49 protein-coding genes, 2 tRNA genes and 1 pseudogene (2 of these 52 only partly in view) are annotated in these 57,505 nt (G+C 69.8%); 14 read left to right on the top strand and 38 right to left on the bottom strand.

Translation table 11 applies throughout. The features are described 5' to 3' along the window. Positions 1-1,084 carry the 3' portion of an MFS transporter gene (locus tag ACOPJ3_RS08830; protein ID WP_427868818.1) on the top strand. It extends 158 nt beyond the left edge of the window, so only the last 1,084 of its 1,242 coding nucleotides appear in the window; its start codon lies off the left edge, out of view; its stop codon occupies positions 1,082-1,084. Between the two features lie 41 nt (positions 1,085-1,125). On the opposite strand, the gene ACOPJ3_RS08825 is transcribed toward ACOPJ3_RS08830, so the two are convergent. Next, positions 1,126-2,232, bottom strand: a complete 1,107-nt coding sequence (locus ACOPJ3_RS08825; RefSeq protein ID WP_427868817.1) for a glutathione S-transferase C-terminal domain-containing protein — start codon at positions 2,230-2,232, stop codon at positions 1,126-1,128. Between the two features lie 58 nt (positions 2,233-2,290). Continuing rightward, complete coding sequence (locus ACOPJ3_RS08820; protein ID WP_427868816.1) at positions 2,291-2,845, bottom strand: flavin reductase family protein; 555 nt, start codon at positions 2,843-2,845, stop codon at positions 2,291-2,293. A 105-nt stretch (positions 2,846-2,950) separates the two neighbouring features. Between ACOPJ3_RS08820 and ACOPJ3_RS08815 the strand changes: the two genes are divergently transcribed. Next, positions 2,951-3,439: a glutathione peroxidase gene (locus ACOPJ3_RS08815; RefSeq protein WP_427868815.1), complete on the top strand. Its 489-nt coding sequence runs from the start codon at positions 2,951-2,953 to the stop codon at positions 3,437-3,439. A gap of 8 nt (positions 3,440-3,447) precedes the next feature. Here the strand turns inward: ACOPJ3_RS08815 and ACOPJ3_RS08810 are convergent. Both ACOPJ3_RS08810 and ACOPJ3_RS08805 read right to left on the bottom strand, forming a co-directional pair. Further along, positions 3,448-3,524: transfer RNA gene (locus ACOPJ3_RS08810), tRNA-Val, on the bottom strand. A 144-nt stretch (positions 3,525-3,668) separates the two neighbouring features. Next, positions 3,669-4,130 carry a peroxiredoxin gene (locus ACOPJ3_RS08805; RefSeq protein WP_427868814.1) on the bottom strand — a complete coding sequence of 154 codons (462 nt, stop codon included), beginning with the start codon at positions 4,128-4,130 and terminating at the stop codon, positions 3,669-3,671. Between the two features lie 259 nt (positions 4,131-4,389). Between ACOPJ3_RS08805 and aceE the strand changes: the two genes are divergently transcribed. The 7 genes from aceE to ACOPJ3_RS08770 all read left to right on the top strand — a co-directional run bounded on the left by aceE (position 4,390) and on the right by ACOPJ3_RS08770 (position 12,867). Further along, the gene (gene aceE, locus ACOPJ3_RS08800; protein WP_427868813.1) at positions 4,390-7,116 is read left to right on the top strand and encodes a pyruvate dehydrogenase (acetyl-transferring), homodimeric type; all 2,727 of its coding nucleotides are present in this window, start codon (positions 4,390-4,392) and stop codon (positions 7,114-7,116) included. Positions 7,117-7,130: 14 nt separating this feature from the next. Next, positions 7,131-8,330: a PucR family transcriptional regulator gene (locus ACOPJ3_RS08795; RefSeq protein WP_427868812.1), complete on the top strand. Its 1,200-nt coding sequence runs from the start codon at positions 7,131-7,133 to the stop codon at positions 8,328-8,330. A 79-nt stretch (positions 8,331-8,409) separates the two neighbouring features. Beyond that, on the top strand, positions 8,410-9,327 hold the full coding sequence (locus ACOPJ3_RS08790; RefSeq protein WP_427868811.1) for an ACP S-malonyltransferase: 918 nt from the start codon (positions 8,410-8,412) through the stop codon (positions 9,325-9,327). Between the two features lie 15 nt (positions 9,328-9,342). Then, positions 9,343-10,347 (top strand): beta-ketoacyl-ACP synthase III, encoded by a 1,005-nt coding sequence (locus ACOPJ3_RS08785; protein WP_427868810.1) that lies wholly within the window; start codon positions 9,343-9,345, stop codon positions 10,345-10,347. A 79-nt stretch (positions 10,348-10,426) separates the two neighbouring features. Continuing rightward, complete coding sequence (locus tag ACOPJ3_RS08780; RefSeq protein ID WP_017794148.1) at positions 10,427-10,675, top strand: acyl carrier protein; 249 nt, start codon at positions 10,427-10,429, stop codon at positions 10,673-10,675. A gap of 103 nt (positions 10,676-10,778) precedes the next feature. Next, positions 10,779-12,017, top strand: a complete 1,239-nt coding sequence (locus tag ACOPJ3_RS08775) for a beta-ketoacyl-[acyl-carrier-protein] synthase family protein (RefSeq protein ID WP_427868809.1) — start codon at positions 10,779-10,781, stop codon at positions 12,015-12,017. Between the two features lie 85 nt (positions 12,018-12,102). Then, entirely contained in the window at positions 12,103-12,867 is a 765-nt protein-coding gene (locus ACOPJ3_RS08770; RefSeq protein WP_427868808.1) for a glutamine amidotransferase, read from the top strand. A gap of 146 nt (positions 12,868-13,013) precedes the next feature. Here the strand turns inward: ACOPJ3_RS08770 and efeB are convergent, their stop codons facing one another. The 7 genes from efeB to ACOPJ3_RS08735 all read right to left on the bottom strand — a co-directional run bounded on the left by efeB (position 13,014) and on the right by ACOPJ3_RS08735 (position 21,541). Next, positions 13,014-14,336, bottom strand: a complete 1,323-nt coding sequence (gene efeB, locus ACOPJ3_RS08765; protein WP_427868807.1) for an iron uptake transporter deferrochelatase/peroxidase subunit — start codon at positions 14,334-14,336, stop codon at positions 13,014-13,016. Positions 14,337-14,350: 14 nt separating this feature from the next. After that, on the bottom strand, positions 14,351-15,631 hold the full coding sequence (efeO, locus tag ACOPJ3_RS08760) for an iron uptake system protein EfeO (RefSeq protein ID WP_427868806.1): 1,281 nt from the start codon (positions 15,629-15,631) through the stop codon (positions 14,351-14,353). An 11-nt stretch (positions 15,632-15,642) separates the two neighbouring features. Beyond that, positions 15,643-16,554, bottom strand: coding sequence for an iron uptake transporter permease EfeU (gene efeU / locus ACOPJ3_RS08755; protein ID WP_427868805.1), 912 nt, complete (start codon positions 16,552-16,554; stop codon positions 15,643-15,645). 181 nt (positions 16,555-16,735) lie between these two features. After that, positions 16,736-17,224 (bottom strand): Dps family protein, encoded by a 489-nt coding sequence (locus ACOPJ3_RS08750; RefSeq protein WP_427868804.1) that lies wholly within the window; start codon positions 17,222-17,224, stop codon positions 16,736-16,738. A 235-nt stretch (positions 17,225-17,459) separates the two neighbouring features. Then, positions 17,460-18,974, bottom strand: a complete 1,515-nt coding sequence (gene glpK, locus ACOPJ3_RS08745) for a glycerol kinase GlpK (RefSeq protein ID WP_427868803.1) — start codon at positions 18,972-18,974, stop codon at positions 17,460-17,462. A gap of 44 nt (positions 18,975-19,018) precedes the next feature. After that, positions 19,019-19,771 carry an MIP/aquaporin family protein gene (locus ACOPJ3_RS08740; protein WP_427868802.1) on the bottom strand — a complete coding sequence of 251 codons (753 nt, stop codon included), beginning with the start codon at positions 19,769-19,771 and terminating at the stop codon, positions 19,019-19,021. A gap of 105 nt (positions 19,772-19,876) precedes the next feature. Then, positions 19,877-21,541, bottom strand: a complete 1,665-nt coding sequence (locus tag ACOPJ3_RS08735) for a glycerol-3-phosphate dehydrogenase/oxidase (protein WP_427871197.1) — start codon at positions 21,539-21,541, stop codon at positions 19,877-19,879. Between the two features lie 177 nt (positions 21,542-21,718). On the opposite strand from ACOPJ3_RS08735, the gene ACOPJ3_RS08730 reads away from it, so the two are divergent. Beyond that, on the top strand, positions 21,719-22,678 hold the full coding sequence (locus tag ACOPJ3_RS08730) for a sugar-binding transcriptional regulator (protein ID WP_427868801.1): 960 nt from the start codon (positions 21,719-21,721) through the stop codon (positions 22,676-22,678). A gap of 698 nt (positions 22,679-23,376) precedes the next feature. On the opposite strand, the gene ACOPJ3_RS08725 is transcribed toward ACOPJ3_RS08730, so the two are convergent. Further along, positions 23,377-25,284 (bottom strand): zinc-dependent metalloprotease family protein, encoded by a 1,908-nt coding sequence (locus ACOPJ3_RS08725; RefSeq protein WP_427868800.1) that lies wholly within the window; start codon positions 25,282-25,284, stop codon positions 23,377-23,379. A gap of 173 nt (positions 25,285-25,457) precedes the next feature. Continuing rightward, positions 25,458-27,731 carry a zinc-dependent metalloprotease family protein gene (locus tag ACOPJ3_RS08720; protein ID WP_427868799.1) on the bottom strand — a complete coding sequence of 758 codons (2,274 nt, stop codon included), beginning with the start codon at positions 27,729-27,731 and terminating at the stop codon, positions 25,458-25,460. A 199-nt stretch (positions 27,732-27,930) separates the two neighbouring features. Between ACOPJ3_RS08720 and ACOPJ3_RS08715 the strand changes: the two genes are divergently transcribed. Then, on the top strand, positions 27,931-28,362 hold the full coding sequence (locus ACOPJ3_RS08715; protein WP_427868798.1) for a hypothetical protein: 432 nt from the start codon (positions 27,931-27,933) through the stop codon (positions 28,360-28,362). Positions 28,363-28,381: 19 nt separating this feature from the next. Here the strand turns inward: ACOPJ3_RS08715 and ACOPJ3_RS08710 are convergent. The 12 genes and pseudogenes from ACOPJ3_RS08710 to pyrR all read right to left on the bottom strand — a co-directional run. Beyond that, positions 28,382-28,455 (bottom strand) — tRNA-Ile (locus ACOPJ3_RS08710). 33 nt (positions 28,456-28,488) lie between these two features. Next, positions 28,489-29,160, bottom strand: coding sequence for a TMEM175 family protein (locus tag ACOPJ3_RS08705; protein ID WP_427868797.1), 672 nt, complete (start codon positions 29,158-29,160; stop codon positions 28,489-28,491). A gap of 14 nt (positions 29,161-29,174) precedes the next feature. Further along, entirely contained in the window at positions 29,175-29,726 is a 552-nt protein-coding gene (locus ACOPJ3_RS08700) for a DUF308 domain-containing protein (protein WP_427868796.1), read from the bottom strand. 139 nt (positions 29,727-29,865) lie between these two features. Next, positions 29,866-30,876 (bottom strand): DMT family transporter, encoded by a 1,011-nt coding sequence (locus ACOPJ3_RS08695; RefSeq protein ID WP_427868795.1) that lies wholly within the window; start codon positions 30,874-30,876, stop codon positions 29,866-29,868. Between the two features lie 55 nt (positions 30,877-30,931). Continuing rightward, complete coding sequence (gene gmk, locus ACOPJ3_RS08690; protein WP_427868794.1) at positions 30,932-31,846, bottom strand: guanylate kinase; 915 nt, start codon at positions 31,844-31,846, stop codon at positions 30,932-30,934. A 26-nt stretch (positions 31,847-31,872) separates the two neighbouring features. Beyond that, entirely contained in the window at positions 31,873-32,742 is an 870-nt protein-coding gene (gene pyrF / locus ACOPJ3_RS08685; RefSeq protein WP_427868793.1) for an orotidine-5'-phosphate decarboxylase, read from the bottom strand. Then, positions 32,739-36,035, bottom strand: coding sequence for a carbamoyl-phosphate synthase large subunit (gene carB / locus ACOPJ3_RS08680; RefSeq protein ID WP_427868792.1), 3,297 nt, complete (start codon positions 36,033-36,035; stop codon positions 32,739-32,741). Before carB ends, pyrF begins: the two co-directional genes overlap by 4 nt. A gap of 6 nt (positions 36,036-36,041) precedes the next feature. After that, positions 36,042-37,244, bottom strand: a complete 1,203-nt coding sequence (gene carA / locus ACOPJ3_RS08675) for a glutamine-hydrolyzing carbamoyl-phosphate synthase small subunit (RefSeq protein ID WP_427868791.1) — start codon at positions 37,242-37,244, stop codon at positions 36,042-36,044. Then, positions 37,241-37,828 (bottom strand): hypothetical protein, encoded by a 588-nt coding sequence (locus tag ACOPJ3_RS08670; RefSeq protein ID WP_427868790.1) that lies wholly within the window; start codon positions 37,826-37,828, stop codon positions 37,241-37,243. The genes carA and ACOPJ3_RS08670 overlap by 4 nt, the downstream gene beginning before the upstream one ends. Then, on the bottom strand, positions 37,825-39,225 hold the full coding sequence (locus ACOPJ3_RS08665) for a dihydroorotase (protein WP_427868789.1): 1,401 nt from the start codon (positions 39,223-39,225) through the stop codon (positions 37,825-37,827). The genes ACOPJ3_RS08670 and ACOPJ3_RS08665 overlap by 4 nt, the downstream gene beginning before the upstream one ends. Further along, complete coding sequence (locus ACOPJ3_RS08660) at positions 39,222-40,178, bottom strand: aspartate carbamoyltransferase catalytic subunit (RefSeq protein ID WP_427868788.1); 957 nt, start codon at positions 40,176-40,178, stop codon at positions 39,222-39,224. The genes ACOPJ3_RS08665 and ACOPJ3_RS08660 overlap by 4 nt, the downstream gene beginning before the upstream one ends. Then, positions 40,175-40,759, bottom strand: a pseudogene (pyrR, locus tag ACOPJ3_RS08655) (bifunctional pyr operon transcriptional regulator/uracil phosphoribosyltransferase PyrR); the annotation flags it as partial. The pseudogene pyrR and the gene ACOPJ3_RS08660, both read right to left, overlap by 4 nt. 804 nt (positions 40,760-41,563) lie before the next feature. Here pyrR and ACOPJ3_RS08650 point away from each other — a divergent pair. Continuing rightward, positions 41,564-42,481: a type IV toxin-antitoxin system AbiEi family antitoxin domain-containing protein gene (locus ACOPJ3_RS08650; RefSeq protein WP_427868787.1), complete on the top strand. Its 918-nt coding sequence runs from the start codon at positions 41,564-41,566 to the stop codon at positions 42,479-42,481. Here the strand turns inward: ACOPJ3_RS08650 and nusB are convergent. Beyond that, positions 42,478-42,894, bottom strand: a complete 417-nt coding sequence (nusB, locus tag ACOPJ3_RS08645) for a transcription antitermination factor NusB (protein WP_427868786.1) — start codon at positions 42,892-42,894, stop codon at positions 42,478-42,480. The genes ACOPJ3_RS08650 and nusB overlap by 4 nt on opposite strands. Beyond that, on the bottom strand, positions 42,894-43,457 hold the full coding sequence (gene efp, locus ACOPJ3_RS08640; protein ID WP_427868785.1) for an elongation factor P: 564 nt from the start codon (positions 43,455-43,457) through the stop codon (positions 42,894-42,896). Before efp ends, nusB begins: the two co-directional genes overlap by 1 nt. A gap of 145 nt (positions 43,458-43,602) precedes the next feature. On the opposite strand from efp, the gene ACOPJ3_RS08635 reads away from it, so the two are divergent. Continuing rightward, positions 43,603-44,169, top strand: coding sequence for an acyl-CoA thioesterase (locus ACOPJ3_RS08635; RefSeq protein WP_427868784.1), 567 nt, complete (start codon positions 43,603-43,605; stop codon positions 44,167-44,169). A gap of 3 nt (positions 44,170-44,172) precedes the next feature. Here the strand turns inward: ACOPJ3_RS08635 and ACOPJ3_RS08630 are convergent, their stop codons facing one another. Then, positions 44,173-45,042, bottom strand: coding sequence for a hypothetical protein (locus tag ACOPJ3_RS08630; RefSeq protein ID WP_427868783.1), 870 nt, complete (start codon positions 45,040-45,042; stop codon positions 44,173-44,175). 49 nt (positions 45,043-45,091) lie between these two features. Continuing rightward, positions 45,092-47,029 (bottom strand): VWA domain-containing protein, encoded by a 1,938-nt coding sequence (locus tag ACOPJ3_RS08625; protein ID WP_427868782.1) that lies wholly within the window; start codon positions 47,027-47,029, stop codon positions 45,092-45,094. Positions 47,030-47,093: 64 nt separating this feature from the next. On the opposite strand from ACOPJ3_RS08625, the gene ACOPJ3_RS08620 reads away from it, so the two are divergent. Next, the gene (locus tag ACOPJ3_RS08620; protein WP_427868781.1) at positions 47,094-48,539 is read left to right on the top strand and encodes an AAA family ATPase; all 1,446 of its coding nucleotides are present in this window, start codon (positions 47,094-47,096) and stop codon (positions 48,537-48,539) included. Positions 48,540-48,645: 106 nt separating this feature from the next. On the opposite strand, the gene aroB is transcribed toward ACOPJ3_RS08620, so the two are convergent. The 9 genes from aroB to rpsD all read right to left on the bottom strand — a co-directional run. Continuing rightward, entirely contained in the window at positions 48,646-49,731 is a 1,086-nt protein-coding gene (aroB, locus tag ACOPJ3_RS08615; RefSeq protein WP_427868780.1) for a 3-dehydroquinate synthase, read from the bottom strand. Between the two features lie 2 nt (positions 49,732-49,733). Then, positions 49,734-50,501 (bottom strand): shikimate kinase, encoded by a 768-nt coding sequence (locus tag ACOPJ3_RS08610; RefSeq protein ID WP_427868779.1) that lies wholly within the window; start codon positions 50,499-50,501, stop codon positions 49,734-49,736. Then, the gene (gene aroC / locus ACOPJ3_RS08605; protein WP_427868778.1) at positions 50,498-51,694 is read right to left on the bottom strand and encodes a chorismate synthase; all 1,197 of its coding nucleotides are present in this window, start codon (positions 51,692-51,694) and stop codon (positions 50,498-50,500) included. The genes ACOPJ3_RS08610 and aroC overlap by 4 nt, the downstream gene beginning before the upstream one ends. 5 nt (positions 51,695-51,699) lie before the next feature. Beyond that, positions 51,700-52,518, bottom strand: a complete 819-nt coding sequence (locus ACOPJ3_RS08600; RefSeq protein ID WP_427868777.1) for a shikimate dehydrogenase family protein — start codon at positions 52,516-52,518, stop codon at positions 51,700-51,702. Then, on the bottom strand, positions 52,518-53,618 hold the full coding sequence (mltG, locus tag ACOPJ3_RS08595) for an endolytic transglycosylase MltG (protein ID WP_427868776.1): 1,101 nt from the start codon (positions 53,616-53,618) through the stop codon (positions 52,518-52,520). Before mltG ends, ACOPJ3_RS08600 begins: the two co-directional genes overlap by 1 nt. A gap of 13 nt (positions 53,619-53,631) precedes the next feature. Continuing rightward, a complete protein-coding gene (gene ruvX / locus ACOPJ3_RS08590; protein ID WP_427868775.1) occupies positions 53,632-54,114 on the bottom strand; it encodes a Holliday junction resolvase RuvX in 483 nt (160 codons plus the stop codon). A 3-nt stretch (positions 54,115-54,117) separates the two neighbouring features. After that, entirely contained in the window at positions 54,118-56,772 is a 2,655-nt protein-coding gene (gene alaS / locus ACOPJ3_RS08585) for an alanine--tRNA ligase (protein WP_427868774.1), read from the bottom strand. Positions 56,773-56,897: 125 nt separating this feature from the next. Next, entirely contained in the window at positions 56,898-57,122 is a 225-nt protein-coding gene (locus ACOPJ3_RS08580; RefSeq protein ID WP_427868773.1) for a hypothetical protein, read from the bottom strand. A gap of 175 nt (positions 57,123-57,297) precedes the next feature. Further along, on the bottom strand, positions 57,298-57,505 hold the 3' portion of the coding sequence (rpsD, locus tag ACOPJ3_RS08575; RefSeq protein WP_427868772.1) for a 30S ribosomal protein S4. 443 nt of this gene lie beyond the right edge of the window; only the last 208 of its 651 coding nucleotides appear in the window; the start codon falls outside the window, past its right edge; it ends in the stop codon at positions 57,298-57,300.

The raw sequence follows: 57,505 nt of genomic DNA, 5'->3' as shown, positions 1-57,505 counted from the left end.
CGCGCAGGCCGGGATCCTCATCACCGCCTACGCGCTCGGGGTGATCGTCGGCGCGCCGACCTTCGCGGTGCTCGGCGCGCGCGCCTCGATGTCGACGCTCACCTTCTGGCTCCTCGGCCTCTTCGTCGTCGGCTCGCTCGCCTCGGCGATCATGCCGAGCTTCGGCACGCTCGCGGTCTTCCGCTTCATCGCTGCGCTCCCCCACGGCGCCTACTTCGGCGTCGCGTCGCTCCTCGCGGCGCGCATCATGGGGCCGGGGATGCAGGGGCGCGGGATCGCCCTCGCGCTCTCGGGGCTCACGATCGCGAACGTCGTCGGCGTGCCGCTCGCGACCTGGCTCGGCCAGCTCGCCGGCTGGCGCTGGGCCTACGTGCTCGTCGCCGTCATCTTCGCCGTGACGCTGCTGCTCACCCTGCTCTTCCTGCCGCGCGTGCCCGGCCGGCCGGATCGCAGCCCGCTCGGCGAGCTCGGCGCCTTCACGAACTTCCGGGTCTGGATCATGATCGCCGTCGGCGCGATCGGCTTCGGCGGCTTCTTCGCCGTCTACAGCTACATCGCCGAGGTCACGACCCGCGAGACGGGGCTCTCCCCCGCGGCCGTCCCCTGGGTGCTCGCGGTGCTCGGGATCGGCATGACGATCGGCAACCTCATCGGCGGCTGGGCGAGCGACAAGGACCTCACGAAGACGATCCTGATCGGCTTCTCGAGCTTCATCGCGGTGCTCGCGGGCTACGGCTTCGTCGCCTCGCACCCTGTCGGCCTCTTCGCCGCGGCGTTCCTCCTCGGCGTCACCTCATCGGCGCTCATCCCCTCGATCCAGGCGCGCCTCATCCGCGTCTCCCACGAGGCCGCGCTGCTCGGGGCGGCCGTGAACCACGCCGCGTTCAACATCGGCAACAGCCTCGGCGCCTGGCTCGGCGGGCTCGTCATCGCGGGCGGGCTCGGCTACCTCGCGCCCGGCTGGGTCGGCGCCGTGCTCGCGGCGCTCGGGCTCGTGCTCGCGCTCATCGGGGTCGCCGTGGAGCGGCGCGACAAGGCGCGCAACCGCAACACGGTCGGGATCCCCGTCGTGGGCGAGGACTGATCCGGGACCGGATCCGGAGCCGGATTCCGGGCCGGATCCCGTCAGCGCTGCGGGTGCAGCGGCGTGTGCGCCGCGGGCACCTGCTCATCGGGTCGCACGGGCCCGGGAGGCGTGCCGTCACCGAACGGTGAGCCGCCGAGGCGCTCCCTGCCGTGCGGCTCGAGCCAGACCGAGAGATCCGGGCCGTCGGGCACGATCCGCGTCGGGTTGATGTCCGTGTGCGTCTCGTAGTAGTGCCGCTTGATCTGCACGAAGTCGATCGTGTCGCCGAAGCCCGGCGTCTGGAAGAGATCCCGCGCATAGGCCCAGAGATGGTCCATCTCGGCGAGCTTGTTGCGGTTCGTCTTGAAGTGCCCGTGGTAGACGGGATCGAAGCGGGCGAGCGTCGTGAAGAGGCGCACGTCGGCCTCGGTGATCGTGCCGCCCATCAGGTACCGGCGCGTCGAGAGCCGCTCTTCGAGCCAGTCCATCGCCTCCCAGAGCCGCTCGTAGGCCGAGTCGTAGGCCTCCTGGCCGCCGGCGAAGCCGCAGCGGTAGACGCCGTTGTTCACCTCCGTGAAGACGCGCTTGATGACGGGCCACATCTCCTCGAGCTCGCCCTCGGGAAGCAGGTTCGGCGCACCCTCGCGGTGGAACTCGCGCCACTGCGTCGAGAAATCCAGCGTGATCTGCGGGTAGTCGTTCGTCACGACGCCCCCGCTCGGGATGTCGACGATCGCGGGCACCGTGATCCCGCGCGGGTAGCCGGGGAAGCGCGTGAAGTAGTTCTCCTGCAGTCGCTCGGTGCCGAGCACCGGATCGCGGCCGTCAGGGTCGAGGTCGAAGGTCCAGGAGCGCGCGTCGTGCACGGGGCCAGGGCGGCCGAGCGAGATCGCGTCCTCGAGGCCGAGGAGACGCCGCACGATGATCGTGCGGTTCGCCCAGGGGCACGCCGCCGCGGCGACGAGCCGGTAGCGGCCGGGCTCGACGGGCCACGCCTCTGCGCCCTCGCTCAGACCGTAGCCGAGCGATCCGACCTTGGACGGCGGGGGCGCCGGAAGCTCCCTGACCGCCGCCGGATCCGCGACGATCCGATCCTCGATGTAGTTGGTGTCGCGCTCGAAGGCCTCGCCAGCCTTGACGTAGCTGCCCTGCTCGGTCTCACTCATCGTTGCCCCTCCCCAGGACGTCGGAGGCCCTGGCGCGGACGCGCCGGACCGCGTGCGCTCAGCCGATGATCGGCGTGTTCTCGAGCGCGTGGAATGCGCGGTCGACGTAGACCATGTGCGTGTGCTCCTCGCCGAAGAGCGCCTCGAGCACCTCCGCGACGACGACGACCGAGGAACCGACACCCAGCGTGTGCAGCGCGCGGCAGCGGAGGGCGGCGCGGGTGCCAGGCAGGTATGGCTCGCCCGTCGGCAGCGCCGTCCAGCCCTGCTCGGCCGTGAAGCGCTCGGCGCCGGAGACCGCGAATGACTTCGCGACCTCCACGTGGCGCGCGTCGATGAGGTGCACGAGGAAGCCGTTTGCGTTCAGGATCCCGCCAGCGCTGCCCGTGGCGCGCGTGACGGAGAAGGCGAGGGCCGGCGGGTCGATCCCGACCGAGGCGACGCTCGACGCGGTGAGCCCCACGGGGCCCTCGGGCGTCTCCGCCGTGATGACGGCGATCCCTGCCGGGTGCTCGCGGAACGCGCGCTTCAGCGCCTCCGCGCCGTCGCTCACCTGTTCGACTGCGGTGAGCGCGTCGACGTTTTCCTGAGCCTCGTCCTGCTGCCTCATCACGGGTGCCGTCCTCTCGTTCGCCATCGCGGGTCCGCACCGGGAATAACCACGTCCGGCCGCTGAACATTCCGCACGCTTCGCATGCTAGCGGTCTAACCTTGGCGTATGGACCCCCGCGACATTCCCTTCACCCTCCCCGACGGCAGCGAAACGACGCTCAGGCAGCTGGGCGGTCGCGCGTTTCTCGTGGTGAATGTGGCCTCGAAGTGCGGCTTCACGCCGCAGTACGCGGGGCTCGAGGAGCTGAACGAGCGCTACGGAGAGGCGGGGCTCACGGTCGTCGGCTTCCCCTGCAACCAGTTCCTCGGGCAGGAGCCCGGGAGCGCGGCGGAGATCCAGGAGTTCTGCTCCCTGAACTACGGCGTCACGTTCCCGCTCGCGGCGAAGCTGCGCGTGAACGGTGCCCGCAAGCACCCGCTCTACGCCGAGCTGCGCTCCGCCAAGGACGCCGATGGCAAGGCGGGGCTCGTCAAGTGGAACTTCGAGAAGTTCCTGGTCGCCGCCGACGGCTCGGTGCGGCGCTTCCGCTCCAAGACGGAACCGCAGGATCCGGAGCTGATCGCGGCCGTTGAGGCGGCGCTCGCGGCGGAGTGAACTGCGTGTGGTGCGCCCTGAGGGACTCGAACCCCCGACCCTCTGGGTGTAAACCAGATGCTCTAACCAACTGAGCTAAAGGCGCGCATCCGCGAAGCGGACCCCCATAGCCTAGGACAATCTCGCGCCCCCACCCAATCCCCGGGCTGGTTGTTAGCGATTTCGGGGCTTCCGGCCCGCGGGAAGCCCCGAAATCGCTAACAACCGACGCCTGGCGGCGGGTGCCCGGTTAGGCGATGGTGGCGAGGGCCTCCTGGTAGGCGGCGAAGTCGCGGGGCTCGCCGGGCGAGGTCTCGAACGAGGCGATGACCTTGCGATCCTGCCCGATGAGGAGCGTCGCGCGCGTCGCAATACCCGCCTCCTCGATGAAGACGCCGTACTCCTTCGCGACCGCGCCGTGCGGCCAGAAGTCGGAGAGGAAGGTGAAGTCGTACCCCTCCTTCTCGGTGAAGGCCTTGAGCGTATAGACGGAGTCGATGGAGATCCCGATCAGTCGCACCTTGCTGTCCGCAAAGACGGAGAGGTTGTCGCGCAGCTCGCAGAGCTCGTCGGTGCAGATGCCCGAGAACGCGAGCGGGAAGAAGACGAGGGCGACCGGGCCCTCGGCGACGAGCTCCGAGAGCGTGAGCTCCTCGCCGTTCTGGTCGGACAGGGTGAAATCGGGCGCCTCGGCGCCAGCGGCGATGACCATGTGTCTCCCCTTTTCCGGAGCGTGCGCTCCTGTAGCTTTCTGACAAGATCAGCGTAGCGAAAGCCGCTCCGCGAGGACAGGGTGAGGCGCCGCCGAATGTTGTTCGGTAAGAACACCCCGGACCGCAGTTTCCGTTAAATCCTCGTGGATATTCGATAGTGTGGGGGTAACCCGCGTACCTGCGGGACCGCTTGTGCCGCGCGCGTCGCACCACCACGCGATCGCAGACAGCACGTCTCATGGTGAATGGAGCACAATCTTGGCTGTGAACACGCAGGATCCGTACGCGCCCGACAGCGACGACCTGGATCCCCAGGAGACTGCTGAGTGGCGCGAGTCGCTCGACGCGGTTGTCGAGGAGCGCGGCGCCGGCCGCGGCCGGGAGATCATGACGAGCCTGCTCGATCGCTCCCGCCAGCTGCACCTTAACGTCCCGCAGGTGCCCACCACGGACTACGTCAACACGATCGCATCCGAGGACGAGCCTGAGTTCCCCGGTAACGAGGAGCTCGAACGCCAGTACCGCTCGTGGATCCGCTGGAACGCGGCCATGACCGTGCACCGGGCGCAGCGGCCCGGGATCGGAGTCGGCGGCCACATCTCGACGTACGCGTCGGCAGCCTCGCTCTACGAGGTCGGCTTCAACCACTTCTTCCGCGGCCAGGATCACCCGGGCGGCGGCGACCAGATCTTCGTGCAGGGCCACGCCTCCCCCGGCATGTACGCGCGCGCCTTCCTCGAGGGACGTCTGACCGAGGATCAGCTCGACGGCTTCCGCCAGGAGAAGTCGCACCAGGGCGGCGGCCTGCCGTCGTATCCGCACCCGCGGCTCCTGCCCGACTTCTGGCAGTTCCCGACGGTGTCGATGGGCATCGGCCCGATCAATGCGATCTACCAGGCGCAGTACAACAAGTACCTCACGAACCGCGGCATTAAGGACGCGTCGGATCAGCACGTCTGGGCGTTCCTTGGCGACGGCGAGATGGACGAGGTCGAGAGCCGTGGCCAGCTGCAGGTCGCGGCGAACGAGGGCCTCGACAACCTCACCTTCGTCATCAACTGCAACCTGCAGCGCCTCGACGGCCCGGTCCGCGGCAACGGCAAAATCATCCAGGAGCTCGAGAGCTACTTCCGCGGCGCCGGCTGGAACGTGATCAAGGTGATCTGGGGCCGCGAATGGGACGACCTGCTCGATCGCGACACCGACGGCGCGCTGCTCAACCTCATGAACACGACGCCAGACGGCGACTACCAGACCTATAAGGCGGAGAACGGCGGCTTCGTCCGCGACCACTTCTTCGGCCGCGACGAGCGCGCCCTCCGCCTCGTCGAGGACTACACCGACGACCAGATCTGGGGCCTCCGCCGCGGCGGCCACGACTACCGGAAGGTCTACGCTGCGTACGCCGCAGCGCTCGCGCACAAGGGCCGCCCGACGGTGATTCTCGCGAAGACCATCAAGGGCTACGGGCTCGGCCCGCACTTCGAGGGCCGCAACGCGACCCACCAGATGAAGAAGATGACGCTCGACGATCTGAAGCTCTTCCGCGACACGATGCACATCCCGATCACGGACGCGCAGCTCGAGGCGGATCCGTATCGCCCGCCGTACTACTTCCCCGGCAAGGACGACGACGCGATCCAGTACATCCATGAGCGCCGCCGCGCACTCGGAGGCTACCTGCCCGAGCGCCGCACGACGCACGCGGAGATCGCGGTGCCCGAGGCGAAGTCGTACGCGATCGCCGCGAAGGGCACGGGCACGCAGGAGGCCGCGACCACGATGGTCTTCGTGCGCATGCTCAAGGACCTCATGCGCGACAAGAACATGGGCGGCCGCTTCGTGCCGATCATCCCGGACGAAGCGCGCACCTTCGGCATGGACTCGTACTTCCCGACCTCGAAGATCTACAACCCGCACGGCCAGAACTACGTCTCGGTCGACCGCGAGCTGCTGCTTGCCTACAAGGAGAGCCCGCAGGGCGTGCTGCTCCACGTCGGCATCAACGAGGCGGGCGCGGCCGCCGCGTTCACGGCCGTCGGCACCTCGTATTCGACGCAGGGCGAGGTGCTGATCCCCGTCTACATCTTCTACTCGATGTTCGGCTTCCAGCGCACGGGCGACGCGCTCTGGGCCGCCGGCGACCAGATGGCCCGCGGCTTCATCATCGGCGCGACCGCCGGCCGCACCACGCTCACGGGCGAGGGCCTGCAGCACGCCGACGGCCACTCGCTCGCGCTCGCGGCGACGAACCCCGCCGTCGTCTCCTACGATCCCGCGTACGGGTATGAGCTCGGACACATCGTGCGATCCGGCATCGAGCGGATGTACGGCGGCGAGCACGAGGATCCGAACGTGATGTACTACCTCACGGTATACAACGAGCCCTACGTGCACCCGGCCGAGCCGGAGGGCGTCGACGTCGAGGGCATCGTGCGCGGCATCCACAAGATCTCGCCCGCCCAGGGCGGCACGCACGCGGCACAGATCTTCGCCTCGGGCGTCGCGGTGCCGTGGGCGATCGAGGCGCAGGAGATCCTGGCCCGCGACTGGGACGTCGCCGCGAACGTGTGGAGCGTCACGAGCTGGGGCGAGCTCGCCCGCGACGGCGTCGCCGCAGAGCGCGAGGCGTTCCGCGACGTGGCGTCTGAGCCGCGCGTGCCGTATCTTACGCAGAAGCTCGAGGGTGCCGAGGGGCCGGTGGTCGCCGTCAGCGACTGGGCAACGCAGGTGCCCGAGCAGATCCGCGCGTTCGTGCCTGGCGACTACTCGGTGCTCGGGGCCGACGGCTTCGGCTTCTCCGACACGCGCGCGGCCGCCCGCCGCTACTTCGGCATCGACCGCGAGTCGGTCGTCGTGAAGGTACTGCAGCGGCTTGCCGCGCAGGGCAAGATCGACGCCGATGCCCCGCGGAAGGCCGCCGAACTGTACCGACTGAACGACGTGAACGCCGGCACGACCGGCGGCGCGGGCGGAGAATCCTAGGACGGGGAGACCCATTGGATCGCACTAAGGAGCAGGAGCTCGCCTGGCTTCGCACGATCACGGGCGAGCTCTCCACCCAGACCATCACTCGCCTGGATGAGACTCTCCCCTGGTACGGCAACATGCCGCCGAGCCGCAGGTCCGCGGTCGGCCTCGTGGCGCAGACCGGGATCAGCTCCTTCATCCAGTGGTACGAGGATCCGTCGTCCACACCGTGGATCGCGTCCGACGTGTTTAGTTCCGCGCCCCGCGAGCTGCTGCGCTCGATCAGCCTGCAGGAGACCCTGCAGCTGATTCGCGTGGTCGTCTCCGTGGTCGAGGACCGGGTCGCGCCGAAGAGCGAGGCGTTGCGCGAGGCCGTGCTGCACTACTCGCGTGACGTCGCCTTCGCCGCCGCGGACGTGTACGCCCGGGCGGCCGAGGCCCGCGGGCTGTGGGACGCACGGCTCGAGGCGCTCGTCGTGGACTCGATCCTCACGGGCGAAAGCGACGATGAGCTCCCGAGCCGGATCGCGGCCCTCGGCTGGCACGGCGAGGGCGAGGCGGCCGTGCTCGTGGGCACGGCGGAGCGCTTCGTCGACGTTGATCAGCTGCGGCGCTCGGCGCGGCACGCCGGCGCCGACGTCCTGATCGGGTTGCAGGGGACGCGCCTCGTGCTCGTCCTTGGACGGGTGGAGACCGCGCCGCGGGATCCGGGCCAGCAGACTCCCGAGCCGCTCAGCTTCCTCGAGATCGCGAGCCGGCTCGCCGACGGTTTCTCCGACGGCCCGCTCGTGCTGGGGCCAGCCGTCGAGAACCTCGTCGACGCCTCGCGGAGCGCGCGGGCCGCGCTCGCGGGCGTCGCGGTCGCGCGGTCCTGGCGCAACGCCCCTCGGCCAGTGGCCGCCGACGACCTGCTGCCCGAGCGCGCGCTCGCGGGCGACGGCCTCGCACGACGCACGCTCATCGAGCAGATTTACGAGCCCCTTGCAGCGCACTCGGGAGAACTGCTCGAGACGCTCTGGTGCTATCTCGACAACGGCCGCTCACTCGAGGCGACCGCGCGTGAGCTGTTCGTGCACCCGAACACGGTCCGGTATCGCCTCAAGAAGGTGTCGGACGTGATCGGCTGGAACGCGACGGGTGCGCGCGAGGCGCTGATCCTGCAGTCGGCGCTCATTGCCGGCTCGATCGCGCAACACGGCGGAAGGCGCGCCGGTTCCCCCCGAAAATGAAGCTGATCCACAACGATTTCCGGAATCTTTCGTTGGAAATATGCATGGATCGCTGTCCTCATCTGAGAAACTGGATCACGTGATCGTTATCGCCTGCCCTGGACAGGGCTCACAGACCCCCGGCTTTCTGAACGACTGGCTTGAACTGCCGGGCAGCCGCGAATTCCTCGCCACCGCCTCCGAGCGTGCCGGCGTCGACCTCCTGGCGCACGGCACCGAGAGCGACGCCGACACGATCCGCGACACCGCGATCGCGCAGCCGCTCATTGTGGCGGCGAGCCTCCTCGCGTGGCAGCAGCTCGGCGCGCTCACCGGCCTCTCGGGCGCCGGGATCGCCGGGCACTCGGTCGGCGAGTTCGCTGCTGCGGCCGCCGCTGGCGTGCTCACCGAGGCGGACGCGCTCGCGCTCGTCGGCGTGCGCGGCCGGGCGATGGCGGAGGCTGCGACCGCGGCCGAGACCGGCATGGCTGCCGTCGTCGGCGGCGTCGAGGCAGACGTGCTCGCGAAGATCGAGGAGCACGGGCTCACCCCCGCGAATCGCAACGGCGGCGGCCAGATCGTCGCCGCAGGGGCGAAGGACCAGCTCGCCGCACTCGCCGAGGACGCGCCGCGCGGCGCCAGGGTCATCGCGCTGCAGGTCGCAGGCGCCTTCCACACGGACTACATGGCCTCGGCGATCCCGGTGCTCGCGGAGGCGGCGACCGGCGTGCAGGCCGCGGATCCCACGCACCCGCTGTGGACAAACGCGGACGGCTCCCGCGTCACGAGCGGCCAGGCCTTCCTTGACTCGCTCGTCTCGCAGATCGCGAGCCCAGTGCGCTGGGACGCGTGCATGGCCGGCTTCCAGGAGGCCGGGATCACGGGCCTCATCGAGCTCACCCCCGCGGGTGCGCTCACGGGCATCGCCAAGCGTGCCCTCAAGGGCGTCCCGAGCGTCGCCATCAAGTCCCCCGCAGATCTCGAGGCCGCCGTCGCGCTCCTGCGCGAGGCCGCCTGACCGAAAGGACCAGCAATGGCACCGCTCGTTCAGCCCACCGGGCCGGCTCACTCCCGCATTCTCTCCGTCGGCGCGGCGCGCGGCGACCTCGACGTCCCGAACGACGACCTCGTCGGCCCGATCGACTCCTCCGATGAGTGGATCCGCCAGCGCACCGGGATCATCCAGCGCCGTCGCGCGAGCCGCGACGTGGCCGCGGTCGACCTCGCGGTTGCCGCAGGCGAGGAGGCGATCACGCGATCCGGCCTCGCCCGCGAGGAGATCGACGGGGTCATCATCTCGACGATCTCGAACGTCGCGGTGACGCCCTCGATGGCCGCGCTCGCAGCCCATCGGCTCGGGCTCACCCCCGCGGCGGCCTTCGACATCTCGGCCGCGTGCGCGGGCTACGTCTACGGCGTCGCGCAGGCAGACGCGCTCGTGCGCGCTGGCATCTGCAAGAACGTGCTCGTGATCGGCGCGGAGAAGCTCTCCGACATCGTCGATCCGAGCGACCGCAGCATCTCCTTCCTCCTCGCTGACGGTGCAGGCGCCGTCGTCGTCGGCCCGAGCGACCACACAGGCATCGGCCCGACGGTCTGGGGATCCGACGGCGAGAAGTGGGACACGATCCGCGTGACCTCGACCTTCGAGGAGTACCGGAACAACCCGACCGAGGTGCCCTGGCCGACGCTCCGGCAGGACGGGCAGACGGTCTTCCGCTGGGCCGTCTGGGAGATGGCGAAGGTTGCGCGCCGCACGCTCGAGGTTTCGGGCGTCGAGGCGGCCGACCTCGCCGCCTTCATTCCGCACCAGGCCAACATGCGGATCGTCGACGAGTTCGCGAAGCAGCTGAAGCTGCCGGAGTCCGTCGTCGTCGCCCACGACATCGAGATGCAGGGCAACACCTCTGCCGCCTCGATCCCACTCGCGATGCACGCGCTCCTCGAGGAGCACCCCGAACTCTCGGGCGGCCTCGCGCTCACGATCGGCTTCGGCGCCGGGCTCGTCTACGGCGCCCAGATCGTCGAGATCCCGTAACCGGCGCGCCACGGACCCCCGGTCGCGCGGCACGAACGTAAACTTCTACAACCACCATCCATTGAACGGAGAAATACACATGGCATTCAGCAACGAAGAGGTCCTCGCAGGTCTTGCAGAGCTCATCAACGACGAGACCGGGATCGCGGCTGACGTCGTCGCTCTCGACAAGTCCTTCACGGACGACCTCGACATCGACTCGATCTCGATGATGACGATTGTCGTCAACGCCGAGGAGAAGTTCGACGTGAAGATCCCCGACGAGGAGGTCAAGAACCTCAAGACCGTCGGCGACGCCGTCGATTTCATCGTCAAGGCTCAGGCCTAAGTCGCCACAGCGGGGAGGCGCGCGCCGCCTCCCCGCGGGCAGCGCCCCTGCGCGCGCACCCTCCGTCCCTCCGGTTCGAGACCACCACGTGGAGCAGCTACACATGACCAAGAAGATCGTCGTCACCGGCATCGGCGCGACCTCGCCCATCGGCGGGACCGCCGGCGACAGCTGGAACGCCCTCCTCGCGGGCGAGTCCGGCGTCCGAACCCTCGAGCAGGAGTGGGTCGCCAAGTACGAACTGCCCGTCACCTTCGCCGGCAAGGCGAAGGTTCCCGCGACCGAGGTGCTCGAGCGCCCCGTCGCGAAGCGCCTCGACCCCTCAAGCCAGTTCGCCCTGGTCGCGGCCAAGGAGGCGTTCGCAGACGCGGGCAGCCCCGAGGTCGATCCCGAGCGCCTCGGCGTCGACTGGGCCACCGGCATCGGTGGCGTCTGGTCACTGCTCGACGCCTGGGACACCCTGCGTGAGAAGGGGCCGCGCCGCGTCATGCCGCTCACGGTTCCCATGCTCATGCCGAACGCGCCGTCCGCGGCCGTTTCCATGCACTTCGAGGCACGCGCCTACGCGCGCACCGTTGCCTCAGCCTGCGCCTCGAGCACCGAGTCGCTCGCGAATGCCTACGAGCACCTGCAGTCGGGGCTCGCCGACGTCGTGATCGCCGGCGGATCCGAGGCCGCGATCCACCCCATCACGATCGCCTCGTTCGCGTCGATGCAGGCGCTCTCGCGCCGCAACGACGATCCGGCGACCGCCTCGCGCCCGTACAACACGGACCGCGACGGCTTCGTCATGGGCGAGGGCGCCGCCGCGCTCGTGCTCGAGACCGAGGAGCACGCGCTCGCGCGCGGCGCGAAGATCTACGCGGAACTCGCGGGCGGCGGCGTGACCGCCGACTCGTACCACATCACCGCGAACGACCCGGAGGGCCGCGGCGCCGCCCGCGCGATGCGCCTCGCTCTCGAGCAGGCGGGCGCCACGCCCGACGAGGTCACGCACATCAACGCCCACGCCACGTCGACCCCCGTCGGCGACATCAACGAGTACACGGCCCTGCAGTCCGTGTTCGGCGACCGCGCCAAGGAGATCCCGGTCTCCGCGACGAAGGCGGCCACAGGCCACCTGCTCGGCGGCACCGGCGCGCTCGAGGCGATGTTCACGGTCCTCGCGATCCAGAACCGCCTCGCTCCCCCGACGATCAACCTCGTGTCGCCGGATCCCGAGATCCCGCTGACGGTGTCGAGCGAGGCGCAGCCCCTCGGCGACGGCCCGCAGCTCGCGATCTCGAACTCCTTCGGCTTCGGCGGCCACAACGCCGTCGTCGCGTTCCGCTCGCACGACTGATCCCGCGTCGGCCTGGCCCCCTCCCCGTGACGGATCGTGACGGAGCGGGGGCCGCTTTTCGTCGACTGCAGCTACGGTAGAGGATATGAAGCCTTTTCTCCTCATCACCACGCGTGATGAAGACGACGTCGCCGCCGAGGAGCACGCGCTCTTCTGCCGGCTGACGGGGCTCCTCCCCGAGGATCTCGAGTGGCGGCGGGCGGATCGCGCCCCCATCGGGCACGTCGACTTCGGGCGCTACTCGGGCATCATCCTGGCCGGCAGCCCGTTCACCGTGAGCGAGCCGGTCGAGAAGAAGACGGCGACGGAGCTGCGCGTTGAGCGCGAGCTCGCCGAGCTGCTCGACGAGGTCGTGCGCCGCGACGCGCCGTTCCTCGGGATTTGCTACGGGATCGGGACCATTGGCGCGCACCAGGGCGCCAGGGTCGACCGCCAGTACGGCGAGACCTCGCAGGCGGTGCGCATCAGCCTGAGTGACGAGGGCAAGGCCGATCCGCTGTTCCGGGAGCTGCCCGGCTCGTTCGACGCCTTCGTGGGACACAAGGAGGCCATCTCGGAGGTGCCCGACTCGATTGCGGTGCTCGCGAGCTCCCCCACGTGCCCCGTGCAGGCGTTTCGGGTGGGCCGCAACGTGTACGCGACGCAGTTCCACCCGGAGCTCGACGCGGCGGCCTTCACCTCGCGCGTGCGCGCCTACGCGAACCACGGGTATTTCGAGCCGCACGAGCTCGACCAGATCATCGCCAGAGTTGACGCCGCGGACGTCGGCGCCGCGCACATGGTGCTCGGCCGATTCGTCGAGGAATACCTCTCCTCGTACACGAGGCGCCCGGCTGTCGAGTCGGTCTAGCGCCGCTCGCTGGGCTGGAGCCAGTGGGGTCAGGCTTGTGGGCCTCGCTTGGGTTGGCGTGCCGCACTCACAGGGAGATCTGCACCCAACTCGGCCTTCTGCCCAAATTCTTGAAATTGACTGCAGAAAGCTCGGCGAGCGCAGGGCTACTCGAAGAGCGACTGCGCCACGTACTCTCCGCGCCGAATCCCGCGCGGGACCGCCCAGAGGCCCGAGCCGATGTGCCGGATGTACTCGTTCAGGAGGTCGGGCTTCAGCGATCGCTGCACCGTGACGAAGGTCGCCGGATCGCGCTGGAAGCAGATGAAGAAGAGGCCCGCGCCGAGCTGCCCCAGCCCGTTCGTGCCGTCGACATAGTTGTAGCCGCGCCGGAGCATCCGCACGCCGCCGTTCGTCGTCGGGTGCGCGAGCCGCACGTGCGCCGCGACGTCGATACGCGGGGCGTTCTGGTCCCCGGCCGCGAAGTCAGGGTCCTCGAATTCGCCGCCGCCGGAGAGCGGGCCCCCCTCGCGCTTCGTCCGCCCGATGATGCGCTCCTGCTCGTCGAGCGAGGCGCGATCCCAGGTCTCGATGGTCATCTGGATTTTCCGTGCGACGAGGTAGCTGCCGCCGCGCAGCCACTCCGGCCCCTCCTCGCCAACCCAGACGTGCTCGGCGAGCTCGGCCTGCTCCTCCGCCATGATGTTCGCCGTGCCGTCCTTAAAGCCGAAGAGGTTGCGCGGGGTGTCCTGCGCGCGGCTCGTCGACGCGGTCCTGCCGAACCCAAGCTGGCTCCAGCTCAGGTGGGCGCGGCCGGCCGCGATGCGTGAGAGGTTCCGGATCGCGTGCACCGCGATCTGCGGGTCGTCGGCGCACGCCTGCACGCAGAGATCTCCGCCCGATTGCGTCGCGTCGAGCAGGTCGAACGCGAACGAGGGCAGCGGCTCGAAAGCCTCCGGGAGGCGGCTCCGGATCCCGAACGGATCCTCGTCGCCGGCCCCGACGAAGAGCGAGCGCCCGAGCCCGAACGTGAGCGTGAGGTTGCCCGCGCCGAGGCCCTGGGCCTCCCCCGTGTCGTCGGGCGGCAGCAGGCCGTTGCCGGGCTCGGCGCCCTCGCCCACCTCGGCGCCGCTGGTGAGCGCCTCGGCGGCCCGGGTCCAGTCGGTGAGGAGGGCGATGAGCTCGTCGCGACCCGTCCCCTTCAGCATCGTGAACGCGGCAAAGTGCAGTCGGTCCTGGGCGGGCGTCGCGATGCCAGCCTGGTGCTCCCCCGTGAACGGCACGACTCCCGCGCCGCCCCCGGATCCGGATCCGTTCGGCGCAAGCGGGCCGTGGCCCCCCGCGAGACCGGCCGCGAGGGCTACCCCGCCGCCGCCGAGCGCGGCCCCCGTGACGCCCGCGCCGACGAGGCCCAAGAGCCCACGCCGGGACGGCCGTGGCCGGGGCGACGGCTCCGGCCGCTCCGCCTCCTGCGCCTGTTCCTCCTGCACGGCGGTCCCGTCGTTTACTTCACGACCGTGGCGGTCAGCTTCGACATGGGCTCGCTGAGCGCCGTGAGCGCGGCGGCGAGTTCGGCCCGCTTCGCCTCGTCCACCGTCTCGTAGGAGGGGAACCCAGTCTCGTAGTCGCCGTAGCTCGCAAGCAGCTTCAGCATGGCCGCGAATCGTTCGTCGATCTCCTTCGTGAGCTTCTCGCCGCCGTTCGCCTCCGCTGTGGCCCGCACGGTGTCGAAGGCGACCTGTGCGCCCTCGACGTTCGCCGTGAAATCGTAGAGGTCGGTGTGCGCGAACTCGTTCTCCTCGCCCGGCAGCTTGCCGTCGGGGGCGGCGACCTCGTCGAGGAGGCCCTTCGCGCCCTCGGTGATGTCGGCGAGAGTGAGCGTGAAGTCGGGGCTCGAGACCTTCTCCTTCAGCTCCGTCACGTCCGCGACGAGCTGCTCGCCGATCTTCGTGCGCTCCTCGGTGCTGAGTGGCACGAGGTCGTCCTTCGGATAGTGCGCCTTGTCGGGCTCGCTGTAGTTCGAGATCGCCTCATCGAGCCACAGGTCCTGCTCGATGCGGTGGAACCCGGTGAACGGGATCCCCTCCTCGATGGCGCCCGGCTTGCGGTAGTCGATCTTCGGATCCAGATCGCCAAACTGCTCCGCGGTCGGCTCGATCCGCTCGTAGTTGATGCGCGCGATCGGGAAGAGCTGCCTGGCCTGCTCGTCATCGCCCGCGACGTAGGCCGCGACGAACTTCTCGACCTGCGGCACGAGCTCCTCGGCCTGCGACTTCACGTAGGAGACGTACTGGGCGACGACCTTCTCGTCCTCGGGGCTCGCCTCAACCGCATCGCCCGCGACCGTGAAGGCGGCCTGCCCGACCCCCGCTCCGATCATCCCCGGCTTACAGCTCGTGAAGTACTCCCCCGGCCCAACCTGCACCGTGAGCTCGCGGGTCGCCCCCGGAGCGATGTTCTCGACCTCGCCCACGATCGTGAGCTGGTTCGATCCGAGCACATAGAACTCGTTCACCTTGCTGCCCTCGTTCGTCACCGCGAAGGTGACGGTGCCGCTCTGCGCCTGGTTCTCCGCTACTCCGCACGAATCGTCGCCGGCCGTGACGGCGATCGCTTCCGCTGGGGCAGCATTCGGCACGCAACCGCTCAGCAGTAGGGCGCCAGCCGCAGCGGCGCCGAGCGCCCCCGCGAACCTGCGACGCGCCACGCGTCGGGCCGCGACCCCGCGGGCGGTACGCACGCGGGGCTCGGTGTCGCGTCCAGTCAATTCGGTGAGTGCTGGCACTTCGTTCCTCTCTAGACGGCTGCCGCGCGGCCGGCGGATCCGGCGCGCAGTTCCTGCTGCTTCCTCGACTGCGCGAAGGAGCCGCGCAGGAAGATCGTGAGGGTCGGGATCACATACGCGAACCAGGCGACTACCTCGAGCCAGGTCATCTCGGGCGAAAACCCGAGAGTGCCCTTCGCCACCGAGCCCACCAGTCCGTCCGGCGCAATGATGTGCGGGATCCGGAACGCCCAGGCGCTCTCGCCGTACAGGACCGCGAGCGGTCCGGCGCCCGCTGGCGCTTCGGCGAACGGGCCGGGAAGGAGCGCAGCCTCCTGGAGGTCGTGAATCCCGTAGGCGAGCACGCCCGCGGCGAAGACGATGAGGAGCGCCCCAGACCAGCGGAAAAAGACCGTGAGGTTGATCCGGAGCATGCCACGATACAGGGCCCAGCCAAGCGCCACCGCCACGAGGATGCCCGAGACCGCAGAGAGGAAGCCAAGGAGCGGGCTCACCGAGCTCGCCCGCGTTGTGGCCCAGATGAAGAGGGCGGTCTCGATCCCCTCACGGCCGACGGAGACGAAGCCGATCGCGGCGATGCCCCAGCCGTTGCCCAGGAGTGCACGGTCAAAGCGGCCACGCAACTCGGCGCTCAGCCCGGCCGACGCCCTGAGCATCCAGAACACCATCCAGGTGACCATCGCAACGGCGAGGATCGACAGTGAGCCTCCAATCGCCTCCTGCGCCTGGAACGACAGGCCGTACGCGCCGAAGGTGAGGACCGCGCCGAGGCCGAGTGAGAGTAGCACCGCGGCGCCCACACCGAGCCAGATCTTCCGGACCGCGTCAGGGCGGCCGGCCTTCCGTGCTGCGGCGAGGAGGATGCTCACGACGAGCGCTGCCTCGAGGCCTTCCCGCAGACCGATCATGAGGGTGCCGAACACAGACGGGACCTCCCTCGCATCATACGATCAATGTAAGGGAACCCTTACGGAGCGACGCTACCACAGCGTCATCGGACGTTGACACTCCGTTTTCTGAAAACATGACAGTGGGGGCGCAGATCCTTCACGAATCTGCGCCCCCACTGTACATTTCTCTCACCGCGCCAGCGCGGACGACCGCCTACTCCGCGTAATGGGAGAACAGGAACCAGCGGTCCTTGTCCAACTCCTGCGCAACGGCGATCACGATGTCCTGGCTCACGAGGTCGATGTCATCGAGCCCCTTCACCGCGGCGTAGACGGTTTCAAGGGTGGCGTCGAGCTGCGCGACCATCTCACGGACCGTCACCTCGGACTTCTGGAACCCGTCGCTCAGCTCGGGGGTCGTGGTGCGAGCCGCGACCGTCCCGATCCGTCCGTCGATGGGCAGGCCCAGGGCCACGACACGCTCCGCGACCGTGTCGGCCGCATCCTGCGCGTGCGCGATCACCTGGTCGAGGAACTCGTGCACGCCGATGAAGTTCTCTCCGCGCACGTGCCAGTGCGCCTGCTTGCCGTTCACCGCAAGGGCCACGAGGTCGTGGAGCACCGGGGTGAGATACTGCGCAACTCCTGTGGGCCGGTGAAGGTCTCCCTGCGCCGCCGGAACTGTGATCTGCTTGGTGGCCATCAGTCTGGTCCCCTTTCGTTGTTCAGTGCTTACTGAGTACAACGCTACGCTGCGCTCAGAATTCCGCAAGGAAGGTAAGGCTGCACTGGGTTTTCAAAGAACTCCAGATCAAGGCCCTTTCGCGCGCTGAGAAAGCTGTGTGGAAGATGAAAGTTCCGGCCCGGGAACACGAGGAGGCGGGAGGAGGCACCTGAGTGCTCCCGTCCCGCCTCACTTCGCCCTGAGTCTCCGCGGGCTACTTCACGTCGTCGTCGACCCAGTCCATCGACTTCGTCACGGCCTTCTTCCAGAGGCGCATCTGGCGGTCGCGCTCCTCATCCGCCATCTGCGACGTCCACCGCTTGTCCTCCTGCCAGTTCGCGCGCAGGTCGTCGAGACCCTGCCAGAACCCGACCGCGAGGCCCGCAGCGTAGGCGGCCCCGAGCGCAGTGGTCTCGGTGATCATGGGCCGAACAACCGGCACCCCGAGCAGATCCGCCTGGAACTGCATGAGCGCGTCATTCGCCGTCATTCCGCCGTCGACCTTCAGCTCCTCGAGGTTCACGCCCGAGTCCGCGTTCACGGCGTCGAGCACCTCGCGCGTCTGGAAGGCGGTCGCTTCGAGCGCCGCCCGGGCGATGTGCGACTTGTTCACGAAGCGCGTCATGCCGACGATCGCGCCGCGGGCATCCGGGCGCCAGTACGGCGCGTACAGGCCCGAGAAGGCCGGCACGAAGTAGACGCCGCCGTTGTCCTCCACCGAGGCGGCAAGGCGCTCGACCTCGGGCGCGCTGCTGATAATCCCGAGCGAGTCACGCAGCCACTGGATCAGCGAGCCCGTGACCGCGATCGAACCCTCGAGCGCGTAGTGCGCCGGCTCGTCGCCGATCTTGTATCCGACGGTCGTGAGCAGGCCGTTCTTCGAGTGAACGATCTCGGTGCCCGTCTGGAAGATCAGGAAGTTGCCGGTGCCGTACGTGTTCTTGCTCTCGCCCGCGTCGAACGCCGCCTGCCCGAAGGTCGCGGCCTGCTGGTCACCCAGGATGCCCGAGACGGGGGTCTCGCGCAGCAGGGACGAGTTCTCGGCGACGCCGTAGACCTCGCTCGAGGAACAGATCTTCGGCAGCATCGAGCGCGGCACGTCGAAGGCCTCGAGGATGTCGTCGCGCCACTCGAGCGTCTCGAGATCCATGAACAGGGTGCGGGACGCGTTCGTCACGTCGGTCGCGTGCACGCCGCCCTCCGGGCCGCCCGTCAGGTTCCAGAGCACCCAGCTGTCGGTCGTGCCGAAGAGCAGGTCGCCCGCCTCGGCGCGCTCGCGCGCGCCCTCGACGTTCTCCAGGATCCAGACGATCTTCGTGCCGGAGAAGTAGGTCGCGAGCGGCAGGCCGACGATCGACTTGAAGCGGTCGACGCCCTCGTCGCCGGCGAGCCGGTCGACGATCGCCTGCGTGCGCGTATCCTGCCAGACGATCGCGTTGTAGACCGGCTTGCCGGTCTTACGATCCCACACGACCGCGGTCTCGCGCTGGTTCGTGATCCCGATCGACGCGATGTCGTGCCGCGTGAGATCCGCCTTCGCGAGCGCGACGCCGATCACCTCCTGCACGTTCCGCCAGATCTCGTTCGCGTCGTGCTCGACCCAGCCCGGCTTCGGGAAGATCTGTTCGTGCTCCCGCTGCCCCACCGAAACGATGTTGCCCTTGCGGTCGAAGATGATGGCGCGGCTCGATGTCGTGCCCTGGTCAATTGCGATTACGTAGTCAGCCATGGTTCGGACTCCTTCGTCTGATTGCGTGTTCAAATCTGCGGCGTTCACGAGAGGTTGAGCGCGAAGCTCGCCACCCCAGCGGCAATTGCGCCGCCGATGAGCGGGCCAACGACTGGCACCCAAGCGTATCCCCAGTCGCTGGATCCCTTCCCCTTGATCGGGAGAATCGCGTGTGCGATGCGGGGACCGAGGTCACGCGCCGGGTTGATCGCGTAGCCCGTCGGACCACCGAGGGAGGCGCCGATGCCGACGACGAGGAGCGCGACCGGGATCGCCGTGAGCGGCCCGAGCCCGCCGGGGGTGCCGACCTCGATGTCGCCGTAATCCGCGAAGGCGAAGATGACGAACACGAGCACGAACGTGCCGATGATCTCGGTCACGAGGTTGGCGCCGTACGAACGGATCGCGGGCCCGGTGGAAAAGACGCCGAGCTTTGCTGCCGGATCCTCCTCCGCGTCGAAGTGCTGGCGGTACGCGGCCCAGCACAGGATCGCGCCGAGAATGGCGCCGACGAGCTGCGCGGCAATGGCCACGAGGAACTGCATGATCACGATCTTGCCCGCGAGCAGGAGCCCGAGGGAGACCGCGGGGTTGAGCTGCGCGCCCGAGTAGGCCGAGACGAGCACACCGGCGAACACCGCGAGGCCCCAGCCCCAGTTCACCATGAGGAAGCCGCCGGAGTTGCCCTTCGTCTTCGTGAGCGCCACGTTTGCGACGACGCCGCAACCGAGGAGCACGAGCATGCCTGTTCCGACGACTTCTGAGAGGAAGTACAGGCCGAGATTCACATCAGTCATGTCTGCCATTCACCTTTCTGTGGATGCCCGGCGGCTCCGTCTCCGCAGCCCCGGGGATGTGCGGCGTACGCCGCGCGGCCGTCAACCATTGACGCCCGTCGTTTCTCACACACGTTCTGTCACGAACTGTGCCGCCTCCTTTGCGGTCACGTCGATGAGATGGTGTTCGAGCAGGATCGCCGCGGCGCGACGCACCTCAGCGTCGACCGTGTCGGGATCCCACCCGAGCGAGTCTGCGACCGCTTCCGCGACCTCGCGGAGCGCCGTCGTCGTGAGCCCGCCGACGAAGGCGAGCGAGGTGCGCCGCATGAGCACGTCGTCGAGGTGCACGACCTGCTCCTCAGCGGCGAGGTGCGCGAGCTCGGCCTGGAAGTAGCCGGGCGCGTGGACGAGCGGGCTCGCTCCCGCAGGAATGACCTCCAGCACCTCCTCGGCGCGCGTACCGTAGCGTTCGAGCATCGTCTCAACGAGCGCGGCGGGGTGCTCCCCCGCGCGCGTCAGGATCCAGTTGCCGCGATCGCGCTCCGTGCGCGGGAAACCCGCTCCGCCGCCGATGGGCCTGCCGCTCGTCGACACCTTGCGGGCGGAACCGAGAGCGGCAAGCGCGCGATCCGTCACGTGCTCGGCGAGCGCGCGGAACGTGGTCCACTTGCCGCCGACGACGGTGAGAACGGTGGACCCGTCGCGCTTTGCCTCCTCAATCCGGTAGTCGCGCGACACGAAGCCGGGCGCGAGCTGATCCTGATTCGGGAGCGGGCGGATCCCGGAAAAGGTGTAGACGATCTGGTCGCGACGCACCGGGATCGACGGGAACACCTGGGCGGCGAGCTCGATGAAGTAGTCGACCTCCTCCTCGGTGCAGACGGTGCGCTCGCGCGGATCCGCCTTGATGTCGGTCGTGCCGATGAGCACGCGGTCCTTGAGCGGGTAGATCAGCACGATTCGGCCGTCGGAGTGCTCGAAGAACATCTCGCGGCCGCGCGTCGCCTCGAGGAGCTCGGGGCTGTCGACCACGATGTGGGAGCCCTTCGTGCCGCCCATGAACCGGGTGGCGTCGCCGAGCGCGTCGTTGGTGAGGTCGGCCCAGGATCCCGTCGCGTTGATCACGACCGGGGCGCTGAAGTCGAACTCCTCGCCCGTCGTCTCGTCGCGCAGGCGCACGCCGCCCTTGCTGAGACCGACCGCGGCGGTATAGCTCGCAGCGCGGGCGCGGTCGCCGCCGGCGCGGAGTCCGTCGAAGAGCACGTCGAGGGCGAGCCGCTCCGGATCGTGCATGGAGGCGTCGAAGTAGGTCGCCGTGTAGCGGAACTCCGGGTTCAGGGCCGGCTGCTGGGCGAGCGAGGCCTTACGGCCGCGGAAGCGGTGGCGCGGCACGCTGCCGCCGTCGCGCGAGAAGGTGTCGTAGATCATGAGGCCGACCTTGATGAGCAGCGCCCCGCGCTCGCGCGGCTTGCCGCGGCCGTGGGTGACGAGCAGCCTGAAGGGGGCCGAGAGCACGCCAGAGATCGTGCGGTGGATCGGGATCGTCGTCTGCAGCGGACGAACGTAGTGCGGCGCCGTGCGCAACAGCTCGTTCCGCTCGGCGACCGACTCCTGCACGAGCCGGAACTCGCCATTCTCGAGATACCTGATCCCGCCATGGATCATGTGGCTTGACGCCGAGGAAGCCCCGCTCACGAAGTCGCCGCGCTCGACGAGCGCGACGTCGATGCCCTGCAGCGCGAGGTCACGCAGGATGGCGATGCCGTTGATACCGCCGCCCACCACCAGCACATCTGCTCGCGGATTCTCACGAAGAGCAGTTACGGTATTGCGGTGAAGGTACGACACGGGGAACCACTCTCTTCGTCAATTCGGTCTGTCGTCCACCCAGCGTGAGACCGGCGAAGAGCAAAGGCAACCAGACTGCACATATGTGCAGAAACCCAACCAGGAGAGGCCCTATCGATGTGCGCTGAGTCCCGCACTTCTCGAGAACAGGACGCGCTGCGCGCGGCCCAGCTCTACTACCTGCAAGACCTCACGATGGACGCGATCGCGAGCGAGATGCACGTCTCGCGATCCTCCGTCTCACGGCTCCTCTCAAGGGCACGCGAGACCGGGCTCGTCGAGATCACGGTGCGCTCGTCGCACGAGTCCGGCAGCCGGGTGCAGCGCAGGATCGCCGAGGAGTACGGCGTGAACGTGCACCTGGTGCCGACGCCGAGCGGCGCGAGCGAGGTCGACCGTCTCGAGCGCACCGCCAAGTCGGCTGCACGAATTCTCGCGTCCTACGTCGACCTCAATATGACCATCGGGGTGGCCTGGGGCGCGACGCTCTCGGCCGTCGGCAGGCACCTCCCCGAGAAGCGCACGCACTACACCTCGGTCGTGCAGATGAACGGGGCGGCCAACGTGCGCACGACCGGGATCCCCTACACGAACGAGATCCTGGCGCGCTTCGGATCGGCCTTCAACGCCGACGTGCACCACTTCCCCGTGCCAGCACTCTTCGACAGCCCCGAGACGAAGCAGGCGATGTGGCGCGAGCGCTCGGTCGCCCGCATCGTCGAAATGCAGCGCTCCGTCGACCTCTTCGCCTTCGGGCTCGGCGCCTCCCGGGCCGGCGTGCCGTCGCACGTCTACGCCGGCGGCTACTTCGACGCCGCGGACCTCGAGGAGCTTCAGCGCGAGCGCATCGTCGGCGACTGCGCGACCCTGTTCTACCGCATCGACGGCTCGACCGAGGGGATCACGCTCAACCAGCGCTCAAGCGGCCCTGATCCGGAGGCCGTTCGCGCGATCCCGAAGCGCGTTTGCGTCGTCTCAGGTGTCTCGAAGCTCGCGAGCCTGCGCGGCGCCCTTGCCGCTGGGCTCATCACGGAGCTCGTCATCGACGAGACGGTGGCGCGGCGGCTGCTGGCGTAGGGGCGCGCCCGGGCCAGCTCCGCGCCCGACCCGCGCCCGCTCTTACCCGCCTCTGAGCCGCCGTCGAGTGGGCCCGAAGGCCCCATTCGCGGGCCTGAAAGGGGCGTTAGGGCCGACTCGACCGCGGGAATGGGGCCTTACGGGCGACGCGGGGGCGGCCGCGGGAGTATGGGGGCCCGCATTCCCGCAGGGCCCGTGCTGTGCGCCCGGATCCCCGGCCGCAGCGGGTCGAGTGGGCCCGAAGGCCCCATTCATGGGCCTGAAAGGGGCTTTGCGGCCGACTCGACGGCGCGAATGGGGCGTTAGGGCCAACTCGACGGCGCGAATGGGGCCTTACGGCCGACTCGGGGGCGGCCGCGGGAGGCTGAGGCCCGCACTCCCGCAGGGCCCGGGCGTTGCTCCCGGATCCCCGGCCGCAGCGGGCCGAGTGGGCCCGAAGGCCCCATTGATGGGCCTGAAAGGGGCCTTACGGCCGACTCGACCGCGGGAATGGGGCCTTTCGGCCGACTCGGGGGCGGCCGCGGGAGGATGGGGGCCCGCACTCTCGCAGGGCCCCTGCGTTGCGCCCGGATCCCCGGCCGCAACGGGCCGAGTGGGCTTGAAGGCCCCATTCATGGGCCTGAAAGGGGCCTTACGGCCGACTCGACCGCGGGAATGGGGCCTTACGGCCGACTCGGGCGACTCGGGCGACTCGGGCGCTAGGGGCGGAGCGTGCGGCGCGGGCGCAGCGCGCCGCGCGCGGCGACCAGCGCACCCAGGGCCGCGAGTGCGGCGCCAGCGGCCGCGGCGGGCGGGGGCGCGAGCGGCAGCGAGACAGCGGTCGCGCCCGTGCGGGCGAGTTCCGTCACGCTGTGAGCTGCGGGCGGCCGCGGGGCGGGGTCAGTGCGAGTCACAGGGTCCGGATCCTGATCAGGATCCGGGCCCGGCGGCGGCCCGCTCTCCGCGAGGGTGCCGCTCAGCAGGTAGTTGCCGAGGCTGCCGAAGGAGGCGTAGGCGTTCGCGAGCCAGGATTCGACCGTGCCGGGGTCTCCCTGGCCGACGCCTTCGACAGTGAGCGTGTAGGTGTCGGCGGGCAGCGTCGCGGAGACGGACGCCGCGAGTCCGACCGCCTCGTTGCCCTGCCGGGTCGTCTCCGGCGTGTCGCTCGCGAGCACGCGCCCGGACGCGTCGCTGAGGGTGAGCCGCGTGTCGAGGTTCGGCGCGATGCTCGCCGCGTCGACGCGCGTCGAGAGGCGGCCGCCGGTCGTCGTGAAGGTGTGGGCGTCGCGATCCGCGCTCGTCGAGATCACGCCGGCGACCGAGAAGCTGCCGCCAGCCGGCGAAGGTGCGGCCGGCTCCCCCGGGCCCGGGCCTCCCGGTGCATCCGGGAAGTCGTCGGCGCGGAGCTCGGCCCGGTCGAGGTACTCGAAGCGGAGTGTGAGCGGCACGCCAGTGCCGTCGCACTCGCCGCCCACGCCCACGGAGAGGAAGGAGTCCCCCGGCTGCGGATCCATCTCCTGAGCGCCGCCGAGCGGGCAGAGCGTGCCGGCGTAGCGGGAGCCGTTCGGGAGCGTGCTCCACAGGTAGAAGTGCAGGGCCGCGGAGCGATCGGTGATCACCGCGAGGTCGTCCTCGGTGTTGCTCGCGTTCGCGTACTCACCCTTGGACCACTGGCTCAGCGGAACTGTGTACGCCGCCCCCATGGTGGGGGCCCAGATCCCGCAGCACGGCCAGTAATACTCCTGATCCGCGTAGCCATCGTGAGCGAGGCCGAAGTTGTGTCCCGCCTCGTGCGCTGCGCGCTCCGCCACGGTCTTCACCCACTCGGCGGGCGGCGTATCCGCCTCGTACGCGTTGCCGAAGACATACGCGGGCGACTGGTAGAGGGAGCCCGTACCACCGAGCATCGCGATCCCGCCTTTGTCGCGCGCATCGGGATACACGTCCTCGCCCGAGGACGTGATGACGATGTGAGATCCGTAGCGCTCGTCGTCATCCGAGCTCTTCACCAGGTCGCCCGGGGCAGGCTTGGCGGTCGTCACGTTCACGTCGAACGGCGCGAAGTCTTCCGCGACGCTCGCCCACAGCAGCCATTCGAGCTCGGGATCCCGGTGGAGCGCCGGGGCGAAGTCAAGCACGTCGATGCCCGCGAGCTCGTTCCAGATCGATTCGACGACCCGTTCGCCGTCGAAGTCGAGGAAGATCGTGACGGGCGCCCCAGGCCTGGACCCGCCAACGGGGTCGCCCGGGATCGCGGCTCCCTCGGGCGCGGCGGCCGGATCCTGACCGGGGCCTGGCTCGGCCCCAGACTCCTCGAGCGCGACGATGCCCGTGCTCGGCGGCTCAGGATCGATCACCACGAGGAATCCGCCGTCGACCACCCGGAGCTCGCCGCGTGTCTCCGCCTCGCGGATCGCCTCCGGCGTCCTCCCGGACCGCTGCGCGTCGAGCTCGGAGAGATCCGACGCCGCAATTGGCGCAGGATCAGGACCGCCCTCGACCGCCGCCGCGGCGCCCGGCGAGGCGATGAGCAGTACCGCGCCGAGCGCGGCGGCGCACGCGAGTGCTGCTCCTTTTCCCCGTGCTGCCCCTTTTCCCCGTGCAGCCCAGCGCGTGCCCTGTCCCATGCGTCCCCCGGTTTCAGCATCGCGCAGAGCGACACCCTGAGAAAACTAGCATTCCGACCAACATTGATCAATGTCTATGCTGAAAGAAGTAATCCCGGATCGGTCGCAGAAACGGCCGTGCCCCGATCCTCTCGAGGAGGACCGGGGCACGGCCGTTCGTGACGCGCTAGGCCTTAGAGAGCGGCCTTGCTGCGACGGAGTGCCAGCGCACCAGCGCCAGCGCCCGCTGCGAGGAGCGCGATCGCGCCGAGCGCGAGGCCCGCCATCGAATCGCCACCCGTAGTCGGGAGCTCGCCGTCGCCACCGCCGCCGTTGCCGCCGCCGTTACCGCCGCCACCGCCGCCGCCTGCGCCGACGACCGCGAAGGTCACGTGGTTCGACTCGCCGGAGACCTGGCCGTCGAGGGCCTGCGTCGCGAGCACGGTGTACTCGCCGACCGGCAGGACGCCGAGGTCGAGGCTCCAGGTACCGTCTGCGGCCACGGTGGCCTCGCCGACGACCGCGGTGCCGCCTGCGCGGGTGTAGGTGACGGTGACCGTAGCACCAGCGACGCCCTTACCGGTGACCGTGACAGCCTTGCCCTCGTCCACGTTCGCGACGGGGTTCACGACCGGCGCCGGGATGTTGACGTTGATCTTGACCGCCGCGGAGCTGCCGTCGACATCCTGCGTTGCCTTGATGTCGAAGGTGCCGTAGTTCGAGACGGGCACGTCCGCGGTCCAGTTGCCATCGGCACCGACGAGCACGTCGCCGACGCCGTCGGGGCCCGCAACCGTGATGGTCGCGCCGGGCTCGCCCTTACCGGTGACCTTGAGCGTGCCGGCCGGAACCGTCGCGCCGTCGGCCGGCGAGGTGATGGTCACGGGAGCGATTGCCGCCTCGGCCGGAGCCGCGGTGCCGGAGAGCGTGTAGTTGCCCAGGCTGCCGTAGTCGCTGTAGCCGTCGGATCCCGCGGGGGTCGCCGAGCCCGGATCGCCCGCGCCGACACCGTCAACCGTGAGGTAGTACGCACCAGCTGCGAGGCCCGTGGCCGAGAGAGAAGCGTCAAGGCCGGTGGCCTTCGTGTCGCTGTCGCGCGTCGCGGCCGGATCGTTCTCGGCCACCGTGGCGCCGCTCGAGTCGGTCAGCGTGAGCTTCGCGTCGAGGTTCGGGCTGATCTCAGCGACATCCACCTGGGCCGTGAGCTCGCCACCGGCGGTGTTCACGCGGAACACGTCGACGTCTGCGCGGTTGATGATGACACCCTCCGCCTCGAAGCTGCCGGACGCGTTGTCAACGACCGTGGCCGATGCGGCATCGTTGCCCACCGAGTCGGCACGCGCGTCGGCGCGGTCCGTGTACTCGAAGTTCAGCGTGATCATGGCACCCGTGCCGTCGCACCTGTTTTCAGCGTTGGGCACCTGCCACTGGTCGCCCGGCTTCGGGTTCTGCGGGTCGGCATCGCCGAGCGGGCAGACGGATTTGCCCGTGTAGGGCTGGCCGTCAAGCGTCGCACCGGTAAAGACGTAGCTGGCCGCGCTTCGATCGGTGATGACCGCAAGATCGTCTTGCTTGTTCGTGGCTCCTGCATAGTCGCCGATCGACCACTGAGACACGGGAGCGTGGTACACCGCGCCCATGACGGGGCCCCAGAGGCCACCCTCAGGGTTGAAGTACTCCTTGCTCCCGATCCCGTCGTGCTCGAGGCCGAAGTTGTGGCCGGCCTCGTGCGAGGCGGCCTCTGCGACGGACTTCGCGGGCGCCTGCGAGGGGTCGCCCGCCATCGCCGAGGCGAAGACGAATGCCGGGGAAAGGTAGTGCGAGCCCGCTCCGCTGAGGAAGGCGATGCCACCGGAGCCCTCGGCCTGTCCGAGAACGTCGGAGTAGGAATCGGTGATGACCACGTGCGAGCCGAAGACCGCGTCGTCGGCCGACGACTTGAAGAGGCCCTCGGGGCCGGGGTTCGTCGTCGTCACGTTGACGTTGAAGGGAGCGTAGTCCTCGGCGACTGCTGCCCAGACCTCCTTCTGGTACGCGGCGTCCGCGGCGCTCGCGGCCGCAAACGTCATCGACGCCTTGTCCTCTGTGCGGTTCCACTCGGTGCCCTCGACGGTCTCGCCGTCGAAGTCGAGGTAGATCGTGACCGGGGCGCCCGGCAGCGAGCCCGCAGCGGGATCGCCGGGGATCGGCGCGGCCTTCGACGCGGTGCGCAGCTCCACGCTGTTGGCCCGCTGCGCGAGCTCTTCGTCAAGATGAATGACGTGCCCACCGTCGGTCACCTTGATGTACCGCTTGGCTTCCTCGCTCCTCAGGAGCGCCTCAGTCTTGCCCGTGAGGGCTTCGGCAGCTTCGTACTTATTAACAGCGACGAGTTCCGTGGGCGCCTCAGCCGCGGGCTCGGTCGCGTTGGCGGCGAGGCCAGCACCTCCGAGCGTCATGGCGCCGATACCGACGGTTGCTGCGGTCACTGCTGACCATGTGCGGAGTTGTCTCTTCATTAGTCCCCAATGTGTTGCTGGCTTGAGTACCAGTTGGCATTCCTATGAGAACGTAACATCTTCATAGACTTCTCGCAGCTTTCAGATTGGTTAACTACGATATTTGTATAAATAAACAACGGCCGATGCCGATGTGACCCTCTCGTCGCACGGCCGGAAGGGGGCCACAATGACCGCGCAAAATGATGGGCAGACCAGGAAGAATCGCACCGCACTCATCGTCATTGGGGCGCTGGTGCTGGCCGCGGCGGCGGTCTTCGTCACATTTCAACTTCTGTCCACCGCCGCGGACAATAGTGGTGCAGATGGTCACGCGAGCGCGGGTGATCAGACGACGACCACCCCCGATTCCGGCGGCGACCAGTCCAAGGAGGACGACGTGACCCAGAGCCCGACCCCCACTCCCGCTCCCGGCGGCGGCTTCCTGCCGGAGAAAATGAACGGCCAGGAGGCCATCGACGCGCTCGGCGACAACATCGACGCCGTCGCCAAGAAGAACGGCAAGACCACCGAGGAGCTGAAAGACCTGCTCCTGCGAAACAAGACGGCGTTCGTCACGCCGAGCGGCCACCTCGTCTACCTCGACAACGCGAAGCCGTAGACCGCCCGAGCGACGGGAGTAGGGCGTGCGGGACTTGAACCCGCGACCGACGGATTATGAGTCCGCTGCTCTAACCGACTGAGCTAACGCCCCGCGCAACCGCTCCAGCATAGCGAATCCGGGCGCTCAGCCGCGGCGAGACCGCCGCACGCTGATGATCCGGGCAAGCCGGCGCGCCGGACCCGTGAGGAAGAGGATGAGCAGCGCCCAGTAGCCGACGCTCGGGAAGAGCGCCGCGATCACGCCTGCGATCAGGAAGAACAGCGCGTTGACGGCCGCACCGATGATACCCTCGCGCGAGGTGGCACGAGAGATCCGGTGCAGATCGGGGTGCCTGAGCAGATACCACCTGATGAACAACCAGATCAGCTGCGTCGCGAACATGCTGCCGACGTAGATCCTCACCATGACGGAATCGTGCGCCGAGCCCTGGCCCGTGAGCGCCGTCGCGACGGGGAGCCACACGATCGAAAGCAGCCAGAGCAGCGTGAGCCAGAGCAGGCCGTTGCTCATGCGGTCGACCTGGTCGAAGACGCGGTGGTGTCCGAGCCAGAAGAAGCCGATAATCGTGAAGCTCAGCACGAAGGTGAAGAGCTGCGACGCGTGCGCGTCGAACCACTCCACGGTCGAGAGCCCCTCGGCGTCGAGTTCCGTCGCCGACTCCATGAGCGGCAGGATCAGGAGCGTCATCGCGATCGCGATGACGGCGTCCGTGAACGCCTTAGCCCGCTCCGCGGGGAAGGCGCGCTCGAGCGCCCGCAAGCCCGGATCCTGCTCGCTCGCCTCACGCTCAGTCACGGCGCGACCTCCACTCAGTCGATGATGATCGTGGTGCGCTCGGGCGGCGGGCCCTTGCGGAGGCGGAGCGACGCGCGCACGATAAGCACGCCGACGAACAGCATCACGAGGCCGGCGATGACGGCGATGATGCTGAGCGCGACATCGGGCCAGATCAGGGCGACGACGCCCGCGAGCAGCAGCAGGACGCCCGGGATCAGCACGACGGGGCTCCCGCCCGCGACGCGGGCGCCGATCCCGACCCACGCAACGCCGATCACGAGCAGGAGGCCGCCGAGCAGCGTCACGAGCACGCTCGCCGTGACGGGCGCGAACGCCATGGCCACGACGCCGGCGACGATGAGGATCACTCCCCCGAGCACGGAGCCCGGGCCGCCGCGCACGAGCACGGCCAGGCCGTTCGCGATGATCGCGCCGCCGAAAATGACGACGAGCAGCCAGCTTGCGGCGAAGAACGGCCAGATCAAAAGCCCGATGCCCGCGATGATGACGAGGGCGCCGGTTGCGAGCAGCGGCACCCAGGGCGCGCGCGCCACGCCGGCCTCTCGGCTTCGTGAAATGCTCACTCGGACCCCTCCCTGCGCTTGCCGGGGCCGGATCAACCGCCCCCGCGCAGTTCCCAGAGTATGGCACCGCCCTTAGACGAGCCCGCTTTTCGGCGGCTGTTCGCGCAGGGCGTGCGGGCGGCGTGCAGGCGGCGCGCGGTCAGTCGGAGGGATCCGTGCTCTGGAGCGGCTCCGGATCCTTCGCCGCAATCGCCGAGAGCCCCGTCTGCGGGTGGAACTTCGCGAGCCCGACCACCCCGGCGATGGCGACCGCCCCCGAAACGATGAACACGGATACCGCCCAGAGCGGTGCGCCGGCGGCCTCGTCGAGCACCACGATGCCGATGAGGACCGCGACGATCGGATCGATCACGGTGAGCCCGGCGACCACGAGGTCTGGCGGTCCCGAGGAGTACGCGTTCTGCACGAACACCATGCCGAGCAGGGCGCCAGCGATGAGCGCGAGCACGCACGCCCACGTGAGCCACTCGAACTCCCCCTGCATGAGGCGACCGATGACCGACTTCGCGAACGTCGCGACAAAGCCGTACAGCGTGCCCGCACCCACGATGTAGATGATCGCGACCCCACGGTGTCGGAACAGGAGGAACAGCACGATCGCTGCCGTGAACACGACGGCGAAGGTGACCAGGATGACGATGAGCTTACGATCCGTGACCGGCCGGTCTGCCGCCGTGAACGCCGCGATGGTGACGAACGCGACGATGCCGAGCACGGCGATGGCGATCGAGCTCTGCACCCGTTTGCCGAGTTTCACCCCACTCACGCGGGAGTTCAGGATCGACGTGATGATGAGCCCCACGACACCGATCGGTTGCACGATGATGAGCGGCGAGAGCGAGAGCGAGCCGATCTGAAACGCGACCGCGAGGCCGAGGAGCAGTGTGCCGATGACCCACGACGGCCGGCACAGAAGCTTCCTGATGTGCCCGAATGAGAGCCCGGCGCCGGCGCTCGTGCCGACAATGCGCTCGACCTTGTTGAGGCCGCGCGACTGATACTGCGCCCCGAAGGCGAGGAGGGCCGCTCCCACGAGCGCGAGCGGGATTCCGAGGAACTGCTTGGGGTCGAGGGAGGTGACCGCGTCGACCCCCTCGGCGGCCCAGGGGGCCAGAAGACGCAAACTCGCGTCGATCAGGCTCGGTTGCACGAACCCAGACTATCGCTTTGCGCTTCTGTGCCCCCGGACCGCGCGGGCGCGGCGGCTAGTTGCCCCCGCGCATGAGCTCGACGAGGCGGGCGGCCGCGCGCGGGACCTCGTCGTTCACGATGATCTCGTCGAACTCGTCCGCTGCGGCGAGCTCGACCTTCGCGGTCTCGAGCCGGCGCTCGCGCTCGGCCTCGTCCTCGGTGCCGCGGCCGACGAGGCGGTCGACGAGCTCGTCCCAGCTGGGCGGGGCGAGGAACACGAGGCGCGCCTCGGGCATCGAGGCACGCACCTGGCGCGCACCCTGCAGGTCGATCTCGAGGAGCATGATCTCACCGCGCTCCGAGGCCTCCACGACGGGGCCGCGGGGCGTGCCGTAGCGGTGCTGGTTATGCACCGTCGCCCACTCGAGCAGCTCGTCGCCCGCGAGCATGCGGTCGAAGCCCTCGTCGTCGACGAAGAAGTAGTGCGAGCCGTGCACCTCGCCTGGGCGCGGAGCCCGCGTGGTTGCCGAGACTGAAAGCTTCACCTCGGGGTAGTGCTCACGAACGAACGCGGCCACGGTGCCCTTGCCGACCGCGGTCGGGCCTGCAAGCACCGTGAGCGGCGGGCGTGAGCCCGCGCGGCCCGAACCCGTACGCTCGCGCACGAAGCGCTCCAGCCGATCGCGCTGCAACTTTCCGAGGCCCCCCAGCCGCTTGCGATCCGAAATCTCCAGATCCGTGCGGATCCGCTCCGCCTTCACCGCGCCAATGGCGGGGAAGGACAGCAGGAAATCGGTGATCCTCAACGAGGCTTCAGGCGTGCCAGGCACCCTCGATTGCTCGAGAACGCGCAACGGCGAGACCTCCCCCGAGCGGAGTTTCCGCTTGAGCTCGGCCCTGGCCTGTCGAGCAGCGATCGCCGCGCGGTTCGCGGCGATCCTGTCGACCTCGGGCATCGTACGTTCGGTCGTTTCCCCACTACCGTTCATCGTGCTCATCCCTTTACATGAATTGACTACGCCCGACGGTCGTCGAGCGCAGCGGCGATTGCCGCGGCTCGGTCCCCGATCCTCGCCGCCAGCCCCTGCGGGCCGCCACCGAGAATGCTGCGGGACTCATTAGCGAGCAACGCGTGCCCAATCCCCCCGAAGAGCTCGCGTGCGTCCTCCACGCGCCCGCCCTGATGGCCGAAACCGGGGGCGAGCACGGGGAGCGAAGGACCGTCCGGCTGGCTGCCGGTGTCGATCCCAAAGTCCTGCAAGTCGAGTGTCGCCCCCAACACGACACCGACGGATCCTACGGCCTCCCCCCAGGCCACGGAAGCATTCCATGCAACCGCGTCATCAACAATAGTCGCTGCAACCGTGCGCCCGTCAGGAGTTTTGGCACGCTGTATATCGCGCGCTTCCGGATTTGACGTCGCTGCCAGCACGAACAGGCCTTTTCCGTCGTTCTGCACGCGATCGAGGGCACCTGCGAGTGTGCCGAATCCCTGATAAGCGGCCACGGTCATGGCGTCAGACTCGAGCGGAGACCCCGGCGCGAGCCACGCGTCGGCGTACGCGGCAAAGCTCGTGCCGATATCGCCGCGCTTCACATCGGCGACGACGAGCACGCCGGCCGAGCGCGCCTCGGCGAGCACTCGCTCGAGCGCGACATAGCCGGCGGAGCCGAAACGCTCGAAGAAGGCGATCTGCGGCTTGACGCACGCGGCGACCCCCGCAGCCGCGGCAACGACCTCCCGGCCCATCCGCTCGGCGCCGTCGGCGTCGTCCGCGAGGCCCCAGTCAGCGAGAAGCTGGGCGTGCGGGTCGATGCCCGCACACAGGTGCCGGCCCGCGGCGAACTCCGCCGCGAGCCGGGAACCGAACGTCGAGGACGTCATCGTGCGGCAGCCTCCCGGGCCGCAACCCGATCCGCCTCGTACTCCTGCAGGGACTTCACGTCGAAGCCGCCGCGCTGGGCGGACACGGCGCCGACCGCCGCCGAGAGCTCTGACACGGTCGTGAAGATCGGCTTGTCCGCCGCGACAGCCGCCGCGCGGATCTCGTAGCCGTCCGCGCGGGCCGAGCTGCCCGACGGGGTGTTCACGATCATGTCCACCTCTCCCCGATTGATGAGATCAACGATCGTATCGCCCTCAACTTGGAGCGAGTGCTTGCGCACGACCTCGGACTCGATTCCATTGCGGCCGAGCACGACCTGAGTGCCCTGAGTCGCAAGGATCCGGTAGCCCAGCTCCTGCAGGCGGAGCGCAGGCAGCACGATCGAGCGCTTGTCGCGATCCGCCACCGAGAGGAACACGGTGCCCGACTTCGGCAGCTCGCTGCCCGCGGCCGACTGGCTCTTCGCGAAGGCCGTCGGGAAGTCCCGATCCATGCCCATGACCTCGCCCGTCGAGCGCATCTCCGGCCCGAGCAGCGAGTCGACCACGAGGCCCTCGTGCGTGCGGAAGCGCTTGAACGGGAGCACCGCCTCCTTGACCGCGATGGGGGCGTCGATCGGGGCGCGCGAACCGTCGCGCTCCGGCAGGAAGCCCTGATCGATAAGTTGCTGGATCGACTCCCCCGCCATGATCCGCGAGGCGGCCTTCGCGAGCGGGATCCCGAGCGCCTTCGAAACGAACGGCACCGTGCGCGAGGCGCGCGGGTTGGCCTCGAGCACGTAGAGCACGCCCTGGCCGATCGCGAACTGGACATTCAGGAGACCGCGCACGCCGAGACCCGCGGCGATCCCGAGCGTCGCCTCGCGCACCTCGGCGATCTGGTCGTGGCCGAGCGTGACGGGCGGCAGAGTGCAGCTCGAGTCACCCGAGTGCACGCCGGCCTCCTCGATGTGCTCCATGACGCCGCCGACGTAGAGCTGCTCGCCGTCGTAGAGGGCGTCGACGTCGATCTCGATCGCGTCGTCGAGGAAGCGATCGACGAGGAGCGGGTGGCCCGGGCCGACGAGCGCGTGGCCCTCGATCCGCTCGAAGTAGCCGTGCAGGCTCGCCGTGTCGTACACGATCTCCATGCCGCGGCCGCCGAGCACGAACGACGGGCGGACGAGCACGGGGTAGCCGATCTCCTCGGCGATCCGGATCGCGCCTTCCTCGTCGATCGCCGTGCCGTTGCGCGGGGCGACGAGGCCTGCGCGCTCGAGGATGCCGGCGAACGCGCCGCGCTCCTCCGCGAGGTCGATCGCCTCGGGCGTCGTGCCGAGGATCGGCACGCCAGCGTCCTTGAGCGGCTGCGCGAGGCCGAGGGCCGTCTGCCCGCCGAGCTGCACGACCACGCCGAGGAGTTCGCCCGATGCGCGCTCCGCGTGGATGACCTCGAGCACGTCCTCGAGCGTGAGCGGCTCGAAGTAGAGGCGATCCGAGGTGTCGTAGTCGGTCGAGACGGTCTCGGGATTGCAGTTGATCATGATCGTCTCGTAGCCCGCCTCGGAGAGCGCGAACGAGGCGTGCACGCACGAGTAGTCGAACTCGACACCCTGGCCGATGCGGTTGGGACCGGATCCCAGGATCACGACCTTCTTGCGGTCGGACGGGGTGACCTCGGTCTCGAGGTCGTACGAGGAGTAGTGGTACGGCGTGAGCGCGGGGAACTCGCCGGCGCACGTGTCGACCGTCTTGTAGACGGGGCGCAGGCCGAGCCCGTGGCGGAGGCCGCGGATCTCCGACTCTGAGACGCCGCGGATCGCCGCGATCTGGGCGTCGGAGAAGCCGTGATCCTTCGCCTCGCGCAGCACGTCGAGCGTGAGCTGATCCGCCGTGCGCACCTGCTCGGCGACCTCGTTGATGAGCTGGATCTGATCGAGGAACCAGGGATCGATCGCGGTCGACTCGAACACCTGCTCGATCGTCGCGCCGAGGCGGAGCGCTTGCTGCACGTCGACGATCCGGCCGTCCGTGGGGCGCTTGATCGTCTCGAGCAGCTCCGCGACCGGGCGGTTCTCCTCGCCCCAGTGGAACGAGGTGCCGCGCTTCTCGAGCGAGCGCAGCGACTTCTGCAGCGCGGTCGTGAAGTTGCGGCCGATCGCCATCGCCTCACCGACCGACTTCATGGTCGTCGTCAGCGTGTCGTCGGCAGCGGGGAACTTCTCGAACGCGAAGCGCGGCGCCTTCACGACGACGTAGTCGATCGTGGGCTCGAAGCTCGCGGGCGTCTTCTGCGTGATGTCGTTCGGGATCTCGTCGAGGCGGTAGCCGATCGCGAGCTTCGCGGCGATCTTCGCGATCGGGAAGCCCGTGGCCTTCGACGCGAGCGCCGAGGAGCGCGAGACGCGGGGGTTCATCTCGATGACGATGATCCGGCCGGTCCGGGGGTCGACCGCGAACTGGATGTTGCAGCCGCCCGTATCGACGCCCACCGAGCGGATGATCTCGATGCCGATGTCGCGGAGCTTCTGGAACTCGCGGTCCGTGAGGGTGAGCGCCGGCGCGACCGTGATCGAGTCGCCCGTGTGCACGCCCACGGCGTCGACGTTCTCGATCGAGCAGACGACGACCGTGTTGTCGGACTGGTCGCGCATGAGCTCGAGCTCATACTCCTTCCAGCCGAGGATCGACTCCTCGAGGAGCACCTCGGTGGTCGGGCTGTAGTGGAGGCCGTCGCCCGCGATGCGCACGAGCTCCTCCTCCGTGTACGCGAAGCCGGAGCCGAGGCCGCCCATCGTGAAGGAGGGGCGCACCACGAGCGGGTAGCCGAGATCCTTCGCGAACTCCTTCGCCTCCTCGAGCGTGTGCGCGATGTGCGAGCGCGCGACGTCGGCGCCGGCCTCGATCACGAGCTCCTTGAAGATCTGGCGATCCTCGCCGCGCTGGATCGCGTCGACCTTCGCGCCGATCAGCTCGACGCCGTGGCGCTCCAGGATCCCCTGCTCGTGCAGCGCCATGGCCGCGTTGAGCGCGGTCTGGCCGCCGAGGGTCGGGAGGATCGCGTCGGGGCGCTCCTTGATGATGATCGACTCGATCACCTCGGGGGTGATCGGCTCGACGTAGGTCGCGTCGGCGAAGTCGGGGTCGGTCATGATCGTCGCGGGGTTCGAGTTCACGAGGATGACGCGGACGCCCTCCTCGCGGAGCACGCGGCACGCCTGGGTGCCCGAGTAGTCGAACTCGCAGGCCTGGCCGATGACGATCGGGCCGGAGCCGATGACGAGGACGGAATTGATGTCTGAACGCTTGGGCATGTGGCTTTAGGCTCCCTGGACCTTGGAGGCGGCGGCGCGATCCTTGACCAGCGCGCGGAAACGATCGAAGAGGTAGAAGGCGTCGTGCGGACCCGCAGCGGCCTCGGGGTGGTACTGGACCGAGAAGGCCGGGATGTCGAGGCACTCGAGCCCCTCGACGACCTGGTCGTTCAGGCTGTAGTGGCTGACCTGCACGCGGCCGAAGCCCTCGGGTGCGTCGAACTCGCCCTCGATCGGCGCCTCGACGGCGAAGCCGTGATTCTGCGCCGTGATCTCGACCCGACCCGTGCGCTTGTCGAGCACCGGCTGGTTGATGCCGCGGTGACCGAAGGGCAGCTTGTAGGTGGTGAAGCCGAGCGCGCGGCCGAGCAGCTGGTTGCCGAAGCAGATCCCGAAGTACGGCACCCCGTCGCGGAGCAGCTCGCGCAGCACGAGCACCTGCGCGTCGCTCGCCGCAGGATCGCCGGGGCCGTTCGAGAAGAACAGCGCGTCGGGGGCGATTTCGCGGATCTCCTCGAGCGTCGTCGACGCCGGCAGCACGATCACGTCGAAGCCGTGCTCCGAGAGGTAGGTGACGGTCGCGCGCTTGATCCCGAGGTCGAGCACCGCGATCGAGCCGACGCGCTCGACGCCGTCGGCGACGGGGACGTCGTAGCGCTCAGGGGTCGTGACCTCGTCGGAGAGGTTCTTGCCGGCCATGCCGGCCTGCTCGCGGACGAGCGTGAGCTGCTCCTCATCGGAGAGCCCCAGATCCGCGCCCGAGAACACGCCTGCGCGCATCGCGCCGGCCGAGCGGATGTGGCGGGTGATCGCGCGGGTGTCGACGCCCGAGATCCCGACGACGCCATCGGCGACGAGATCCTCGTCGAGCGAGCGCTCGGCGCGGAAGTTCGAGACGCGGCGAGCGGGGTCGCGCACGATGAAGCCCGAGACCCAGATCTTGCGGCTCTCCATGTCGGTGTCGTTCACGCCCGTGTTGCCGATGTGCGGCGCGGTCATGAGGACGATCTGCCCCGCGTAGGACGGGTCGGTCAGCGTCTCCTGGTAGCCGGTCATGCCGGTGGAGAACACGACCTCGCCGAGCGTGCGCCCGGTCGCGCCGTAGGCGCGGCCGACGTATCGTGCGCCGTCCTCGAGCACCAGCACGGCTGCCCCCTCGGGCACTGCCGATGCCGGCGGCACCGTTACTTCGGTCGTATTCGTGGTCACGCATCCTCCTGGGTCGTGGTGTCGGGTTCGTTCATGTGCGGGGCGGCCGCGATGCTCGCGATCGCCTCGGCGAAGCGGCGCTGCACGGCCGGCTCCGCGAGTCGGAAGCTCGATTCGAGCTCCCGTGGTCCTTCAGGGGTGTCGGCCTGCCAGAGCAGGAGGGAGAGCCCGTCCCGCTCGACGGCCTTGCCGATTCGGCCGTTCGTCGTCGCCGTGCCGAGCACGCGGGCCGCCGCGATCTCGACGGGGGTCTCTCCCGTCACCGCGATCGTGACGCCGCCGCGGCGCACCTCGACGTCTGCGAAGCCCTTGTATGTGAGGCCCGGGATCGCGACGCGCTCGAGCGGCGCGCCCGCGGGGGTCGTCGAGACGTAGCTGACGTCGCGGAACTCGGCGACGAACTCGCCGCCGAGCGGGGCCTCAGACCCGGCCTCTTCCGCGGTCTCCGGCGTGGCCTCGGCCCCGGCCTGGGGGCCGAACATCGCGGCGGCGCGCTTGCCACGCGCGCGCCAGGCGATGAGCATGGCGATCAGCATGATCCCGGCGATCGAGATCATGAAGATCGTGAAGGCGGTGCGGCTCACTGGGCGGTGCTCCCGTTCGCGGCGGTGTGAGCCGCAGCCGCGTGTGCTGCCGCCGCAACCGTCTCCGGGGCGACGAGCTCGCCGCCGTCGAGCGTGAGGTAGCCGCGGCGGATCGTGTAGGCGACGCGGCCCGGCAGCGCCATGCCGAGGAACGGGGAGTTGACGCTCTGACCGCGGAGGCGGCCGAGGTCGAACTCGCTCGTGCCGCTCGGGTCGACGAGCGCGATGTCGGCCGGCTGACCCTCGGCGAGCGCCTCGGGGTGCCCGTCGAGGCGGCCGATCGCCGCGGGCGTCTCGGAGAGCATGCGCTCGAGCTCGGCCCAGCTGAGGTGCCCCTCGCCGATCAGGGTCAGGATCGCAATCGGCAGCGCCGACTCGAGCCCGACCATGCCGAACGCCGCGGCGTCCCACTCGCACTCCTTCGCCTCGACGGGGTGCGGGGCGTGATCCGTCGCGATGATGTCGATGACCCCGTCGGCGACCGCGCGACGCAGCGCCTGCACGTCCTCCTCGCGGCGGAGCGGCGGGTTCACCTTGTAGCGGGGATCGTAGCTGCGCACGAGCTCCTCGGTCAGGATCAGGTGGTGCGGGGCGACCTCGGCCGTGATCTGCACGCCGCGGGCCTTCGCCCAGCGCACGACCTCGACCGAGCCGGCTGTCGACAGGTGGCAGACGTGCAGCCGCGCGCCGATGTGCTCGGCGAGCAGGGCGTCGCGCGCGATGATCGACTCCTCGGCGACCGCGGGCCAGCCCTTCAGGCCCAGCTCGCTCGAGAGCGCGCCCTCGTTCATCTGCGCGCCCTCCGTGAGGCGCGGATCCTGCGCGTGCTGCGCGATGACACCGTCGAAGGTCTTCACGTACTCGAGCGCGCGGCGCATGAGCAGCGGGTCGTGGACGCACTTGCCGTCGTCAGAGAAGACCCGCACGCCGGCGCGGGACTCGGCCATCGCGCCGATCTCGCTCAGTCGCTCGCCCGCGAGATCTTCGGTGACGGCGCCGATCGGGCGCACGGTCGCGTAGCCGGCCGCGTCGCCGAGCGCCTGCACCTGCTCGACCACGCCGGCCGTGTCCTGCACGGGCATAGTGTTCGCCATCGCGAAGACGCTCGTGAAGCCGCCAGCCGCGGCGGCGCGGGTGCCCGTGAGCACCGTCTCGGACTGCTCGAAGCCGGGCTCGCGCAGGTGCGTGTGGAGGTCGACGAGGCCGGTCAGCGCGACGAGGCCCGTGGCGTCGATCACGCGCTCGCCGTCCCGTGCCTCCAGGCCGGATCCGCGCTCGACGATCCGGCCGCCCGCGATCCGGAGATCGGTGGGCGCCGCGCCCTCGATCGCCTGGCCGCGCTCGGTGAGCTCGGCCGCGATGCGGGCGTTGCGGATCAGGATGCCGGGGTTCTTCATGCGGTTGCTCCTCGTTCTCCGGACAGCAGCAGGTACAGGGCGGCCATGCGGACAGAGACGCCGTTGGCGACCTGCTCCAGCACGGTCGAGCGCGGCGAATCCGCCGCGCCCGAGGAAATCTCGAGGCCGCGGTTCATCGGGCCGGGGTGCATGATGATCGTGCGCTCCGCGAGCCCCGCGACGCGCGGATCGTCGAGCCCCCAGTTCCGAGCGTACTCCCGCTCGTTCGGGAAGAACGCGGCGTGCATGCGCTCGCTCTGGATCCGGAGCATCATGACGACGTCGGGCTTCTCCTCGGCCAGCGCCCGGTCGAGCGAGTGATGCACCGTGACGGGCCACGTGCGCGAGCCGAACGGGATGAGCGTCTCGGGCGCGACGAAGCTGACCTTCGCGCCGAGCGTCGTGAGTAGCCACAGGTTCGAGCGGGCGACGCGCGAGTGGGCGATGTCGCCGACGATCACAACGGAGACGCCGTCGAGATCCCGGCCCCGGCCCGCGTCGCCGAAGAGGCGACGGCGCATCGTGAACGCGTCGAGGAGCGCCTGCGTCGGGTGCTCGTGCGTGCCATCGCCGGCGTTCAGCACGCCGGCGTCGATCCAGCCGCTGCTCGCGAGGCGCGCCGGGGCTCCGGACGCCGGGTGCCGGATCACGACACCGTCCGCGCCGATCGCCTGCAGCGTCTGGGCCGTGTCCTTCAGCGACTCGCCCTTCGACACCGAGGAGCCCTTGGCGCTGAAATTGATGACGTCGGCCGAGAGGCGCTTCGCCGCGGCCTCGAAGGAGATCCTCGTCCGGGTCGAATCCTCGAAGAAGAGGTTCACGACTGTCTTGCCGCGGAGCGTCGGGAGCTTACGCACCTCCCGCTGCTGCGTCGCCGCCATCTCCTCTGCCGTGTCGAGGATCAGGATCGCCTCGTCGCGGGTGAGCGTCTTCGTGTCGAGCAGGTGCCTCACTCGGCGGCCTCGCTTTCGGCTGCGGGGCTCACTTCGGCTGCAGGGCCCGACGAGATTGTGACCTCGTCGGCTCCGTCGTGCTCCTGCAGCCGGACGGAGATCCGTTCGTGCTTCGCGCTCGGCAGGTTCTTGCCGATGTAGTCGGCCCTGATCGGGAGTTCCCGGTGGCCGCGGTCGATGAGCGCCGCGAGGCGCACCGCGCGGGGCCTGCCGTGGTCGTTCAGCGCGTCGAGGGCCGCCCGCACCGTGCGGCCGGAGTAGAGCACATCGTCGACGAGCACGACGGTCGCGCCGTCGACGCCCGCCACGGGCATCTCGGTCGGCCGCGGCGCCCGAGTTGGGTGCTTCGAGAGATCATCGCGGTACATCGTGACGTCGAGGCTGCCGACCGGGACGTCGACGCCCTCGATCCGCGAGATGATCGCGGCGATGCGCTGCGCCAGGGTAGTGCCACGGGTCGGGATACCCACCAGGACCAGGCCTTCAACACCCTTGTTCGCTTCGATGATTTCGTGCGAGATTCGAGTCAGCGCGCGCGAGATGTCAGCGCTTTCCAGCACAGTTCGCGTACCCATATTCGAGCCCCCCTTCTCCGCCTCACTGGACGGGAGTTAAAGAAAAGCTGCAACTGCTCCATCCTAGCGCATTGATCGGGGGCGTTTGGGCTGGCTGGCGCTCCACCCGGCGCTCGTTCGCAAATCTGCGTTCCCTCCCACGATCCGGCGCCAAACCTTGCGAACGAGCGCAGATTACAGAGCGAGCGCCGCGCGGCCGCGCCTCCCGGCCCGCACCGCGCTCGCCGCCCGGTCGCAGGCCTCCCCTGCCCCGGCGCTCGTTCCCAATTCTGCGCTCCCTCCCACGATCCGGCGCCAAACCTTGCGAACGAGCGCAGATCACTGAGCGAGCGCCGCGCTGCCGCGCCTCCCGGCCCGCAACATGCTCGCCGCCCGGTCGCCTGCGCCCCCTTCCCCGACACTCGCTCGCAAATCTGCGCTCCCTCCCACAATCCGGCGCCAAACCTTGCGAACGAGCGCAGATCACGGAGCGAGCGCCGCGCGCCCGCGCGTGCCCCCCTCCCGAGTGCACTGGACGCCTCACCGCACGCGCCTACCGGGCGCACTCCCGGGGGGCTCTGGTCCCCGGCGCTCGCTCCCAATTCTGCGCTCCCTCCTACGATCCGGCACCAAACCTTGCGAACAAGCGCAGATTACGGAGCGAGCGCGGCCCGCGCAGCGAGCGCAGATCACGGAGCGAGCGCCGCGCGGCCGCGCCTCCCGGCCCGTGATTCTCGCTCACAATCGAGCTCCGGATCGGGGAATCCACAGATTGCGGCCAAACAGGCGGTCTCCCCAGCGCAGCAAAGTCCAAGCGCACATCCTTGAGGCATGTCAGTTTCACTCATCCAACGCCGGGGCGTCATGCGCACGGCGGACCTCCTCGCCGCGGGGGTCAGCAGGCGCTCGATCGCGCGGGCGCTCGAGCGCGGCGAGCTCACGAGGCCGCGGCGCGGCTGGATCGCACACCCGCGCGCGGACCCGGAACTTCTGTTCGCCGCTGGGCACGGCCTGACCATCGGGTGCATCAGCCAGGCCCGGCGCTTGGGCCTCTGGGTGCGGGCGCACCCCGAGCGCCACTTCGTGGTGCCGCGCGTTGGGAAGCCGGTGCGGCCCGAGGGCGCGGTCCTGCACTGGTACCGGCCGGTAGTGCCGCGCGAGCCGCGGGCGCTCGAGGACGGGGTCGAGAACGTGCTCGTCTGCGTCGCCCGCTGCCGGCCGCGGGAGGACGCGGTCGCGATCTGGGATTCCGCGCTCCAGAAGCGGCTCGTGGATCGCCAAGTGCTTGCGCGGCTCACACTCGGATCGGCGGCGGAACAGGTGCTCGCCGAGAGCAACATGTTCGCCGACTCCGGGCTGGAAAGCCTGGTGCGGCAGCGTCTCCGCTGGCTCGGGATCCGGATCATCGCGCAGGCGATGGTGTGCGGTCGCCGCGTCGACTTCCTCCTGGGCGAGCGGCTCGTGCTGCAGATCGACGGCGGACACCACGTCGACGGGCAGCGGGCGGACGACAACGCGCATGATGGCCAGCTGCGATTACATGGGTTCTCGGTGATCCGCATGGGCTACGACCAGGTGACTGCGGAGTGGCCGGCCACGCAGCAGCTCATCATGCGGGCGGTCGCGGAGGGGCTGCACAACGCAAGCGATCCGCGAGGGTCCAGCTCGATCCGATGCTCATCGAAAGGAGGTGAACCCGCGCGGATCGCGGGAGCGGTGCGGCCGGGTGGCCGCGCCGCGGCGGGCTAGGCCCGTGCGTGGTCGGCGATCTTGCCGAGGACGCCGTTGACGAAGCGGCCGGAGTCCTCCGTGGAGTACTCCTTTGCGAGTTCAACGGCCTCGTCGATCGCGACGGCCGCGGGGACCTCGTCGTTGAAGAGGATCTCCCAGGCGGCGAGCCGGAGCAGGGCGCGGTCGACGTTGGGCATGCGCTCGAGCGACCAGCCCTGGGCGTAGCTCATGAGGAGCTCGTCGATCTCGTCGCGGTGGTCGGTGACCCCGTCGACGATCTCGCGGGCGTAGAGCCAGGAGGCGGCGCGGTCAGGCTCGCCTGCGGCGCGCTTGGCCTCGGCCTGCACGACGGTGATGATCGACTCCTGGCGGACGTCCGCCTGGAACAGCATGTCGAGCGCGCGCTTGCGCGCCTTCGTACGGGCCGACACTAGTCGTTGACGCGACCGAGGTAGTCGCCCGTGCGGGTGTCGACCTTGACCTTCGTGCCGGTCTCGAGGAACAGCGGGACCTGGATCTCGGCGCCAGTCTCGACGGTCGCCGGCTTGGTGCCGCCGGTGGAGCGGTCGCCCTGGAGGCCGGGCTCGGTGTAGGTGATCTCGAGCACCACCGAGGCGGGCATCTCGAGGTACAGGGGCTCACCCTCGTGGAGCGCGATCTGGACCTGCTGATTCTCGAGCATGAACTTCGCGGCGTCGCCGACGACGGTGCTGGAGACGGTGAGCTGGTCGTAGTCGCTCTGATCCATGAAGACGAAGTCGACGCCGTCCTGGTAGAGGTACTGGTAGTCGCGGCGATCGACCGTGGCGGTCTCGATCTTCGCGCCGGCGTTGTAGGTCTTGTCGATGATCTTGCCCGAGACGACGTTCTTCTGCTTCGTGCGCACGAACGCGCCGCCCTTGCCCGGCTTGACGTGCTGGAACTCAACTACGCTCCACAGCTGGCCGTTGTCCTTGATGACGGTGCCGTTCTTGATGTCGTTCGAGGTTGCCATGCAGTGTTTCTCCGGGTTCTGTGAGGTTCGGGCGCCAATGAGCGCCGAACCATGTTACAACGTTCACCTCCACGCCACGCCCAGCGCTTGCGCGGGTCCCACAAACGATACGGGCTGGCACGGGGGCGAGCCCTACGATTCAGGCATGCACATGATCTTCCGCACGCTCTGGCACATGTGGTTCATCGGTCCCCGCGGCAGGAAGCGCGGCTTCACCGATATCTCGCGCTCCCGCTTCAGGGTGTGGCCAACCGACCTCGACCTGCTCGGCCACATGAACAACGGCAAGTACCTGTCGATCATGGACGTCGGGCGCTTCGACCTGATTCAGCGAAATGGCGTCATGGATCTCTTCCGTCGCGAGGGCTGGTACCCCGTGGTCGTCGGCCAGACCATCTCCTACCGGAAGTCGCTCAACCCCTGGAAGCGCTTCTGGATCGAGTCGAGGATTCTCGGCTTCGACGAGCAGGCCGTCTACATGGAGCAGCGCTTCGTGCGCCGCCCGGACGGCCGCACCCCTGAGATCTACGCGCGCGCCTTCGTGCGGGCCCGGATCCTGCGCCGGAGCGGCGGCGTGGTGCCGATCACCGAGGTGATCGAGAAGTCCGGCGCGGCAGACACCGAGTTCCACGTGCCCGAGGAGGTCCTCGCCTGGGGCCACGCGACGCGCCTCCCCTCGACCCGCGACGACGCGACCAGCGTCTGGGAGTAACCCCTACGCAACGGGCGGGCGCGCCCCGAGGTGGGGGCCCTGGCTGCCGACCTCGCGAGCGCTGATGCGCACCGCGCGCTCGCCCGCGTCGTAGACGTGGCGGCCGGCGAGTTTGCCGTCACCGAGCTCGCCGTCGAGCCACGTGAACGACGAGCCGTCGACCGGCGCCTCCCCCGCCCGGATGCGCGCGACCTGCAAAGCGAGCATCTCGGGAAGGCTCGCGTGCGGGCCGTGCGCGTGCGAAAGCCCCCGCTGTGGCGCGGCGGGCGAGGCCGGGATCAGGCGAATCGTCCAGGACACGCGCCCACCCCTGGGCTGCGTCTGCGTGACGCCCTGCGGCGGGAGGTCGAGCCACGCGAACTCGCGCTGAATCTCCCCGGCGAGGATCAGCGGCTCGCCAGCGGCAGCGGCAGGATCCGCCAGCACGGCCGGGTGTTCGGAGGCGAGCTCCGCGTACGCCTCACGCCAGGCAGCCGCCCCCGCACCGTAGGGGGCGACGACGGGCACGAGCTCCGCGGAGCCTGCCTCGGCGCGCCGCGCGAGCGCGCCCAGCTCAACCCCCGCGAGCTCGAACTCCTCGGGCTCCGGCGCGTCAACCCCGAGCGCGCGAGCGAGCGAACGGGCCGCATCGAACGCCGCCTCGAAGAGCGCGCGCGGCTCCGGATCCGTGATCCCCGCGAGGCCCGTGCCAGCGAGCAGTTCCTCGCCCGCGGCGTCGAGGCGAGCGTCGAGTTCGGCTTCGGCCCGGGCGTCGGCTCCCCCGTTGCCGAGGTAGGCCGCATCAACCTCGGCCACGATGTCCGGAAACAGCGCGCGGAGCAGGGACAATTCCGACCGCCCACCTGACGGGGCAGGCTCCTGGCGCTCCAGCATGCACCGCTCCTCACCGCGTTTGCGTCGCTCGTTCACTTCCCTGCTTACGCTATCTCACGCCCGGCACCTCTCGCTCCACGAGGGAGAGCACGGCGGCGGGAAGCGCCCGCGGGTCGTCGACCCGCTGCGCGGACGGCGCGAAGCGCTCGACGAGGTCGTTCGCGCCGATCCCGATCCCGAAAACGCGCACGCCGGCGGCCCGCAACCGGGACAGCTCGCGGGCGGCGGCGGCGGGGTCGTTCGAGCCGCCGTCGCTCACCAGGATGACGATGCGCTTCCGCTCGATCGCGGCGGAGTCCGCTCCGGCTCCGGATCCAGAACCGCCGGATCCGCGGACCCCGAGCGTCTGCCCGGCGAGGGCGAGCGCCGCCGCGTCGTTGCTCGCGCCCCTCGGCGAGCGCGTCGCGGCGTGCAACCGCCTGCGGGTGCCGTCGTCGAGGGCGCTCGAGAGCGGCTTCACGAGGTGGGCCTCCGCGTCGTAGACGATGAGCGCCGTGCGGAGCTCGAGCTCGAGGCCGACACCGCTCGAGAGCTCCGCGTGCTCGACGTCACGCATCACGGCCGCGAGCGACTCGCCGAGCACGAGCATCGCGTCGGCCGCGGCTGCCGACGGCGGCCCCTGCATGGACGCCGAGCGGTCGACCACGAGCACGTAGTCGGTGCTGCCCGCGCGCCGCGAGCGCCGGGGCAGCGCGACCCGGTGCCGGTAGGCCGCCGGACGCCTGACCCCCGCGAGGGACTGGGCCACCGCGGACGTGAGCGACTCCGGATCGAGCTCCTCGCCCTCCGGACCAGGGCGTCTGCTGAGCCGCGGGCGCGGCGCGATGCGCTCCGCGATCACCCGCCCCCAGACCTCGCGCATGCGCTCGATCGGCTCCGCGAGCGCGGCGACGCGCCCCCGATAGCTCGCGAGCGCCGTGGCTGCGGCGAGTGACCCGGCTCCGCCAGAACTGCCCTCGGCGGGGCGCTCGGCGCTCGCGCGTTCGGCGCGGGACTTCGCCGGCAACTCCAGCGCGGCCTCGAGCAGGGCCCCTCCGGCAGGCATCGGGGTCTCCAGCATCTCGCTGACGAAGCCGGCCTGCTCGGCGGCGAAGAGGTCTGCGCCCTCGGCGAGCTGGCGCCCCTCGCCCTTGCGCGCGCGCTCCGAGTCGTTCTCCGCAGGAGACTCGTCCTCCGCGGAGCTGCCCTCGCCACCGGCCTCCTCGGCGTCGCTGCCGCCGCCCGCGCCAGCCGCAGGATCGGGACCTTCGGCGGCGAACGGGTCCTCCCCCTCGGCGCGCTCGGATCCGTCGCCGCCAGCGCCTTCGAGCCCGCGATCGCGGAGGTCGAGCGCGAGCAGGCGCTCGGTGGGCGGCAGCAACAGGGCGAGGGCCCTGCCGAAACGCAGGAGCGGATCCCGATCCGGATCCGGGGCGAGGGCGCGGCGCACGGGGTCGATGGTTCCCCCGCCCGTGGCCAACGCCCGCACCTCCGCGGCGACCGCCGGATCGAGCCCCACCGCAGGCAGCTCCGCGCCGATCCCGCGCAGGAGGGCGCCGAGAAACTGCAGGTGCCGGGGCTGATCTGCGAGCGAGGCCGACGTGCTTCGCGCGAGCGCCGCGCAGAGGTCGGCGTGGAGTCCCGGCATGGCCGCAAGCAGCTCCGCGCGGGCCGCGAGCCGGGAGATGACGCTGACGAGGGGCGCGATCTCCGGCCGCGCGGCCCGGATCGCGGCCGCTCGCCGCTCGCGGACGGGTGCGAGCCGCCCCGCGCGCGGCCCCTCCCACAGCTGCAGCAGCGCGAGTGCGGACGCCTCGCGCTCGCTGTGGCCCCGGATCGCATACCACGACAGGCCGACGACGAGCGCGCCGTCCGTGATGCGCCAGTCCTCACCGTCGTCCACGAGGACGGGGATGCCCGCGAGCGCGCCCACGGCGCGCAGTTGCTCGGCGAGCGGCGCGCCGAGCGGCCGCGGCGCCTGCGGCAGCTCCGGGGGCGTGAACGACATGCGACCACACTATCCCCGCGGGTGCGGCCGGGTCGCCGCGCGGGCGCGGTGGTAGCGTGACGGGATGGAGCAATTCGATCCCGCGCCCGCCGTCGCCGAGGCGACCGCGCTGCTGCACGAGCGCGCTGAGCTCGTCCGAGCGATCCGCCTCGATTCCGGCTTGGGCGCGGACACCTCGGCGCTCACGCGGGAGCGCGAGGCGGCCGACGCGCGCCTCGCTGAACTCTGGGACGGCGAGCGTACTGGACCGGCGCTCTCCGACGCGGCGACCGAGCGCGCAGTGGCCCTCCGCTCCGCCGTGTCAGCGCGCCGTGCCCTCCGGGGGCGCGCCGAGGCAGCCGCCCGCGCGGAGTCGATCACCGCCCAGGCAGCGCGCAGCGGGCGCTCGCTGAGCCGGGGCGAGCGCGAGCTCGTTGCAGCCCTCACTCGCGCCGGCGCCGGGACGCCACATGCCCCGGCGGGCTCCGCACCAGACTGGACCGCGGTCGTCACCACGGCGGTGCGGCGCGACGTCGTGGTTGAGGCCCTCGCCCGCCAGGAGCTCGCGACGGCGCGCGCGCAGCTCAGGGACGGACTGCTGCTCACGGGGCAGATGCGCGGGATCATCCGCGAGGCACTGCCCGGACTCCTGCGGGGCGATCCGGTGCTGCTCGTCGGCGAGACGGGCGGCGCAAAGACCGCGCTCGCCGAGCACCTCTCCCGGGCGGGCGTCGGGCACGAGCCCGAACTCGTCTCCGGCTTCGGCGACATCACGAGCGCGCAGCTCCTCGGCACGCACGAGCTGCGCGCCGAGGGCGGCGCGACCGTGAGCGCGTTCGTGCCAGGCCCGCTGCACCGCGCCATGACGGAGGGTCGCCCCGTGATCCTCGACGAGGTCAATGCGATGCCGCCGGAGTTCCTCAAGCGACTCAACCGGATCCTGCAGCTGCGCCCCGGCGACCGGATCGGGATCCAGGAGAACGGCGGCAGGGAGATCCGGATCGCCCAGGGCTTCGCGATCCTCGCGACCGCCAACGAGCAGACCCCGCACCGCTACCGCGGGCTCGACCGGCTGAGCGCCGAGCTCGTGAACCGCTTCGGCGCGAACGCCTACCGCGTGCACTACCCGGACACGGGGATGGCCTACGAGGGCTTCCCGCGGGAGAACACCCTGCTCGCGGCCGCCGCGGTCGCGGATCGCCACGGCCGGCTGCCCGCCGATATCCCCGCCGCGGATCTCGCGCGCGTGGCGCGCGCGGCCTTCATCAGCCAGCAGGTCTTCGCGGGCGAGCACGGCGAGGGCTTCGCCGAGTACGTCAGCACCGAGCGCGACATCGACGGCAGGCCGGGGCTCGAGGAGTCCGTGCTCGCGCCCCGCACGCTCGTCGCGATCCTGCAGAAGGTCGCCGGGAGCGCCGGCGCCGTGAGCCTCGACCGTGCGCTCACGCGATTCGTCGAGGGCATCATGCACGCGGAGGACCGCAGGGTCCTCGCGCTCATCCTCACCGGCCAGGGGTTCCGGATCGGCTGAGCCCACCTGCACCCGCTGGGAATTCTGCACTCAACAACACTGGATGCCGAAAAACGTGAAGTTGAACGCCGATCTCCCGCTGAGCGCAGCGGGTGGCGACCTGAGGCTAGTTCGCGATCTCCTGGTAGGCGAACTGCAGCACCGACTCGTCGACGCCCGCGAGCACGCGCGGCTTCGCGATGTCGTCGAGGACGATGAAGCGGAGCATGCCGGCGCGCGCCTTCTTGTCGCGCTGCATCGCGGCGAGGAGCCCGGGCCAGCGGCCCGCCGGGTACGAGAGCGGCAGCGTCAGCGAGGACAGGATCCTGCGGTGCCGGTCGACCGCCTCGTCCGACAGCGAGCCCGCCATGCGGCCGAGCTCGGCGGCGTACATCATGCCGATCGAGATCGCGACGCCGTGGCGCCACTGGTAACGCTCCGCGTGCTCGATCGCGTGGCCGAGCGTGTGCCCGTAGTTCAGGATCTCGCGCAGCCCGCCCTCACGGAAGTCCTCCGAGACGACGCGCGCCTTCACCCCGATCGCGAGCTCAACGAGGCGCCGGAACTCGTCGGTCGCGGGATCGGTCGCGCGGGCGACGTCGGCCTCGAGGATGTCGAGGATTTCTGGCTCGGCGATGAAGCCGCACTTCGCGACCTCCGCCATGCCCGCAAGCAGTTCGTTCTTCGGCAGCGTCTCCAGCAGATCGATGTCGCAGAACACGGCGCTCGGCGCGTAAAACGCCCCGACCAGGTTCTTCCCCTCGGAGGTGTTGATCCCTGTCTTGCCGCCGACGGCCGCGTCGACCATGCCGAGCACGGTCGTCGGGATCTGGATGAGTTTCACGCCGCGCAGCCAGGTGGCCGCGACGAAGCCCGCGAGATCCGTGACTGCGCCGCCGCCGAGGCCGATCACCGCGTCGGTGCGGGTGAAATCGGCCTGGCCCATGACCTGCCAGCAGAAGGCCGCGACCTCGACGCGCTTCGCCGCCTCCGCGTCGGGCACCTCGGCGAGGAGCACCTGCCCGTAGCGCTCCGCAAGCTGCTCGCGCAGCTCGTTCGCCACGCGGCCCACGGTCGGGGTGTGCACGATGAGCACCTTCGCGACGCGGTCGCCGAGCGCCTCCGGAACGAGCCCGAGCACCCCGCGGCCCACGGTCACGGTGTACTCCGCGTCCCCCGTGACCCGGATCTCGGTCGCCTGCTCGTCGCTCATGCTCACTCCTTCTCGTCGCGTGCGGCCGCGACGTCACTGCCTCGCGCGGGATCCCCCGCGGTCTTCTTCGTATAACTCCTGGCCCACTGCGCCACCCTGCGCGCGAGCTGCTCCTTGGTCGCACGATCGGTGCGGTAGGTCACGTCGGCCACCTCCTCGTACAGGGGCCTGCGCTCCTCGAGGATCCTGCCCCACGCGTTCGGGTCGTCGCGCAGGAGCGGCCGCCTCGCAATATTCGCGGTCCGCAGCACGGCGGCTTGAGTCGTCATGAGGAGCACGACCGGGTGGCTGGCGAGCAGCCGCCGCGTGCTCTCCGTGAGTACGGCTCCCCCGCCGAGGGCGACGATGCGGCCGCCTGGCACCGCGAGCTCGTCCGCGATGACTTCCGCCTCGATGCGACGGAACTCCGGCTCCCCGTGTGCGGCGAAGAAGTCGGTGATGGCGCCGTGCTGGCGCACGAAGACTGCGTCCGTGTCGACGAACGGGATCCCGAGCTCGCGTGCGACGCGTTTGCCGAGACTCGTCTTTCCCGCGGCCATGGGGCCGACGAACACGACCGCACGATCCGGCAGCCTGCCGCGGCCGCGGCGACGACGCCTGCGCCTCGGGCGACCCTTTGCCGGCTGCGCGGATTCCCCGCGCTGCTTCGACTGCGGTGCGGGATCCTGAGCTGCTGACTCCCGGATCGGCGTCGGCGAGGTGGGCGGCGTCGGCTTCGGACGCGCCGCCGGGGGCCCGGCATCTCGCGCCGACCGACGCTGCTCGCTCACGACTCGATGACCGTCGTCAGCCGCTCGGGGATCGCGGCCAGATACGCCTCGAGGTTGCGCTTCGTCTCGGCCACGCTGTCGCCGCCGAACTTCTCCGTCACCGCGTCCGCGAGGATGAGCGCGGTCATCGCCTCGGCGACGACGCCCGCGGCCGGAACCGCGGAGACGTCGCTGCGCTGGTGGTGCGCCTTCGCCTCCTCGCCGGTCGCGGTGTCGATCGTGGGGAGCGCGTGCGGCACGGTCGCGATCGGCTTCATGCCCGCACGGACGCGGAGCACCTGCCCCGTCGTCATGCCGCCCTCGATGCCGCCGGCCCGGCCCGTCTCGCGGGTGATGCGGCCGCCGTCGATGTGCAGCTCGTCGTGCGCGGCCGAGCCGCGCCGGCGCGTCGTCTCGAAGCCGTCGCCGACCTCGACGGCCTTGATTGCCTGGATGCCCATGAGCGCGCCGGCGAGGCGCGAGTCGAGGCGGCGGTCCCAGTGCACGTAGGAGCCGAGCCCCGGCGGCAGGCCGTAGGCGAGCACCTCGACGATGCCGCCGATCGTGTCGCCCGACTTCTTCGTGTCGTCGACCTCAGCGACCATCCGAGCGCTCGTCTCGGCGTCGAAGCAGCGCAGCGGGTCGGCGTCGAGCGCGTCGACGTCGGAGGGCCGCGGCAGCGGCGATCCGGCGGGCACGGCGATGTCGCCGAGCGACACCGTGTGGCTCACGAGCGTGATCCCGAGCTCACCGAGGAAGTTGCGGGCGACGGCGCCGAGGGCGACGCGCGCCGCGGTCTCGCGGGCGCTCGCGCGCTCGAGCACGGGGCGCGACTCCTCGAAGCCGTACTTCTGCATGCCGGTGAGGTCGGCGTGTCCGGGGCGCGGGCGCGTGAGCGGGGCGCCGCGGCCGCGCGACTTCTCCGATAGCTCGGTCTTCTCGGCCGACATCACCTCGGTCCACTTGGGCCACTCGGTATTGCCGATGCGGATCGCGACGGGGCCGCCGATCGAGACGCCCTGGACCACGCCGCCCGAGATGTTCAGCTCGTCCTGCTCGAACTTCATGCGCGAGCCGCGGCCATAACCGAGCTTGCGGCGCTCGAGATCAGCCCTGATCCCGGCGAGCGAAACGGGCACGCCTGCGGGCAGGCCCTCGAGGACAGCGATCAGTTCAGGGCCGTGAGATTCTCCGGCGGTCAGCCAACGCAGCATACCCACTATCCTCCCACACCGGCGGAGGCCGTCGCGCGCGCCACGGCGCCACGAACGCGCTCCTCATCGGGGAACGGCTCCCCGGGATCCCCGCCCAGGAAGATCCTGATCTGCACGATCGCCTGCTCGACGAGCATCGCGATCCCGGGGGTGGCGGATCCGCCCGCGGCGCGCCAGCGCTCGGCGAGCGGCGACGGCCAGGGGTCGTAGGCGACGTCGAAGAGCGGGATCGCGGTGAACCCCGTGGGAAGTTCGAGCGCCGCCCCGGCCGTGCCCGGGAGCGTCGACACGACGAGCGTCGGGCGCGGCTCCGTCCCCTCATCAGCGAATGCAGTCACGCCGAACCGATCGACGAGCTCCGCGACCGCCGCGGCGTTCCGCGCCCGGACGGCGACGTGCTCCGCACCGAGCGAGCGCGCCGCGAGCACGGCGGACACCGCGGTGGCCCCGGATCCGAGCACCACGGTGCGCCTCGCGTCGAGGCCAGCGCCCCTGATCGCGGCGGCGAGACCGGCGACGTCCGTGTTGAAGCCGTCCCAGCCGCCGTCGGCGCGCCGACGCAGCGTGTTCACCACGCCGCTCTCGCCCGCAACCGGATCGAGGCTCGCCGCGAGGCGGTGAGCCTCCTCCTTCAGCGGCATCGTGAGCGACAGCCCACGCCACTCGCTCCCCCGAGATCGGAGGAAGCCCGCGAGGCCCGCCTCGCCGCAGCGGATCGCGTCGTAGCGCCAGTCGATCCCGAGCGCAGCGTAGGCGGCCCGGTGGATGAGCGGCGACCTCGAGTGCGCGATCGGCGAGCCGAGCACCGCGAGCCTGGCAGTCATTAGCAGCCCTTGCCCGGGTTCGCGTCGCACCATTCGCGAAGCTTGGCGGTCGCGGCCTCGTGCTCCTCGACCGTGTTCGTGAACACGGATTCCCCCGTGTCGAGGTTGATGGCGACAAAGTAGAGCCAGTCGCCGGCCGCGGGGCTCCCCGCGGCCTGAATCGCGTCTTTGCCCGGGTTCGCGATCGGCCCCTTCGGCAGGCCCTTGTGCACGTAGGTGTTCCACGGGTTGTCGTCGGCGAGTGCCTCGTCGGTCGACCACACGTTGCCGTCCTCGTGCTGCCCCATGCCGTACTGAGCGGTCGAGTCCATCTGCAGCTTCATGTCCTGCGCGAGGCGGTTGTCGATGACGCGCGCGACCTTCGGGAAGTCCTCGATCCGGCCACCCTCGCGCTGCACGATCGACGCGATCGTGAGGATGCGCTCGCGCTGATCCGGGGCGACACCGGCACCCTCGAGCACCGAGATCTGCTCGCTCACCAGGCGCTGGATCGCCTCCGCCCCCGTCGTGTTCTCCTCGAACTCGTAGGTCGCGGGGAAGAGCCAGCCCTCGAGGCTGTCGATGCCCTCGGGTACGCCATACGTGCTCGGCGGCGCCGCCGCGGCCTGCTGAAGTTCCTCGAGGGGGATGTCAGCGCCGGCCGAGACGATTTCGAGCGTCTGCGCGACGGTCTTCCCCTCGGGAATCATGGCGGTGAACGCCATCCGGTTCGCCGGATCCTGCAGCGCGTCGAGCGCGGCCTGCGAGCTCATCTGGAGCTTCACCCGATACGAGCCCGGCATGAACTCGACCGCTGGATCCTGTTCGAGCAGCAACTCGTAGAAGGCCTCCGACGTCTTCACCACATCGGCGTCGGCGAGCGTCTTCGCGATGTCCTCGCCGATCTCGCCCTCGGTGATGACGATGACCGTCTCGCCCTTGCCCTCACCCTCGTAGTCGTTCGTCGTCCAGCCCAGCGCCTGCGAAATGGCCGGGCCGTAGTGCGACCACAGGGACACCCCAGCGACGCCGAGCCCTCCCAGCAAGACGATCGCGACCGCGAGCGAGATGATGACCCGCCTCGCCGTGTTCCGGGATTCTCCTGCGTTGCGTGCGTTCATCAAACCTGCCCCTTCAGTGAGATGTTCCTTCGGTGGTGACCGCAGAGCCAGGCTCTTCCCCTCGCGATCGTTCAAGGTCCAGTGCGTGCTGCAGGATCACGACGGCCGCGGCCTGGTCGATGATGCTGCGCGTCTGCTTCGTCCGCTTGCCAGCCTGCCTCAGCTGGCCCTGCGCGGAGACGGTCGAGAGTCGCTCGTCGACCAGCCGAACGGCGACGTCCGCCGGCGCGAGCCGCGCCGCGAGGCGCTCGGCGAACGCGACGGCGTCATCGGTCGACGGCGTTCGCTCGCCCCGCAGGTTCAACGGCATGCCGACGACCGCCTCGAACGCCTCGAGCTCCGCCGCGATCTGGGCAATCCGCGCGAGATCGGCGTCGCCGTCCGCCGCGCGCGGCACGGTCTCGACCGGGGTCGCGAGCATGCCGTGAAGGTCGCTTCGGGCGACACCGATGCGGGCCTTGCCCACATCGATGCCGAGCCGGACGCCGACCCGCATCCGCTAGCCTCCCAGGCTCCGGCGGATCTCCGCCAGAGCCTCGTCGATCTTCGCGGGATCGGCGCCGCCGCCCTGCGCGAGGTCGTCCTTGCCGCCTCCTCCGCCGCCGAGCACCTGCGCGCCGAGGCGGGCGAGCTGGCCGGCCTTGGCTCCGGCCTCGCGGCCCGCCGGGGTCGTCGCGGCGATCACGACGGGTTTGCCGCCCGCGTCACCCGCGAGCACGACCGCGGCCGCCTGGTCGCCGAGGCGCTCGCGCACCTTGAGGGCGAGTCCGCGGACGTCGTCTGCCGAGCCGACCGCGCCGAGCGAACCGAGCACGACCGTGAGGCCGCCGAGTTGCTCCGCGCCCGCGACGAGCTCGGGCACGCGCTGGCCGAGGCGCTCGGCCTCGAGCGCGGCGATCTTCTTTTCGGCCGCGCGCAGCTGCGAGCCGAGATCCTGCACCTTCGTGATGAGCTCGGCGCGCGGCACCTTGAGGCCGCTCGTGAGCTGCTGCACGATGGCGCGCTCGGCCGCGAAGTTGCGGAACGCCTCGATGCCGACGAGCGACTCGACCCGCCGGTTCGTGCTGCCGACCGAGCTCTCGGAGACGAGGCTGATCATGCCGACCTCGGAGGAGCTGTCGACGTGCGTGCCCGCGCACAGCTCGCGCGACCACTCGCCGCCGATGTCGACGACGCGCACGCGGTCGCCGTACTTCTCGCCGAACAGCGCCATCGCGCCGAGGGCCTTCGCCTCGTCGAGCGCCATCTCGCGGGTCACGACCTCGTAGTCCGAGCGGATCGCGAGGTTCGAGATCTCCTCGATCTCGCTCTTCGTCTCGGTCGACAGCGCGTCGCTGTGCGTGAAGTCCAGGCGCATGTAGCCGGCCTTGTTGTAGGAGCCGGCCTGGTGCGCGTTCGGGCCGAGCACGTCGCGGAGTGCGGCGTGCACGATATGCGTCGCCGAGTGGGCCTGGGTCGCGCCGCGGCGGTAGTCCGCGTCGACTCGGGTCTCGGCGCGCTGGTCGATCCCGATCGTCCCGATCGTCACCTTGACCGTGTGCACCACGAGTCCGGGCACCGGCTTCTGCACGTCGAGCACCTCGGCCTCGAAGCCGTCGCCGACGATGACGCCCTGATCCGAGTCCTGTCCGCCCGACTCGGCCCAGAGGCTCGTCTCGGCGAGCACGACCTCGGCGATCTCGCCCTCGCGGGCCTCGCTCGTCGGGGCGCCGTAGACGACGATCCCGAGCACGCGGCTCTCGCCGACGAGCTGATCGTAGCCCGTGAACACCGTCTCGCCGAGCCCACGCAGCTCCTTGTAGACGGAGAGGTCGGCCATCTGGCCCTTCTTCGCCTTCGCGTCGGCCTTCGCGCGGTCGCGCTGCTCCTGCATGAGCTCGCCGAAGACCTTGCGGTCGACGTCGATCCCCGCCTCCTCCGCGACCTCGAGGGTGAGCTCGATCGGGAAGCCATAGGTGTCGTGCAGCAGAAACGCCGTGTCGCCAGGAACCGCCTGGCCGGCGGACTTCGCGGACTCGACCGCAGCGTCAAGGATCTGGCTGCCCGAGGCGAGCGTGCGCAGGAAGGTGCGCTCCTCCGCGTAGGCGGCGCGCGAAATGAAGTCGAAGTCGCGCTCGACCTCGGGGTACGCCGCCTTCATGGCGTCGCGGGAAACCGGGAAAAGCTCGCCGAAGCTCGCGCCCTCGAAGCCGAGCAGGCGCATCGAGCGGATCACGCGGCGCAGCAGGCGGCGCAGGATGTAGCCGCGGCCCTCGTTCGACGGGGTCACCCCGTCGGCCATCAGCATGAGGCCGCTGCGCACGTGGTCGGCGATGACGCGCAGCCGCACGTCGTCCTCGTGGTTCTCTCCGTAGGTCTTGCCTGAGAGCTCGGCGGCGCGATCGAGTACGGGGCGCACCTGGTCGATCTCGTACATGTTCTGCACGCCCTGCTTGATGAACGCGACGCGCTCGAGCCCGAGGCCCGTGTCGATGTTCTTCTTCGGCAGCTCGCCCAGGATCGTGAAATCAGTCTTCGATTTCACGTCGGCCACCTGGTACTGCATGAAGACGAGGTTCCAGATCTCCACGTAGCGGTCGTCGTCGGTCGCGGGGCCGCCGTCGATGCCGTACTCGGGGCCCATGTCGTAGAAGATTTCCGAGCAGGGGCCCGCGGGGCCGGGCTGGCCGGTCGACCAGTAGTTCGTGTCCTTGCCGAGTCGCTGGATCCGCTCGTCGGGCAGCGTCGAGTGCTTGCGCCACAGCTCGATCGCCTCGTCGTCCTCCTCGTAGACCGTCACCCAGAGATCCTCGGGCTTGAAGCCGAGGCCGCCGTCCTCCTCGCTCGTCGTCAGGAGCTCCCAGGCGAAGCTGATGGCCCCCTCCTTGAAGTAGTCGCCGAAGGAGAAGTTGCCGGCCATCTGGAAGAAGGTGCCGTGCCGGGGGGTCTTGCCGACCTCCTCGATGTCGTTCGTGCGGATGCACTTCTGCACGCTCGTCGCGCGGTCGAAGGGCGCGGGTACGAGACCGGAGAGATACGGGACGAAGGGGACCATGCCTGCCACCGTGAACATGAGGCTCGGATCGTCGCTCACGAGGGAGGCGGAGGGCACCACGGTGTGGCCCCGCCGTTCGAAGAAGTCGAGCCAGCGGCGGTGGATTTCGGCGGTCTGCATCCGGAGAGCGTCCTTCGTGTCTCGGTGGGTTTCCCGGCGACCGCGCCAGCTTCGGGCTGCGGGCGACTCAGGCCGGTCCAGCGCGCGCGGCCCGCAGGGGCCGTGCGCGCTGCGTTGTTCGTTGTCTAGCGGTCCTCGCGCGCGGCGCGAAGGGCCTGCTCGAGGTCGTCCGCGAGCTTGTCGTCCTCGGCCTCGGCCTCGTGGTAGCCGGTGGCGAAGGCGCGGCCGAACTCGTCGAGCCCGCGGTTCACCTGGGCGAAGAAGCGCCTGCCCTCGGGGCTGCGGTTCACGAAGTGGGCCGCGACGAACCCCAGCACCACTCCCCAGAGCAGCCACATCAGCTTTCGCATGTCCTCGTCCTCTCTGCCGCCCTGCGCGCGGCTCCACCCCCGGGAGGGCGTGTTCACCCGTAAAGCTTAGCGCGGGCGCTGTTGCCCGCGCTGGATACTTCCGTGAACTGGCCGGCTGGAACGCCGAAGGGGGCGCCGGATCTCTCCGACGCCCCCTTCGTGCTGAGCGAGTTGCTTAGCGGCCCGAGTAGTACTCGACGACCAGCTGAACTTCACAGGTCACGGGGACCTCAGCGCGCTTCGGGCGGCGCACGAGGCGCGCCTGGAGCTTGTCGAGCTCAACCTCGAGGTAGCCCGGAACCTGCGGGAGCACCTCGGCGTGGCCACCTGCGGCAGCGACCTGGAAGGGCTCGAGGCCCTCCGAGCGCTCCTTGACGTGGATG

The sequence above is a fragment of the Leucobacter luti genome (genome assembly GCF_050310065.1).
GTDB classification, from domain to species: Bacteria; Actinomycetota; Actinomycetes; order Actinomycetales; family Microbacteriaceae; genus Leucobacter; species Leucobacter luti_B.
Note: the sequence above shows the minus strand (reverse complement) of the source record. Positions and strands in the feature narration are given on the sequence as shown.

Coding starts and splice junctions, on each gene's coding strand:
- ACOPJ3_RS08825 (WP_427868817.1), bottom strand. CDS start 2,232: ATGAGTGAGACCGAGCAGGGCAGCTACGTCAAGGCTGGCGAGGCCTTC.
- ACOPJ3_RS08815 (WP_427868815.1), top strand. CDS start 2,951: ATGGACCCCCGCGACATTCCCTTCACCCTCCCCGACGGCAGCGAAACG.
- ACOPJ3_RS08805 (WP_427868814.1), bottom strand. CDS start 4,130: ATGGTCATCGCCGCTGGCGCCGAGGCGCCCGATTTCACCCTGTCCGAC.
- ACOPJ3_RS08785 (WP_427868810.1), top strand. CDS start 9,343: ATGGCACCGCTCGTTCAGCCCACCGGGCCGGCTCACTCCCGCATTCTC.
- ACOPJ3_RS08780 (WP_017794148.1), top strand. CDS start 10,427: ATGGCATTCAGCAACGAAGAGGTCCTCGCAGGTCTTGCAGAGCTCATC.
- ACOPJ3_RS08775 (WP_427868809.1), top strand. CDS start 10,779: ATGACCAAGAAGATCGTCGTCACCGGCATCGGCGCGACCTCGCCCATC.
- ACOPJ3_RS08770 (WP_427868808.1), top strand. CDS start 12,103: ATGAAGCCTTTTCTCCTCATCACCACGCGTGATGAAGACGACGTCGCC.
- ACOPJ3_RS08750 (WP_427868804.1), bottom strand. CDS start 17,224: ATGGCCACCAAGCAGATCACAGTTCCGGCGGCGCAGGGAGACCTTCAC.
- glpK (WP_427868803.1), bottom strand. CDS start 18,974: ATGGCTGACTACGTAATCGCAATTGACCAGGGCACGACATCGAGCCGC.
- ACOPJ3_RS08740 (WP_427868802.1), bottom strand. CDS start 19,771: ATGACTGATGTGAATCTCGGCCTGTACTTCCTCTCAGAAGTCGTCGGA.
- ACOPJ3_RS08730 (WP_427868801.1), top strand. CDS start 21,719: ATGTGCGCTGAGTCCCGCACTTCTCGAGAACAGGACGCGCTGCGCGCG.
- ACOPJ3_RS08725 (WP_427868800.1), bottom strand. CDS start 25,284: ATGGGACAGGGCACGCGCTGGGCTGCACGGGGAAAAGGGGCAGCACGG.
- ACOPJ3_RS08715 (WP_427868798.1), top strand. CDS start 27,931: ATGACCGCGCAAAATGATGGGCAGACCAGGAAGAATCGCACCGCACTC.
- gmk (WP_427868794.1), bottom strand. CDS start 31,846: ATGAACGGTAGTGGGGAAACGACCGAACGTACGATGCCCGAGGTCGAC.
- pyrF (WP_427868793.1), bottom strand. CDS start 32,742: ATGACGTCCTCGACGTTCGGTTCCCGGCTCGCGGCGGAGTTCGCCGCG.
- carB (WP_427868792.1), bottom strand. CDS start 36,035: ATGCCCAAGCGTTCAGACATCAATTCCGTCCTCGTCATCGGCTCCGGC.
- ACOPJ3_RS08665 (WP_427868789.1), bottom strand. CDS start 39,225: ATGAAGAACCCCGGCATCCTGATCCGCAACGCCCGCATCGCGGCCGAG.
- ACOPJ3_RS08650 (WP_427868787.1), top strand. CDS start 41,564: ATGTCAGTTTCACTCATCCAACGCCGGGGCGTCATGCGCACGGCGGAC.
- efp (WP_427868785.1), bottom strand. CDS start 43,457: ATGGCAACCTCGAACGACATCAAGAACGGCACCGTCATCAAGGACAAC.
- ACOPJ3_RS08635 (WP_427868784.1), top strand. CDS start 43,603: ATGCACATGATCTTCCGCACGCTCTGGCACATGTGGTTCATCGGTCCC.
- ACOPJ3_RS08630 (WP_427868783.1), bottom strand. CDS start 45,042: ATGCTGGAGCGCCAGGAGCCTGCCCCGTCAGGTGGGCGGTCGGAATTG.
- ACOPJ3_RS08625 (WP_427868782.1), bottom strand. CDS start 47,029: ATGTCGTTCACGCCCCCGGAGCTGCCGCAGGCGCCGCGGCCGCTCGGC.
- ACOPJ3_RS08620 (WP_427868781.1), top strand. CDS start 47,094: ATGGAGCAATTCGATCCCGCGCCCGCCGTCGCCGAGGCGACCGCGCTG.
- aroB (WP_427868780.1), bottom strand. CDS start 49,731: ATGAGCGACGAGCAGGCGACCGAGATCCGGGTCACGGGGGACGCGGAG.
- aroC (WP_427868778.1), bottom strand. CDS start 51,694: ATGCTGCGTTGGCTGACCGCCGGAGAATCTCACGGCCCTGAACTGATC.
- ACOPJ3_RS08600 (WP_427868777.1), bottom strand. CDS start 52,518: ATGACTGCCAGGCTCGCGGTGCTCGGCTCGCCGATCGCGCACTCGAGG.
- mltG (WP_427868776.1), bottom strand. CDS start 53,618: ATGAACGCACGCAACGCAGGAGAATCCCGGAACACGGCGAGGCGGGTC.
- ruvX (WP_427868775.1), bottom strand. CDS start 54,114: ATGCGGGTCGGCGTCCGGCTCGGCATCGATGTGGGCAAGGCCCGCATC.
- alaS (WP_427868774.1), bottom strand. CDS start 56,772: ATGCAGACCGCCGAAATCCACCGCCGCTGGCTCGACTTCTTCGAACGG.
- ACOPJ3_RS08580 (WP_427868773.1), bottom strand. CDS start 57,122: ATGCGAAAGCTGATGTGGCTGCTCTGGGGAGTGGTGCTGGGGTTCGTC.